This is a genomic window from Rhodococcus sp. 5A-K4, from assembly GCF_046097995.1.
GTDB classification, from domain to species: Bacteria; Actinomycetota; Actinomycetes; order Mycobacteriales; family Mycobacteriaceae; genus Rhodococcus_F; species Rhodococcus_F erythropolis.
Map to the genome: position 1 here is coordinate 1 of NZ_JBJURM010000028.1, position 57,671 is coordinate 57,671.

The following is a 57,671-nucleotide window of genomic DNA, read 5'->3' on the forward strand; positions in this document are numbered from 1 at the left end:
TCGGTCATACCCATCGCCCGCGCGGCCTCGACGACGCCGCGGTCGACGCTGGCAATTCCGGCGTACGTGCCGGCGAGTAGTGGGGGAATACCAAGGATGACGAGGGCGAGAATCGGCGGCATCACTCCCAGGCCCATGAGAAGAACAAGGAAGGTGAGCAGGCCGAGAGTGGGCAGTGACCGCAGTGCGTTGACCAGACTGACGACCACGATCTCACCGCGACGCAGATGGCCGATGAGTAATCCGATGGGCACCGCGATCACAGCCGAAAGCGCCACGGCCAGAACGCTGTACCAGAGGTGCTGGAGGATGCGGGTGCCGATTCCGGTGTCGCCGCTCCAATTTCCGGGATCGACGATGAAGTCCCAGGCTCCGGTGAAGATGCTCATACGGGTTCCCCCTCGGCAGCCACGACGGCGGGGACCTTCGACGAGGTCGATGTTCTGGTCCACGGGGTCAGGAATCGGCCGATCAGATACAGGATCAGGTCGAGCGCCAGGGCCAGCACGACAATCGCGATGATGCCGGCAACGATCTGGTCCGGGTAGTCGCGGTCGTAGCCCTGTTTGAACAGAACTCCCAGCCCGCCGATTCCGATCAGCGATCCGACCGAAACCAGCGAAATATTGGTAACGGCAATAACTCTGATGTTCGCGATCATCACCGGCAGTGCCAACGGCAACTCGACCGTCAGGGCGCGTCGTAGCGGTGTGAACCCGACGGCGGTGGAAGCGTCGATGACGTTGTCCGGCACCGAATCGAGTGCTTCGGGCACGGCCCGGATGAGCAGTGCCGTCGCATAGACGCTCAGTGCGATCACGACGTTGAGCGGATCAAGGGTCTTGAGTCCGAACAGCTGGGGGATGGTGACGAACAGCGCGAGCGACGGAATCGTGAACGCAATGCTCGCCAGGGTCAACGTGATTCGGCGCAGCCATCTGACGTTGCGGATCGCTGTTCCGACCGGAACGGCAATCAGGAGACCGATCAGCAAGGGCAGCAGCGCCAGATACAGATGGGTCTTCGAGTAGTCCACGACCGTCGAGAAATTGTCGATGAGCCAGCGCATGCCGCTACGCCCCGAATCCCTCGGTGAAGGCGACTCGGTTGCGTTCCTCGTCCTCGCGTCGACGCTGATCTGCCAATTTCGCCACGACTTCGGAGCCAAGGATCCCGCCGATGACCGCGCCCTCGCCGTCGACGGCAACGCCGATACCGGAAGGGGACGAGATTGCCGCATCGAGTGCTTGGCGTAGATCACCGCCGGGGGAGAACAACGAACCACCGGCCGACGTCGACTGCGCGAGAGTGCGTCCCGAGCGCAGGCCTTCGACGCCGGTCACGTCGATCCATCCCTGTGGACTTCCGCTGTCCGTGACCACGAGAACCCACTCGCCCAATTCGAGACGCAGAGCCTTCAATTCGTTCTCGACGGCCGTGCGTACGGGGTGCAACGGAACCTCGTCGGCAGCGCGGAACGACAATCCCCGATATCCGCGATCGCGTCCGACAAATCCGGCGACAAAATCCGTTGCCGGTGCGGCCAACACGTCGCGAGGCGCCGCAACCTGCTGAAGCCGCCCGCCGGGACCGAAGACGGCAATGTGATCACCGAGTTTGACTGCCTCGTCGATGTCGTGGGTGACAAAGACGATCGTCTTCTTCAGTTCGCTTTGAAGACGGAGCATTTCGGTCTGCAGATCCTCACGCACCACCGGGTCGACGGCGCTGAACGGCTCGTCCATCAACAGGATCGGCGGATCGGCAGCCAATGCACGCGCAACTCCCACACGTTGTTGCTGCCCACCCGAGAGTTGCCCGGGATAGCGGGTGGCAAGGGAGATGTCCAGACCGACTCGTTCGAGTACCCCCAACGCGGCTTTGCGCGCTGCGCGGCGGGACTCACCGCGCAGTACCGGAACTGTTGCGACGTTGTCGATCACGGTGCGATGCGGAAGCAGGCCGGCGTTCTGGATGACGTACCCGATGCCGAGACGCAGCTTCACCGCGTCGGTCTGTTCGATGTCACGACCGTCGACGAAGATCTTGCCCGACGTCGGTGTGATCATCCGGTTGATCATGCGCATCGACGTCGTCTTGCCGCACCCGGACGGCCCCACGAACACCGTGAACGACTCGGCCTCGATGGTGAGATCGAGACGGTCGACGGCGGTGGTGCCGTCCGGATACTGCTTGGTGACGCCCTCGAATGTGATCACGTGACTACGAGACCGGCTTGTCGAGGCCCTGCGCCGTCACCCACGCCTTGGCCGCCGCTGCCGGCTCCGTCTTGGTGTCGCCGGACACCTGGACGTTGAGTGCCAACAACTCTTCGGTGGTGAGCTTGGCGGACACCGCATCGAGGACTGTCTTCAACTTGTCGGAAGACTTCGACGCGCGCAGCACCGGCACCACGTTCTGAGCCGGGAAATTGTTCTTCGGGTCTTCGAGAACCACGAAGTTGTTTGCCGGGATGGAGGCAGACGTCGTGAAGATGTTTGCCGCCGTGATGTCGCCGGACGAGAGAGCCTTCACTGTTGCCGGTCCACCGCCGTCGGCGATCGGGACGAAGTTGGCTGCCGAGATGTCGAGACCGTAATTGGACTTCAAACCGGGCAATCCGGCTGGACGTTCCTGGAACTCGGCCGGAGCGCCGAACTTGACCTCGGCGGAATGCGGAGCCAGATCGGCGATCGTCTTCAGGTTCCACTTGTCAGCGGTTTCCTTCGTGACGACCACGGCATCCTTGTCCTCGGCGGATGCAGGCGTCGCAATGGCCAATTCCGACCCGAGAGCTGCGGGAAGAGCAGCGAGGACATCAGCGGAGCTGGTGGCCGTGCTGTCGGGATCCAAGTACTGCAAGAGATTTCCCGTGTAATCCGGAATGACGCTGATCGACCCGTCCTTGAGCGCCGGAATGTACGCCTCACGGCTGCCGACATTGAACGACGTGGACACATCGAACCCGTTGACACGCAGTGCTTCGGCGTAGATGTTGGCGATCGTCTCGGATTCGGTGAAGTTGGCGGAGCCGACGACAACCGCGTTGGGATCGCTGTTGGAGTCACCGTCACTGCTACCGCACGCTGTCAGTGCAGTGAGAGAGACAACGGTTGCCGCGGCTACGAGCCAACGGTTGGAACGAAATCGTGAGGTGCGCATGAGCGTCCTTCCGGTTTTTCGGGCGTCCCGTGTTTCGGGCGTCGGAAACCATCCCCTTGTGGCGAAGCCACCCGAGTGGCTTCGACGGCGCCGCCACCGAGTGGCTGCGTCAGGACTGGTTACCGCGCATCGCCCGACAAGTGTAACGATAGGTACCGACATGGCACGGTTTTCGATCCATGGGATTGGATGTGAGGATTTCGGTGAAGAGCACACGCACGAAGTATTCGACTGTTGTTGCAGCACTGATGGTCCTGCCAATTCTCAGCGGATGCGCAAACGGTGATTCGGTGGTAGAGAGCGCCGGAGCGGAGTCTCGTGACCAGATCGTGGTGGCTGCTGACGCATCAGTGGAGAGTTCGGTGTTGGCCGAGGTGTATTCGACGGTGCTCTCATCCTCCGGTCTGTCGGCTCGCGTCGAATCGGTGGGTGGAGGCAGAACCCAATCACTCGAGGCTCTGGACGCAGCGCGAGTCACCTTGGTGCCCGAGTTCACCGGTGCGCTGCTCGATCACTACGACCCGTCATCCCCGGCCCGCAAGGCCGACGACGTCTTCGAAGCCTTGAGTCGCTCCCTGCCGGAGGGTCTTTCGGTCTCAGACTATGCGATGGCCGAAGACCGTGCGGTCCTCGCACTCGACACAGGATACGCACAGTCGTTGGGAGCGAAGACGATAGAAGCCTTTGCTCCTTCGTGCGCCGCGGCGACGCCGCTCGTCTCCGCGAGATTCGTCGAGGACGGGGCAGTGGAACAGTTGGCCGAGGGCGCCGAGTGTGTCTTCGCCGGCGTCGATCAGGCCACGCCGGCAGACGTACCCGGTGCACAGGTATTCGGAACCACGACGCTGTCAGCGCTGGCACAATCCGATGCCGTCACAGTGCTCGCTGATTCGAATCACGTTCTGGCTGCGCAGAATGTCGTTCCGCTCTTTCGAGCGGGCGCACTGGGAGATTCGGCTGTCAAGGCGCTCAGCGTCGTTGCGGGTGAACTGTCCACCACCGATCTCGCCGCAATGATCGAGCAGGTGCGGACCGGCAAGGCGTCAGCCTCGGAAGTGGCCCGAACCTGGTGGGACACCCGTCAGTGACATGGACGGAGTGGGCCACCCGTCAGTGACATGGACGGAGTTGGCCCGTCAGTGACTGTTCGATCCCACTGCTGAACTCGAATCATCCTTGGCACGAATCAGTTTCGATGCGATGAACTGGCCGAGATCGGCAACGGCGTCTGCTGCTTCCTTCACCAGTGACGCCTGTGCGTGAGCCACATGCCACAGTCGTGCGTACTCCACCAGGGACACGTCGACGCCGGCAGCGGAGAGCTTGTCGGTGAACGTCATGATCTGCGGGTAGAGAACTTCCTCGGAACCGACGTGAATCCTGGTGGGCGGCAACCCGTCGAGCTTGCCGTGCATCGGCGCGTAGCCAGGATCAGTACGGTCGCCACCGGCAAGGTAAGCGTCGGCGGCATCGAAGGACCAGGCTGTGTTGACCACCAGGTCGGCCTTTTTGGTGGCACCCCGATCGCCGGGATCGACCCACGGTGAGATCAGTGCGAGCGCGCCGGGGGTCACGCCGTGACGCTCGATCAGACGTAGAGCGGTCGCCGCGGCCAAACCGCCACCGGCCGAATCGCCGGCGATGGCAACGCGGTCTTCCGAATAGTCGAACTCGGTGACCAACTGCATGAAGGCTGAGACCGCGTCGTCGAGAGCGGCGGGATACGGATTCTCCGGCGCGAGACGGTAGTCCAAGGTGAAGACGGCACTGGACGACTCACGCGCGAGATGAGCTGCGAGAGAACGGTGTGTGGCCAGCGAACCCAGCGTGTACGCCCCGCCATGCAGGTAGAGAACTGCAGTGGGGCGCTCGGTTGGGCCGACGGTGATCTTCTCTGCCGGTCGGCAAGCCAGCTCCAGCGGGCGCACGACGGCGCCCGCTGGAACCTGCTGTAGCGGTGCCCCGGCCTCGAGCAACAGACGTTGAATCCGATACGGCAGCCGCGAGTTGAAAGCCAGACGGAAGTACGGCTTCAACAAGAATGCGACCACGGGCAGCGGAAGGGTGAACGTGCTCACCGGCAGGGCTCCTGACTCTTTATGCGAACTGCGCTGTGAAACGAACGACGCTGTGAAACGAACTCAGCTGGACTTGGGCATCATTCGGCCGGCGACGATCGCGACGATGCGCTGGTAGCCCGATCCTACGAGGCGAACCCAGGCGTCGAGTGCGATTGCGTCCATCCCGATGAGAACTCGCGGCTTGCTCTTGCGAACACCGTTGACGATCGTCTTGGCGGCGTCCTCAGGTGTGGTGCGCGCGAGCTTGCGGTCGAAGAACTCGGAGAAGACCGCAAGATCTTCGCCCGGGCCCGCGGTGGCGTTGCGTGCGATGGCGGTCTTGATTCCGCCCGGGTGCACACAGGTCACCTTCACCGGGTGCTTGGCGATCAGCATTTCCTGGCGAAGCGACTCGGTGAAACCGCGAACGGCGAACTTGGCCGAGTTGTAGGCGCTCTGACCCGGCATCGACAGCAGACCGAAGAGGCTCGACACGTTCACGATGTGCCCGTCACCGGAGGCGATGACGTGGGGAAGGAATGCCTTGGTGCCGTTGACAACTCCCCAGAAGTCGACGTCCATGACCCGTTCGAAGTCCTTGAACTCGGACTTCTCGAAGGTGCCGTGGTACGCGATTCCGGCGTTGTTGTAGATCTGGTTGACCTTGCCGAAATGGGCGACAACCGCGTCGGCGTACTCGAGAACCGCTTCACGCTGGGTGACGTCGAGATGGTCCGACTTCACCTCGGCGCCGATGGCCTCCACCAGACGGGCTGTCTCGGCGAGCCCGACGGTGTCCACGTCGGAGATCGCCAACTTGGCGCCCTGGCCGGCCAGGTTCAGTGCGAGTGCGCGACCGATGCCCGATCCCGCTCCGGTGATGACTACGACCTTGCCTGCAAAATCACTCATTGTGCTACTGCCTTCTCGTCGTCGAGGTCGATCTGTGAAGTGGTCGCGGTGCCGACGGCGCCGAGATCCGAGGTGGCGACGCTGCGGTATGCCGCGAGGTCGAAATGCTTGGTGGCATTGCGGAACTGGAAGGTGAAGCCAGGCCACAGGGTGGTGTTGTTTCCGTGCTTGTCCATGTACCAGCTGGCGCAACCACCGTTGTTCCACACGCTCTTGGACATAGCTGCCTGCAGGTCCTTGTTGTACTTGTCCTGCTTGTCCTTGCGCACCTCGATGGTGCCGATGTCGTACTTGTCGATGGTGGCGATCGCGTCGACCAGGTAGTTGATCTGCGACTCGATCATGAAGACCATCGACGAATGTCCGAGGCCGGTGTTGGGGCCGACCAGGAAGAACATGTTGGGGAAGTTGGCAACTGCCGCGCCCTTGTATCCCTGCATACCGGTCTCTTCGAAGACCTCGGCGAGCGAGCGTCCGTCCTTGCCGAAGATTCCCGCGAAGGTGGGGGAGTCGGTGACGTGGAATCCGGTCGCAACGACGATGGCATCGATCTCACGCGTGGTGCCGGTCTTCGAGACGATCCCGTTGGCGGTCACCTCCTCGATGCCTTCGGTCACCAGGTCGACATTGTCCTGGGCGAGGGTGGGGAAGTAGTTGTTCGAGATCAGCATGCGCTTGCAGCCGATCTGGAAGTTGGGCATGACCTTCTTACGAAGATCCTTGTCCTTGATCTGAGCCTTCAGGTGACGCTCGGCGGCGAACTGCAGCGGCTTCATGAAGACCGGCGCCTTGGCCAGGCCGACGACCTGCGTCTCTCGCATCCAGTAGATACCGGTGCGGCACAACTTCTGGAAGCCGGGGAGGTACTTGAACGCGAGATGCTCGATCTTGGTGTACTCGCGGTCTGCGCGGGGCAGGATCCACGGCGCAGTGCGCTGGTACACGTCGAGGTGTGAGACCTTCTTGCCGATAGCGGGCACGATCTGGATGGCGGAGGCGCCGGTTCCGATGACGGCCACGCGCTTGCCCGTCAGATCGGCATCGTGGTTCCAGCGCGAGGAGTGGAAAATCTCGCCCTTGAATCCGTCGATGCCCTTGATGTCCGGAAGTGAAGGCTCACACAGTGCACCGACGGCCGAGACGACGATCTTTGCGACGAATTCACCCTTGTTGGTGCTGACGTGCCACTGAGCCGACGACTCGTCCCATCGGGCTGAGAGAACGTCGCAGTCGAAGATGTGCTTGTCGAGCACCTTGTGGCGGTTGGCCACCGACTGGATGTACTTGTAGATCTCGGGCTGGGCGGAGAAGGAGCGCGTCCACTCCGGATTGAGTGCAAAAGAGTACGAGTACAAATGCGACGGCACGTCACACGCGGCGCCCGGGTAGCTGTTGTCACGCCAGGTTCCACCGACGTCGTTGCCGCGCTCGAGAACGACATAGTCGGTGATGCCGGCCTGTGCCAGTTTGATCGCCGCACCGAGACCGGCGAAACCGCTGCCGATGATCAGTGTGCCGACGTGGCGAGTATCCGCGGCAGGTGCTGAGGTATCTGTAACTGGAAGACTCATGTAGGGAACGATATGCCTTTATTGAGTCACGGTCAATAGCTTATTGACGGATATTCAGTAGTCTATTGGGCATGGACGCAGTAAAGCGAACGCGGCTCGACCCTGCGCAACGCCGAGCGCAACTCATCGATCTCGGGGCGCGCATGCTGGCCGAACGGCCGCTCGAGCAGATTTCCGTCGAGGACATCGCCGATCAAGCGGGGGTGTCGCGTGGGCTTCTGTTCCACTACTTCGCGTCGAAAAGCGAGTTCCATCTCGCCATCGTCCGACACAGCAGTGAACAGATGCTCCAGCGCACGGAGCCGAGCGAGTCGGACGATCCGATGCTCACCCTCCGATCGGTGCTGGCGTCGTACGTCGACTACGTGACCGAGAACCGCAATACCTACGTCTCGCTGCTCCGGGGGACCGCCAGCGGGGATCCGCAGATGCGTGAGGTGTTCGAGCAGACTCGCGACATCATGGCCAAGAGAACCCTCGATCAGCTCCCCAAGATCGGCCTGACTCGAACGCCTCAGGTGGAGTTGGCCGTTCGAGGTTGGATCGCGTTTGTCGAGGAAGCCACCATCAGTTGGCTCCGCGCGCCCGCCATCACCCGCGAGGAACTGATCGACCTGACGGTTCAGTCGTTGCCCGCGTTGGCGCTGGCCGCCGTCGGCTTCGATGCCGGGCCGGATCTGGGTCTGCTGCAATCGAATTGACGCGAACGCAGAAAAGCCGGGCCCACACTCCTTGCGGAATGTGGGCCCGGCCTCGAGTAACTCTGTGTCACATCAGTTGGTCGGCAGGAACGCCACTGCTCAGTTGGTCGGCAGGAACGCCTCGTCCAAGATCTCCTGCTGCTCCACCGCGTGCACCTTGCTCGATCCCGAAGAGGGAGCGGACATCGGACGACGCGAGATGCGCTTGATGCCGGTCAAGGTCTCCGGCAGAAGATCCGGCAGAGCCAGTCCGAGGAACGGCCACGCACCCTGGTTTGCGGGCTCTTCCTGAACCCAACGGAACTGATCCGCATTCGGGTAACGGTCCAGGGTCTCCTTGAGACGACGCTTCGGCACGGGGTAGAGCTGCTCCATGCGCACGATTGCGATGTCGTCACGCTCGTCCTTGTGCTTCTTCGCCAGAAGCTCCCAGTACAGCTTGCCGCTGACCAGCAGAACCCGCTTGACCGATTCGCGGGCGCTTTCGCCGCTCTCGAATGCAGGCTCCTCGAAGACCGAACGGAACTTGCCCGTCGTGAAGTCCTCGACGTTGCTGACTGCAGCCTTGTTACGCAGCATCGACTTGGGCGTGAAGACCACCAGTGGACGGCGGATGCCGTCTAGGTGATGGCGACGCAGCAGGTGGAAGTAGCTGGCCGGAGTCGACGGAACCGCAACGGTCATCGAGCCTTCTGCACACAGCTGAAGGAAACGCTCGATGCGGCCGGAGGTGTGGTCCGGACCCTGACCCTCGTGACCGTGCGGCAGGAGCAGCACGACGTCGGAGAGCTGACCCCACTTGGCCTCACCCGAAGAGATGAACTCGTCGATGATGGTCTGCGCGCCGTTGACGAAGTCACCGAACTGCGCTTCCCACAGGACCAGAGCGTCGGGGTTACCGACCGAGTAGCCGTACTCGAAGCCCAGACCTGCGTACTCGGTGAGTGCGGAGTCGTAAACCATGAACTTGCCGCCGTTTTCGGCGTCGGCAGCGATCTTGGCGATCGGGCTGTACTCGTTGCCGGTCTTGCGGTCGATGAGGACCGAGTGACGCTGCGTGAACGTTCCTCGCTTGGAGTCCTGACCCGCGAGGCGGATCAAGGCACCCTGCTCGGCCAACGAGCCGAACGCGAGCAATTCTGCGAACGCCCAGTCGACATGTCCCTCACGGGCCATCTCGCGGCGCTTCTCGGCAACCGGCTTGACGCGCGGGTGAACGGTGAAGCCCTCGGGGACGTTGACGAACGCATCACCGATGCGCTCGAGAACCTCGGGAGCGACAGCCGTGGTCAGGCGAGCCGGGGGAGTCTGGTCGAGTTCGACGGACTCGGACGGTTCGGGCTGGAACTTCTCGAGTTCACGGACCTCGTTGAAGACCCGTTCGAGCTGGCCCTGGTAGTCGCGAAGTGCGTCTTCGGCTTCCTTGAGCGAGATGTCACCGCGGCCGATGAGGGACTCGGTGTAGCTCTTACGAACGCTGCGCTTGGTGTCGATGACGTCGTACATCGCCGGCTGGGTCATCGACGGATCGTCGCCCTCGTTGTGACCGCGGCGGCGGTAGCAGATGAGGTCGATGACGACGTCCTTGCCGAACTTCTCACGGAAGTCGACGGCCAGCTGAGCAACCCAGACGCACGCCTCGGGGTCGTCGCCGTTGACGTGGAAGACCGGTGCGGCGATCATCTTCGCGACGTCGGTGCAGTACTCGGACGAGCGTGAATGTTCCGGAGCGGTGGTGAAGCCGACCTGGTTGTTCACGACGATGTGTACGGTGCCGCCGGTTCGATAGCCGCGAAGCAGCGAGAGGTTCAGCGTCTCGGCGACAACGCCCTGACCGGCGAATGCAGCGTCACCGTGCAGCATGAGCGGCAGGACGGTGAAGCCTTCTTCGCCCTTGTCGAGGATGTCCTGCTTTGCGCGGACCAGGCCTTCGAGAACCGGGTCGACGGCCTCGAGGTGAGACGGGTTGGCGGTCAAGGAGACAGCGATGTCGTTGTCACCGAACATCTGTATGTACGTTCCGCTGGCGCCCAGGTGGTACTTCACGTCGCCGGAGCCGTGAGCGGCTGCCGGGTTCATGTTGCCCTCGAACTCCGTGAAGATCTTGGAGTACGGCTTGCCGACGATGTTGGCAAGCACGTTGAGACGGCCACGGTGCGGCATTCCGATGACGACCTCGTCGAGCTGGTGCTCGGCGGCCTGGTCGATCACGGCGTCCATCATCGGGATGACGGCTTCGGCGCCTTCGAGCGAGAAGCGCTTCTGGCCGACGTACTTGGTCTGCAGGAACGTCTCGAAGGCCTCGGCGGCGTTGAGCTTGCTCAGGATGTACTTCTGCTGAGCGACCGAAGGCTTGGCGTGATGGCCCTCGACGCGGTCCTGGATCCACTGACGCTGATCCGTCTCGAGGATGTGCGTGTACTCGACGCCGACGTGGCGGCAGTACGCGTCGCGCAGCACGCTCAACACGTCGCGCAGCTTCATCTTCTCTTGGCCGTGGAAGCCGCCGACCTTGAACTCGCGGTCCAGATCCCACAGCGTCAGGCCGTGGCTGATGACGTCGAGGTCGGGGTGGCTGTGGAACTTGTCCTTGACGAACTGCAACGGGTCCGTGTCGGCCATGAGGTGGCCGCGGTCACGGTATGCAGCGATCAGTTCGAGAACACGGGTGTTCTTGTCGACAGCGCCTTCCGGCACGTCCTTGCGCCAACGCACCGGCTCGTACGGGTTGCCGAGCGCGTGGAAGATCTCGTCGTAGAACTCGTCGCTGATCAGCAGGTTGTGGATCGTGCGCAGGAAATCGCCCGACTCGGCACCCTGGATGATGCGGTGATCGTAGGTCGAGGTGAGGGTCATCAACTTGCCGACGCCCATCTCGGCCAGCTTCTCGTCGCTGGCGCCCTGGAACTCGGCGGGGTATTCCATCGCGCCGGCACCGATGATGGCGCCCTGGCCCTTCATCAGGCGAGGAACGGAGTGAACCGTGCCGATGCCGCCCGGGTTGGTCAGCGAAATGGTGACGCCGGTGAAGTCTTCGCCGGTGAGCTTGCCTTCACGGGCGCGTCGGACGATGTCCTCGTAAGCCGCGTGGAACTGGACGAAGTTCATCGACTCGGTGTTCCGGATGGCGGCAACAACCAGTGAGCGGTTGCCGTCCTTGCCGGGAAGGTCGATCGCGAGTCCGAGATTGGTGTGCTCGGGCGTGACCGCGTTCGGCTTGCCGTCGATTTCGGCGAAGTGCCGGTTCATGTTGGGGAACGCGTTGACTGCCTGGACGATCGCGTAACCCAGGAGGTGGGTGAACGAGATCTTGCCGCCGCGGGTACGGGCGAGGTGGTTGTTGATGACGATGCGGTTGTCGAACATCAGCTTCGCGGGGATGGCACGCACGCTGGTTGCTGTCGGAATCTCGAGCGAGAGCGACATGTTCTTGACGACCGCTGCTGCGGCGCCGCGGAGAACCTTGGTTTCCTCGGCTCCGCCGGCGGGAGCGGGCTTCGCGGGAGCGGCCGCGGGCTTGGCTGCTGCAGGCTTGGCGGGGGCGGCCTTCGCGGCGGGCGCTGCCGTCTTCGCGGGGGCCGGTGCGGCCGCCTTGGCAGGCGGCGCAGGAGGTGCGGTCTTGGGGGCGGGAGGCGTGGCCTTGGGAGCAGCAGGCGGAGCTACAACAGCGGCGGGTGCAGCCGCGTTGCCGTTCGAGGCAGTCCCGTTTCCACCTCCCGTGTTCGCCGAGTCCGGCGAGTAATCGGTCAAGAATTCGTGCCAACTGGGATCCACGGACGACGGATCGTCCTGGAAGCGTTGGTACATCTCGTCAACCAGCCACTGGTTCTGTCCGAATTGGGATGTAGAACTGCTGCTCACGGCAGGTGTTCGCCTCGTTTCTATTTCGGTACCCGATCAGAGCGCCTATATATGTGAGATTAGCCCGAGCGTGTGACGAGCAATTGTGCGGCACACAATTTGTGAGCTGTCTCACGGAAGTCCGTGATCTTGCGATCGCGCACTACCTCTCGGCGGTACAAATCCGTGCCGACTGTCACGCGACGGGGTTGCCTTCGATGACAGTTCTCGACGTCAGATTATTCCCCTCACGCGCCTGCGATGCATCCCAGAGTCCCGAGTAGTGACCACCGGCATACCGCAGAACATCGTGCGGGCCGTATTCAACGATACGTCCCCGGTCAACTACGACAACGAGGTCCGCTCGGGCAGCTGTCGCGAGGCGGTGAGCTACGACGACGGAAGTCCGTTTCCGGGTGACCGACCGACTTGCTTCGAGCACCATTCGTTCGGTCGCGGGATCGAGCGTCGCGGTCGCCTCGTCGAGGAGCAGAAGGTCCGGGTCGACCAGTTCGGCACGGGCCAATGCGATCAGTTGGCGTTGGCCCGCCGAGAGCCCCTGGCCGCGCTCGCCGACGGGATGATTCATGCCTCCACGCATGTCGGCTATCGAATTCAGTGCGCCGACGGAACGCGCCGCTTCCTCGATCTCCGCGTGCGACGCCGACGGCCTCCCGTACGCGATGTTGTCGGCGACCGTGCCGGTGAACAGATGCGCCTCTTGCGGGACCACGCCGAGGCGACGTCGGTACTGCGAGAGGTGGAAGTTCCGGATGTCGGTTCCGTCCACGTCGACGGATCCGGACGTCGGGTCGTAGAAGCGGGCGAGCAACTTCACCACCGTCGACTTCCCGGCACCGGTTCTGCCGACGAGGGCAACCGTCGTGCCCGGCGGAATCTGCAGATCGAAATCGGAGAGGGCGTCGACGTCCGCACCCGAGTACCGGAACCCGACCCCGTCGAGATGGACGGCGCCGTCGAGCCGTCCGGAGATCGCGATCAGATCCTCGCTGTCTGCTGTTTCGATCGAACTCCGAGTACGCAGAAGGTCACCGATTCGTTGCAATCCGACGTTTGCCTGTTGGTAACCATCGAACACTTGTGAGAGTTGCTGAATCGGTCCGAACAGCAGGCCGAGGTAGAGCACGAACGCGATCAGTACGCCGGGTGACGTCGACCCGTTGGCGATCTGGTGCGCGCCGACGAACACCACTGCGGCCAACGCGAGGTCGGACAGGAACGAGATGAACGGGAAGTAGATCGAAATGGCTCGCTGCGACCGCATCCGCGATCGGCGGTAGCTTTCGGAGCGTTCTGCGAACCTACGCGCCGCACCTTCTTCGCGGCGGTAGGCCTGAGCCGCTCGCAGACCGGCGATGTTCTCCTGGAAGTCGGCATTGACGAGCGAGATCCGTTCGCGGGACTGGCTGTAGGCAACCGAGGAGATCTTGCGGAAGATCACGGTCGCAACCACGAGCGGTGGGATGACGGCCAGCGCCACCAGCCCGAGCGTCACGTCGGTCGCCAGGAGTGCGATCGAAATTCCGCCGACGGTCAGGACGCTCACGATCGCCGTCGACATGCCGGTTTGGATGAACGACGACAGCGCGTCGACGTCGGTGGTCATGCGCGTCATGATGCGCCCGGACAATTCACGTTCGTAGTAGTCCAGACCCAGACGCTGTAGGTGTGCATAGCTGCGTACGCGGAGCCCGAACAACACGCGTTCGCCGGCCCGGGCGGTGAGCACCGTCATGACCGCGACGACGACCCAGTCCGCTGCGACCAGGAGCGCGCCGAATGCCGTCGCTATCCAGAGCGTGCTGCTGTCCGCGGTCACGACTCCGTGGTCGATCGCGTATCTGACGAGGGAGGGAAATGCGATCGCCGCTGCGGAGTCGAGGGCAAGGCACACGACAACCGCCAGTAGAACCCAGCGGACCGGCCTCAAGATCTGTCGGAGTGAGAACTGTGGATTCGATTCGCGCAGGCTCTCAGGAGCGATTCCGGGGTCTTCGCGTGCGGGTGGGAGAGCGTCGACTGCTGCCCGCAGGGACGGCGTCACCGCGATTCCGCTGAGCGCTCCGGCCATCGGTCCGCCCGCACCCTGCGTCGTAGCGGCTGTGCTGTCGGCTTCGGATTCCGGTGCCTGCGGCCACAACTGCTCGGTTGTCGGCTCGCTGCGGTCACGTCCGAAAGCATCGGAGTCGACGTCGTCGAGTTCGGCCGGTAGTTCCGGCGGCGAGGAGAACAGGGCACGAAAGAGCGGACATCGCGCTTCCAGTTCGTCCACGGTTCCGGAGTCGATGATCCGTCCGCCGTCGAGAACCGCGACCCGGTCTGCGAGCGTCAGGGTGGACCGCCGGTGAGCGAGGATGAGCGTGGTCTGGCGCCGTCTGGCCCGGAACGCGTCGAAGATCGCGGCTTCGGTAGCCGCATCGACTGCGGAGGTCGCGTCGTCGAGGACCAGGATCCGTGGGTCGACGAGCAGTGCCCGGGCAAGTGCGATGCGCTGACGCTGGCCGCCCGACAGCGTCAGACCTCGTTCACCGACTACGGTGTCGTATCCGTCCGGGAGTGCCTCGATGAACGAATCTGCCTGTGCCAGTGCTGCTGCGTCGCGGATGTCCTCGTCGGAGGCGTCCTCGCGGCCAAGTGCGATGTTGGCGGCAATGGTGTCCGAGAACAGGAACGGTTCGTCGAAGACGAGGCTGACGGCGGCACGAAGCTGCTCACTGCGCAGTTCGCCGATGGGGAACGTCTCGCCGGCGGTATCGACTGTCACCGCACCCGAAGTCGGTGCGTAGAACCGCGGGAGAAGCAAGGACAACGCGGTCTTGCCCGACGCGGCCGGACCCACGACGGCGACGGTCTCGCCCGGTTCTATGCGGAGGTTCAGCCCGGTCAGGACGTCGCGTTCGGTGTCGAATCCGAATGCCACGTCGTCGAAGGTGACTCCGAGAGGACCGTCGGGCAGGTCCACCGGATGGTCTGGATCGGCGATGTCCGGCTGAGCGTTGATGACGTCGTAGACACGCTCTACAGCGGCGCGCGCCAGCTGCGCCATGACGATGACCGACGACAGAGTTCGGGTGACTCCGGTCATCGTCACGATGTAGGTGGCGAACGCGAGAAACGTTCCCACGGTGATCTTGTCGTCCAGTGCGAGATACCCGCCGAGAGCGATCACTCCCACCTGCCCGAGCTGGGGCAAGGCGGCCATGGTTGGCGCGAATTTCGCGTTCAACCACGCGGCGCGAAGGCGCTCGGAGTACAGCGTGCGGCTATGTTTCTCCAGCTGGTCGACGGCTCGTTGTTCCTGCCCGAATCCCTTGACGACGCGAACGCCGGTGACGGTTTCCTCGACGTGTTGGGCGAGGTCGGCGGCACGCTGCTGCGCGGACCATGTTGCGGCGAAGAGCATCGGTCGCATCAGGAACACCACCAGCCCTACTGCTGGGATGACGGCGACAGCGACGAGAGTCAACAGCGGCGAGAGCCACGCCATGATGCCGATCGCCAGCACGAATTGCAGGAGCGCTCCCGCGGACATCGGCACCATCGCGAGCAAACCCTGGACGAGCTGCAGATCCGTGATGGACCGGGAGACCACCTGGCCTGTGCGGATCTGATCCTGCCCTCGTCCGTCGAGGCGTTGCAGCGAACCGAGCAGGGCGAGCCGCAAGTCGTGTTGAACGTCGAGCGAGAGTCGGCCGGCAAGCATCCGTCGGCCGTACTGGCACGCGAAGCGGACGATCGCGAGCAACGCGATCGCCAACGCGACGAACCCGATCACCTTGCCCGGGTTCTCCTGGCTTGCGGCGTCGAGCGCATAGCGGGTCAGGAGAGGAAACGAGATGTCGATCGCAGAGGCGATGACCGTAACGAGTAGCGCGCCGATCGCAACTCTTCGGTGCAACCAGCATGCGTGGGCCAAGCGGCGGATCCAGCCCGGAGCTCGATCCACCTCTCCAGCTACCGGACTGTCCGTGTTGATCGTGTTCATCGAGATCCACGGTAGACCCGGCCCCAGACAGCTTTTTCAGGTGATGTCGCGGGTCCTGGTCCGTAGCCAACCGAGCCCGCAGAACAGAACTACCCAAGCGGCCAGCATCATCGGGCCGCTCGGCCAGGACGCAAACGCGTCGACGTCGATCGACGGTGCCGCATTGACGATGGTGCCGATCGTGGCCGACACCGGAAGCGCGGCCCCGATCCCACCGAGATCCATCGCGAGCAGCACGGCGCGGACGATCCATTCACCGAAGACGAACCACAGGATGACCGAGAGGGCACCGGCCATCGACGAACCGGTGAGCAGGGCCACCCCGGCGCCGAGTAGTGCCCACAGCGCACACGCCAGAATGCCTGCGGCGCAGATGGCGAAGAGATCGGTGGTGAAACTGAAGTCCCGGCCGAAGAGCAACATCGCGCCGATGCTGACTACTTCGACCGCCAGTGCGTAGCCGACGGCGAATACCGCGACGACGGCAAGTTTTGCGCCGAGAACTCCGTCGCGGCCGCGAGCTGTGAGGAACGTCGTGGTGAGAGTCTTGTAGCCGAATTCGGATCCGGCGGTGAGCGCTCCGAAGACGGCCGCGAACACCAGGACAAGCGTGTTGGAGACACCGAGGCTGACGCCGGTGGACACGACATCGACGTCGAAAGTGGTGTCGGCCGAATCGGCCACAACTTCGACGAACGTCCGAGTCGAGGCAGCAATCAGCACGGCCACGACCACCGGTGCGATGGCCAGTGCCCACCAGTAGCGCAAGGTGAGAACTTTGAGTGTCTCCGCGCGCACGAGCGTGGTCATCTGTGTCCTCCGGAAGGTCCGTATGCGGCAGGGCCGTAATAGCCCGGTCCGGAACCGGGACCGGGTGGGCGGTGGTATCCGACCTGGGGAACCGCGTACTGCGGTGTTGTCATCGCGAGGAACAGTTGCTCGAGATCTGCGCCTTCGGTCGCGACACCGAAGATCGTGACACCGGCCGCCGACGCCACCGGTGGGAGCACCGACGTGTCGGTGCCGCCCACGGCGAGCCGTCCGTCCTGCGTGATCTGGGCGTCGATGATTCCGCGAGCGGCCAATGCCGTGGCGAGGAGCGCTGGGTTGGAACACGAGACGAGCAGTCGACTGCGCTGGGAGCGACGAAGTTCGTCCATGGTCCCTTGGTAGACGAGTGAGCCGGCGCTGACGATGACCACGCTGTCGACCGTCGCTTCCACTTCACGAAGCGCGTGGCTCGAGATCAGAACCGTTCGGCCGGAACCGGCGAAGGTCTGCAGGAACTGACGTAGCCACGCCATGCCTTCGGGGTCGAGTCCGTTCGCGGGTTCGTCGAGCACGAGGATCTCGGGATCACCGAGCATCGCGGTGGCAAGGATCAGGCGTTGGCGCATCCCGAGTGAGAAGGTGCCGGTCTTGTGGGCTCCGACCGAACTCAGACCGACCATGTCCAGCACCTGCGCTGCGCGCTGAGTCGGCATGCCGATAGCGGCCGCGTAGATCTCGAGGTGTCCGAGCGCCGTTCGTTTCGGATGGAGACTGCCGACGTCGAGTACTGCGCCGACGGTCCGGGCCGGGTTGGACAGCAAACGCATCGGAGTGCCGTTGATCGTGGCCGATCCCGACGTCGGTGACACCAGTCCGAGGAGCATCCGCAACGTGGTCGTCTTGCCCGAACCGTTCGGGCCGAGAAACCCGGTGATCGAGCCGGCCTGAACGTCGAAGCTCAGGTCGTTGACCGCGCGCGCCGCCTTGAACGTCTTCGTCAACCCACGAATCTCGATGGGGGCAGAGAAGGATCCCATTGCGGTGTTCGTCAATGCTGCTCCCGGGTCGGCGGCGAATACGTGATGCGAGCCTACGGCCCGGACGGCTATCTGCGGATGGCCCGGCGTGTCTCCGTCTGGGGAAGCACTGCGGCATCGTCGGCAGGCATCACGATCAGGTGATCGGTCCACCTGGCCGGTGCCGGTCCGAAGGCTTCGCGCGCATTCTTGACGACTCCCTTGCCGATGGCACGGTTACCCGCACCGCCGATGACCGCACCGATTCCGGCGGGAACGAGCTTGCCGAGGATCAGTGCGCTGCGCTTGGCGGCGTACTTGGTCACGAATTTCCGCACGAGGGTGCTGTTCATTCCCCTCATCGTGGGTCCGGGGATCTTGCTCGTGATTGCCGTTCCCCAGTTCTTGGCCGTGATCCCGGTGGCCTTCTGGACGATCTCCATGCCGGATTCGCCGAGTGCGACTGCCAGTACCAGGGCACGTCGTTGCTGATGATCCTGCACGGAGATTCCGTGGACAGACGCTATTGCCAATGTGAGCAGCGCCGACGCTTCGAGGAAGAAAGCCGATTCCGCACCGACTGCAGCGATGGACGCGACTGTTCCGACGCCCGGCACCGCGGCCGTGGCACCGACGGCGCTGCCGCTTCCGGTCACGGCGAGAATGAACATCTTTTCCATCCGCTCGACGATCTGAGCAGGTGACTCGTCGGGGTGCGCTTTACGGACGTGGTTGACGTATTTGGCCACTGCGGGCGCTTGCAGGCGGCTTCCGTTGTCGAGAACGGAAACGAGGACCTTCTCGATACGCCCGCTGTCGTTGTTCGTCGACTTGCTCATTGCTGCCCCTCCACAGTTGTCCTCCTCTGAAGCGAGGTGGACCGTATCTCGAGAATAGGTGAAGTTTTCGGTAGCGGCGGTGATCGCAGGGGCCATAGGCTCGTACGAGACTCGGTTTTCTTCGTGAGTTTTCCCAGGCAGGAGTTCGAGTGTTATGACCGCCACTTCGGAATCTCGTTCGACGACCATCTGGCCGACACTGCGCTACCTCGACGCCCGGGCTGCAATCCACTTTCTGGTGAGCACCTTCGGTTTCGTGGAGAAGGTCGTCTACGGCGAGGGAGACGTGGTGGACCACGCCCAACTCGACTGGCCGGGCGGTGGCGGCATCATGCTGGGTTCGCCGCGCACCGATTCGGCGATCGCCGGCCTGCCGCCTGGAATCGGTTCGGTGTACATCGTCGTGGACGACGCGGACGCAGCTGATGCAATCCACGAACGCGCTGTCGCGGCGGGCGCCACGATCACGCAGGGATTGCGCGACGAGGACTACGGTTCGCGGGGGTTCACCTGCCGTGATCCCGAAGGTGTGTACTGGAGTTTCGGCACGTACGCAGGGGAGTAGCCGCCGCGACCTATCTGGTGGCCCAGTGCTCTGCTGGAACCACTTCCGACGGGATGGGCGGGTGAGGCGGTGTGCCGTCCCCGAACGGTCGGCCACCCAACTGTTCGCGGCCGTGCGGTTCGAGCCAGTGCGTCAATTCCGGTCCCTTGGGCACGATTCCGGAGGGATTGATCTCGGAATGCACGATGTAGTAGTGCGCTTTGATCTGTGTGAAGTCGATGGTGTCACCGAATCCGGGAGTCTGGAACAGATCGCGTGCGTAGTCCCACAGCACCGGCATCTCGCTGAGTTTGCTTCTGTTGCACTTGAAGTGGCCGTGATAGACGGGATCGAATCGCACCAGCGTGGTGAACAGGCGCACATCGGCCTCGGTGATGGTGTCTCCCACCAGGAAGCGTTGCCGGGCAAGACGTTCGGTGAGCCAGTCGAGGCGGGCGAACAGCGTGTCGTATGCCTCGTCGTACGCCTGCTGTGAACCGGCGAAACCGCAGCGGTAGACGCCGTTGTTGACGTCGCGGAACACGTACTCGGCCACTTCGTCGATTTCGTTTCGCAGAGGCTCCGGGTACAGATCCGGTGCGCCTTCGCGGTGGTACTTCTTCCATTGCGTCGAGAAGTCGAGGGTGATCTGTGGGTAGTCGTTCGTGACCACCTTGCCCGTCGCGATCTCCACCATGGCGGGCACCGTGATTCCCCTGGGGTATTCGGGATCTCGGGCGAAGTACGCGTCCTGTAGTCGCGGGATCTTCAGTACGGGATCGACGCCGCCCGGGTCGAGATCGAAAGTCCAGCTTCGCTTGTCGTGAACCGGACCGCAGATGCCCATCGACAGTACGTCTTCGAGGCCGAGCAGACGGCGGACGATGATGGCGCGGTTTGCCCACGGGCAGGCACGTGCCACGATCAACCGGTATCGCCCCGGTTCGACGGGGTAACCGTCGCGACCGTCCTCGGTGATCCGGGTCAGGATGTAGTTGGTGTCGCGTTTGAATTCACGACCCTCTTCGACGAATGTCGGTTCGCTCGCGCCGTCTTCCGTACTCATCTGCGGTCCCTCTCGTTCGAGTGTCATTTCGAGTGTCAACTGGGCAGGTGCACGTGTACCCGAGCGTATGCCCCCAGAACGTCGAATTTGGCTTTACGTGGAAGCGTCGCGGCGATCGCGCTGCCGCGACTCGTGCGTAGCTGGGGGATCAACCCGGAATCGAGAGCGTCCTCCGCAGCGAGAAGCGTTACTGCGCAGCCGATTCCGTGACGGCGATGTGCAGGAGCAGTCAGGGTCGTGAGATCTGCCACGAATCCCTGAAATTCGGAGTACGCCGCGCATCCGAGCACCTCGGTGGAATCGGTGACGGCGGTGAACCACCGCGTCCGGTTCTCGAGGTCGGCCGTGGTGCTGTCGTCGGGTGGGCACAGCGCAGCGACGGCGAGGGCGTCGTCGACCTCGTGGGAAATCAGCAGTTGCTCGTCGGGTGGCGCGTCCGTGTAGTCGCCGAGGAAAGCGAGATCGACGGGACCGGTGATTCGGCCGCCGTGATCGCCGGCGATCTCGAGGAGACGCGCAGGTTGCAGTAGTGCGTCGACGGAGATGTCCTCTGTGCGCTCGATGAACCACTGTGGCCCGACGATCGCACCGGAGCCTGCCAGATCGAGAACGTGGATGTCGTCGCCGACGACCCGGGCCGTGTGCGCCGGACGCAGTGCCGAGTCGCCGAGTCCCAGCTCACGCGCCCAGGCAAGTCGGATGATGTCGAGGTGATGATCGTCCACTCGCTACAGGCTAGTCCGATTCGAACGGGTTGATCGAGACGGACAGAGGTCGTATATTCCATGTGGACTATTTCGGGTGGAATAGTCAAGAAATGGTCAATTGCGGCTCGTCAGTCAACTACGGCTTGTCAGGGAGGGGGACTCATGGGTGACGTGTCACTGACGCCTTTGGGAATCACCGTGCTGGGCCTGCTGTCCGAGCGTTCGATGCACCCGTACGAGATGTACCAACTCGCCTCGGTGCGGCGGGGCGATCAGCTGGTGAAAATCAAGCCGGGATCGCTCTATCACACGGTTTCCCGGTTGGAGAAGCAGGAACTTCTGGCTTCGATCGGGACCGATCGTGAGGGCAACCGCCCGGAGCGGACGACGTACGAGATCACTGCCCGTGGCCGTGATGCCCTCGAACATCAACTACGCGAGATGTTGGCGGTTCCGGTGCGGGAGTATCCGCGGTTGCCGCTCGCGCTTGCCGAGATGCACAACCTCTCCGCATCGACTGCGTGTCAGATGCTTCGGATCCGTCTCGCGCACCTCGACAAGACGATTGCGAAATTCGAGGTCGACTACGAAGCGGTGAAGGCCGCGGAGAAACCACGAATCTTCACGGTGGGCGCGGACTACGCCCACGCACTGACCGTCGCCGAAAGAGAGTGGATCGGCGCGTTGGTGACAGACATCGAGAGCGGCGAAATGCCCTGGCTCTCACAAGAACTTCTCGACCGGCTGGCCGGCTCCGCAGGCTCGTCCGCACTACCTAAGGACTGAAGATGGAAAAGCAGGTCAATCCCTGGCACGCGCTGTGGGCGCTGTGTATCGGGTTCTTCATGATTCTGGTGGACAGCACCATCGTCGCTGTCGCCAACCCCGCGATCATGGAGGACCTCGGCACCGACATCAACAAGGTCGTCTGGGTCACCAGCGCGTACCTGCTGGCGTACGCGGTGCCGCTGCTCGTCACGGGCCGACTCGGTGACAGGTTCGGTCCGAAGAACCTGTACATGATCGGCCTCGTACTGTTTACCGGCGCATCACTGTGGTGTGGTCTGTCCGGCAGCGTCGAGATGCTCATCGTCGCAAGGGCTTTCCAGGGTCTTGGTGCTGCAATGATGACGCCTCAGACGATGGCCGTCATCACACGCACGTTCGCGCCGAACAAGCGTGGCGCCGCAATGGGTCTGTGGGGCGCCGTTGCCGGTGTTGCCACCCTGGTGGGTCCGCTTGCCGGTGGCGTCCTGGTGGACAATCTCGGCTGGGAATGGATCTTCATCGTCAACGTCCCGGTTGGTGTCATCGCCTTCCTGCTCGCCTGGAAGCTCGTTCCGTCGTTGCCGACCAGCGAGCACAAGTTCGACATCCCCGGCGTGATCCTCAGCGCCGCAGGCATGTTCCTTCTGGTGTTCGGAATCCAGGAAGGCAGTTCGTACGACTGGAACGGATTCGTCTGGAGCCTGATCGGCGCCGGTGTGGTGTTGCTCGCGGTGTTCGTGTTCTACCAGTCGCGCAACAAGAACGAACCCTTGCTTCCCTTGGAACTCTTCAAGGATCGCAACTTCTCACTCGCCAATGTCGCCATCACCGCGATGGGCTTTGCGATCACGTCGATGGTCCTTCCGCTGATGTTCTACACACAGGCAGTTCGTGGCCTCTCCCCGACGCAGTCGGCGTTGCTGCTCGTTCCGATGGCAGTGCTGACCGGTATCTTCGCCCCGATCATCGGCAAGCTCGTCGACAAGACACATCCGCGCTACATCGCCGGCACCGGCTTCTTGCTGTTCGCCGTCGCCTTGGGTTGGCTGGCACTGGTGATGTCTCCCGACGTCGCGATCTGGGAACTGCTCCTGCCGATCGGCCTGATCGGCTTCGCGAACGCGTGCATCTGGTCTCCGCTCGCGGCCACCGCCACACACAACCTGCCTCCGATGCAGGCGGGCGCGGGCGCCGGCGTCTACAACACCACCCGGCAGGTGGGTGCGGTTCTCGGCAGCGCTGCGATCGGCGCTCTGATCACTGCACGATTGGCGGCTCAGGGACTGACCGGCGGCAGTTCGGAAGCCGGCGTTGGTCACCTCCCAGAGTTCGTCCGTGAACCGTTCAGCACGGCGATGTCGGAGTCGATCTGGCTACCTGCGGGTGTGCTGCTCATCGGTTTCGTCGCGTCGGTGTGCTTCGCCCGGCCTTTACGCGGGGACGCGCACGACGACGCGATGGCCGTCAGTGCCGAAGCGCGTCGGGAAACATCACTGCGCGATTGAGATAGTCGCTCGGGTCAAGGGCTCGCTTGATCGCCCACATCGTGGCTATGTCCTGCGCCGAGAGGGCCAGGTCCAGATAGTTGCGTTTGAGCGAGCCCACCCCGTGCTCGGAACTGACGTTTCCGCCGTGATCGCGAACCAGTTCGAGGACACTGCGATACACGGTGTCGGCGTTCGGACAGTTCAGGACGTTGAGGTGGATGTTTCCCTCGGCGACGTGTCCGAACAGGATCGGAATTGCCTCGGGCGCTCGGCTCGCGATCACCGCCGTTGCGTCCTCGGTGAAGGTGGCAAGCGAGTCCAGCGGTAGCGCCGCGTCGAATTTCAGTGGGGGACCGAACAATCCGACCACCTCGGCGAAGCATTCGCGGGCCGCCCACAAGCGCGTCGAGCCGGGGGCGTCGACCGCCACGGCCGGGGTCTGCGGTGGGCCGATGCGTTCGAGCAGCTCGGCCAGGTCTTCCAGCGGATCGTGGGCCGCGGACACCTCGGCGAGGAGGTACCACGGTCGCCCTGTCGGAACCGCGGCTTTCAAATGGCGTGCGGCCAGTTCGAGACCGCGCCCGTCCAACAATTCGAGTGCGTCGACGCCGTCGAGAGTGCGCAACACTCGCCCCGCCTCGACGACGTCTTGGAGTGTGTCGAAACCGATCAGCGACGTCACGCGGTAGGTTGGTATCTTCCGTAATTTCAGGTCGACGGAAGTGACCACCCCTAGAGTTCCTTCGCTACCGACCCACAGCGCGGGCAGGTTGTATCCGGAGTTGTCCGACAGCACTTTCGGTGACCGGCGCACCGTTGTTCCGTCGGGGAGTACCACCTCGAGTCCGAGCACCTGTTCGGCCATGTTCCCGTATCGAACCGTGTGCAGGCCACCGGCATTGGTGGACACCATGCCGCCGATCGTCGCAGTGTCCCGCGAGGCTATGTCGACACCGAACTTCAAACCGGCGGCGGCCGCCGCGGAATGTACCTGCGCGAGTGTCACTCCCGCCCCGGCGGTGATCCGCCCGGCGGCAAGATCGACGTCGCCGATCGCCGCGAGGCGTTCGGTGGAGAGCAGGACGTCGTCGTGTTCTGGCACCGTGCCGGCGACCAGGCCCGTTCGCCCGCCCTGAACGGTGACCGGTACACCGCGGGAGCGGCACACGTTCAGCAGTGCAGCGATTTCGGCTGTATCGGCCGGTCGGACCAGGGCGCAGGCACGGCCCGTGTACCGCCCTGTCTGATCGGTGGAACGGGTCGTCAACACGTCGGCGTCGGTGACGACGAACCGGTGTCCCACAACGTCCGCGAGCGCATTTCTCAGACCGTCCACCCGACGATCGTAGGCCGGTTCGATGTGGCAGTGTGGCGGGATGACTGCTCCCGAATCGCATCCCACCCGTCTCGAGCGCTTCACCACCGATGGTGGTGCCGAGGTGGCTGTCCTGACGTTCGCGCACGGACCACTCAATCTGTTCGATCAGGCCATGTTCGACGCGGTCATCGCCGATGTTGCGGCGCTGACCGAAAACCCACCGCGCGCGGTGCTTCTGCGCGCCGAGGGCAAGGTCAACTCGGCCGGCGTCGACGTCCATGTGTTCGACGGCCTCGACCCGGAGCAGGGCGCGGAGTTGTGGCGCCAACTGTTCGCCCAGATCTGCCATCCGCTCGAGGCGTTGCCGTGCCCGGTGATCTATGCGGCGCACGGGTTGACGCTGACTGCTGCATTCGAGATCTCCTTGGCCTGCGACATCATCCTCGCGGCGCCCAAGGCGAAGTTCGGACTGGTCGAGACAGTGGTCGGACTGACGCCGTCCATGGGTGGACCGCAGCGTTTGGCCGAGCGTGCCGGTTCCGGACGGGCTCGGGAGTTGGTCATGACCGGCGACCTCTACGACGCCGTAACCCTGCACTCGTGGGGCGTCGTCAATGCAGTTCACGACGATGTCGATGCTGCGGCGCGTGCCCTGGCGACCAGGCTGGCGGACGGACCCACGCGAGCCCACGACGCCACCAAGCAGATCGTCGCGGCCTGGCGTTCCGGCGGGATCGCTCATGCGGATTCGGTGACTCCCGGAGTGTCCGGTGCGCTGTTCGCCACCGATGACCTACGCGGCGCTGTCCGCAGTTTCCTCGACGTCGGACCGGGCAAAGCGGTCTACTCCGGAAAGTAAGTTTGCGACGATTATCGCCAGAGACCTCCACGAACTGTGATCCACGTCATATAGTCGAATGGCCGGTGGGTTGTCAGTGACGTGGAGGTATCGATGCGGTCGACGCTTGTGGAATACCCGTGTTCGAATCAGCTCCTCGCCGACGCCCGCGTCACCCGCGCCGGTGACGGGGTGCTTCGGTACAGCCAACTGGACCCGTCGTTGTCCGAACTACTGGACATCGCCGTCCATCGGTTCTCCTCACGCGTCGCGGTCGAGGAGGTCGACGGCGAGCAGGTCACCTTCGCGGAGCTGTGGGCCGAGGCGTCGCGGGTCGCGGGAGGGCTGAAGTCGCGGGGCGTCGAGATCGGTGACCGTGTGGCCATTCGTGTCGCCGCTGGGGTGAGGTGGATGGAGGCGTGCCTCGGCGTCATCCTCGCCGGCGGTGTTCCGGTCTCCGTCGGTGTGCACTTGAGTGATGACGCGGCGGACTTCGTCATCGCGGACAGTGGCTCGGTGTTGGTGCTCGATGGGGAACTCCCGCACGGTGTTCCGTTCATCGACGACGGCGCCGCCCCGGACGAGATGGCGATCCTCGCGTACACCGCGGATTCTTCGGGCGAGATGCTTGGCGTCGAGTTGAGCAACGAGAACGTGCTTTCTGCCATCGTCGGAATTCTGCACTCGCGTGACTACGGCGTCGAAGGTGTGCGGAATCTGCTGGTGGACAACGACTTCAAGTCGGTACGGCAGTTCGTGCACGTGCTCGCGACGTTGGTGGTCGGTGGAACGGTGGTCCTCGCCGGGGACTTCTGGCGTGAGAGTGTGCATACCGTCGACATCGTGACCGGGCGGCCCGAGGACTTGCTCGAGCCACGGTTGCTCACGCTCGGGCCGGCGGCGCGTTCCGGTTCGAGGTCGGTGCAGTGGATCGATTGCAGCGGGTCGCCGATCACGGCCGAACAGGAATCCAAGCTGCTGACCCTGTTCCCGGCTGCTCGGCATGTGATCGGGTGGGGTAAAACCGAAACCTGTGGGGCTGGTCTCATTCTGCCAACCGAGTCGGCGCCCACCCACCTCGGAAGCGTCGGAATCGCTTTCGGTGGAATGGAAGTGGCGTTGTACGGCCCGGATGCTCCAGGTGGTTTCGGTGAGTTGCTGTGCCGTGGACCGAGTGTCACGCGTCGGTATTGGAACTCGCCGCAAGCGACCTCGACGAGGTTCACCCAGGGGTGGTTCTGCACTCACGACACCGCGCAGATCGACCCCGATGGCTTCGTCCGTATTGTCGAACGCAACGTCGCGTAGTCACGCGAGCGTGGTCGACAAACGAGAGGGACATCATGGCGGACGAGGTTCTCACCGAGCGGCGCGGGCGGACACTGATCATCACCATCAACCGGCCCGAGGCGCGTAACGCCATCAACTCGGCGGTCAGTCACGCGTTGGCCGCCGCGGTCGAAGAGCTCGATGCGGACGACGATCTGTCCTTGGCCGTGCTGACAGGAGCCGGCGGAAACTTCTGTGCCGGTATGGATCTGAAGGCATTCGTGGCCGGCGAGAACGTCCTCGTGCCGGGACGCGGTCTCGGATTCACGGAAGGGCCACCGCGTAAGCCGATCATTTCGGCGGTCGAGGGCTTCGCGTTGGCAGGCGGCACGGAACTCGTGCTTGCCACCGACCTGGTGGTGGCGTCGTCCGAAGCGAAGTTCGGTATCCCGGAGGTCAAGCGAGGACTGGTTGCAGGTGGCGGCGGATTGTTGCGCCTGCCCAAGCGGATTCCGTACCAGAAGGCTCTGGAACTGGCGCTGACCGGCGACAGTTTCACCGCCGAGGAGGCATACCGCTACGGCTTCGTGAACACGTTGACCGAACCGGGCAAGGCGCTCGACGGCGCACTGGAGCTGGCTGATCGAATCACCCGCAACGGACCGCTCGCGGTAGCGGTCACCAAGGAGATCATCGTCAAGGCCGGCGGTTGGTCCGACGATGAAGCTTTCGCGAAGCAGTTGCAGGTCATGGCGCCGGTATTCGCATCCGAAGATGCACGCGAGGGTGCGACGGCGTTCGCCGAGAAGCGCGCCCCGGTCTGGAAGGGGCGGTAACACCGACATGGCTACACCTGTCGCAGAACTGCACATGCACATAGAGGGTTCTCTGGAGCCCGAACAGATTTACCGACTTGCCGAGCGCAATCGAATGGATCTGCCGTACAAGGACATCGACGATCTGAAGTCGAGGTACGAGTTCACCGACTTGCAGTCGTTCCTCGATCTCTACTTCGCCAACATGGCCGTCCTGCGCACCGCGGAGGATTTTGCCGACCTGACACGAGCGTACTTCCGCCGGGCGGCTGCGGCCGGCGTCGCGCATGCCGAGTTCTTCTTCAATCCACAGGCGCACGTAGTCCGCGGTGTTCCGCTGACCGAGGTCCTGGACGGGATCATGGATGCGGTGGCATCGAGCGAGCGCGAGTTCGGGCTCAGCAGCGCGGCAATCGCCGCCATCCTCCGAGATCAGCCCGTCAAGGACGCCGAGGAGATCTTCTCCGAGATAATTCGCCTGCAGGCTCCGATCGTCGGGCTCGGGCTCGACTCCGCAGAGGTAGGCAACCCACCGTCACTGTTCGAGGACGTGTTCGCCCGCGCGCGTGCCGAGGGTTTGCACGTTGTCGCTCACGCCGGTGAAGAGGGACCGCCCGAGTACATCTGGCAGGCACTCGACATTCTCGGCGCCGAGCGGATCGACCACGGAGTCCGGGCACTCGAGGATCCTGCCCTGATCGAGCGTCTGGTCGACGAGGAGATTCCACTGACGGTCTGCCCGTTGTCGAACGTTCGTCTGCGGGTGTTCGATTCGCTGTCGGATCATCCGCTTCGATCGATGCTCGAGATGGGTTTGATCGTCACGGTCAACTCCGACGACCCGGCCTACTTCGGGGGATACGTCGACGACAATTTCACCGAACTGGGCCGAGCCTTGGGTCTGACCGAGGCCGAGCGAGAAACCCTCGCCCGGAACTCGATCAAAGCCTCGTTTGCGAGCGATGCACGAAAAGCGGAACTGCTGCGGCGCTGACCGTCAGTCGCCGAGTACCTGACGCAAGTATTCGTTGTCGAACACACGATTCGCGTCGTACTTGTCTCTCACGGCGACAAAGTCGTCGAGTCGGTCGTACGTAGGACGCAGGTCGTCGACGGTCCGGTTGTGCATTTTTCCCCAATGCGGCCGGCCGTCGACGGCGCGCGCGATGGCTTCCACTGCGGCGAAGTATTCGGTTTCGGGTCGTCGGTGGTACTGGTGTACGGCGATGTATGCGGTGTCGCGACCGTGAGCAGTCGAGAGCCAGAGGTCGTCGGCGGCAGCAAAACGTACTTCGACGGGGAACGCGACGTTAGTTCCGGACTTCTTCATCCAGCGGTCGATTTCGTGGAGTGTCTCGGTGACGTGTTCGCGGGGGATCGCGTATTCCATCTCCTTGAACTTCACCCGGCGCGAAGACGCGAATACTCGGTAGCTGCGATCGGTGAACTCCCGGGCGCCGAGCAATCGAGACGACACGTTGTTGATTCTCGGGATCGCGGCCGGTGCCAGGGTGGCAACGCGGTTGACACCTTCGAAGAGTGTGTTCGAGAGGAGTTCGTCGTCGACGAACGCGCGAACCTTGCCCACTGGATCGGGTTCGGTATCTCCGGGCAGTCGCGTATTGCTCTTCGTCAGGACACGGTCGGTGTGCGGAAACCAGTAGAACTCGAAGTGGTCCAAGCCCAGACGATCGCTCTCGAGGGTGTCCAGTATGTGAGACAGCGTGTCGGGTTCCTCGATTGCGCGAAGTGTGAATCGCGGGACGCAGGCGAGAGTGATCTTCGAAATGATGCCGATTGCGCCCAATCCGAGGCGGCCCGCTTCGAACAATTCGACGTTTTCGTCGGCGCTTGCGGTAACGACAGATCCGTCGGCGAGAACGATCTCGATTCCGCGAATCTGTGTGGCGATACCGCCGAATCGTGCGCCGGTGCCGTGCGTGCCGGTGGACGTCGCGCCGGCCAGTGACTGGACGTCGATGTCACCGAGATTGGCCATCGCATATCCGCGTTGCCACAAGGCGTCGTTGAGAGCATGAAGGCGAGTGCCTGCAAAAACAGTGACCAGCGCACCGTCGTCGGTCGGCGTGATCGAATCGATTCCGCTCAAGTTGTCCAGGCTAACGAGGACACCGTCGGTGACCGCGACACCGGTGAACGAATGGCCGGCGCCGACGGCCTTCACACGTTGGCCGCGCGCCGCGGCCTCGGCGACCAACGACGAAAGTTCACGGGTATTTGTCGGCGTCGCAAAGCGACGCGGCGCGGCACTTTGAGTGCCCGCCCAGTTCTGCCAAGTGTCCGAAGCCATTACGCAATAATGTACTTGGACGGTCGTCCAGGCAAGTATTGCGCGAAGATTTTGTCATTTGCGTTCTACGATCATTGGATGCTGAACAGGCTTCCGGCGGACGAACGCCGCACACAATTGGTCGAGTCCGCTTTGTCTATTGCGGAACAGCGCGGTGTCAGTTCTGTGACGGTAAGGGCGGTGGCAGAGGAGGCCGGCGTATCGCTCGGCGTCGTTCATTACTGCTTCGAGAGCAAGGAAGCGCTGATCGCGGCAATGGGTGAAACGCTCATTCTGCAGCTCAGTGCGTCGATGCAGTATGCGTTCGCGCAGGTCCGCCATGCGCCGGATCTCAGTGGTGTGCAGGGGCTCAGGGAATTGCTGCATATCGGCCTGACCGGAATGTGGCCGACCATCGAAGCAACTCCGGATCGCCAGTTGTTGACCTACGAAATCACCGCGCAGGCACTGCGTAGTCGCAATCTCGGAGCCGAACGTGCTGGGGCAGTTGCATTTGAGCAGTACCGAATCATGGATGAGCTCGCGGTGTCGTTTCTCGAAGAGTGCGCCAAGATATCGGGCACGGTGTGGACGGAGCCGTTGAGTTCGATTGCGCGACTGAGTCTTGCAATGATCGACGGCCTTGTTCTGCGATGGCTGGTCGATCGTGACTCCGACGCGACTATTGCCGAGTTCGGAGAAATGGTTCAGGTAATCGCCAATAAAGCAGTGGTCGCGCCTCAGTAGAACCGCCATCCTGGACATACGTCCAGGATTGGTGATTGACTGGTCGCACGCCGCGACGATTGGATCATCTGTGACCAGGACCCTCGATCGACTCACTGCTGCCACGCGAGAACTCGACCCGCCTCTGGCTGCTCTGGATCTGACCACACTGCGCAGTAATGCAGCCGACCTGGTGCGCCGCGCCGGTGGAACCCCGGTGCGAGTGGCGAGCAAATCGGTTCGTTGTCGTACGGTTCTGACTGAAACTCTCGGTGACACACTGACTGCATCCGGCGGGTTCCGCGGAATCATGGCGTACTCACTGCGCGAGGCTCTGTGGCTGGTCGGGCTCGGCGCACGGGACATCCTGATGGGATACCCGACCGCCGATCGTGGCGCCATCGCGGATCTCGCTGCCGATGACACCGCCCTTCAATCGATCACCTTGATGGTCGACGACGATGCGCAGTTGGATCTCATTCGTTCGGCGTCGACGGGAGATGCGCCTGTCCGGGTATGTCTCGACGTCGATGCGTCACTGCGGATCGGTCCGATCCATCTGGGTGTACGACGCTCGCCGCTGCGCGAACCTGCCGCGGTCGCCGCACTCGCGGCGCGTGCTCGCCAGCGCGGATTCTCCGTTGTCGGAGTGATGTTCTACGAAGCCCAGATCGCCGGCCTCCCGGACACCAGCGCTCCGATCGGTTGGGTCAAGAAGGCCTCTGCCCGCGAACTGGCGTCCAGAAGGGGCGCTGTGGTCGCGGCCGTCACCGATGCCGTGGGTGCACTCGAGATCGTCAACAGCGGCGGTACGGGGTCGCTGGAGGTCAGCTCGGCCGATCCTGTGGTGACCGAGGTAACAGCAGGATCCGGACTGTACGTACCGACCCTGTTCGACCGCTACCGTGCCTTCCGTCCCGATCCGGCGCTGTTCTTCGCACTGTCGGCCGTGCGCAAGCCGACGCCGTCCGTCACGACCCTTTTCGGCGGCGGATACATCGCGTCGGGACCTGCCGGAGACACCCGCGTTCCGTCACCGGTCTGGCCCGCTGGTCTCAAGCTGCTCCGCAACGAAGGAGCCGGCGAAGTCCAGACGCCGGTCACCGGGAAGGAAGCCGGAAACATCGCGATCGGCGACCGCGTATGGTTCCGTCACGCCAAAGCCGGCGAGCTGTGCGAGCGCTTCGACCGCGTGTATGTGGTCGAAGCCGACGGCACCCGAACCTCGGTTCCCACCTACCGCGGCGAAGGGCAGTGTTTCGGGTAGGACAGTGCTTCGGGTAGGGCAGCGTTTGGGTGTGAAAATATTTGGCTAGCTCGTCAACCTCATGAACGCGCCCAGCTCCACCAATCCTGCGGGCGTGCTCGGCATGTACTGCGTCAACGCGTGTGATCGGACGATGATCGCGCACCACTTGCCGCGGGAGACAGCAACATTGAGGCGGTTCCGCGACAGAAGGAACGACATTCCTCGCGGGACGTCCTCGACGGCAGATGCGGCCATCGACACGATTGCCACCGCGGCCTCGCGGCCCTGGAACTTGTCGACGGTCCCGACCTCGACCTCCGTGAGACCGGCTTCGGTGAGATCGCGCTCGACGGTACCGACCTGGGCGTTGTATGCCGCGACCACGAGGATGTCCGACTGCTCCAGGGGCCGGGTTCCCTCGAACTCGCTCGGATCGGTCCATGGCGTACCGAGAAGGCCCTGGATCTGGCGAACGATTTCGTGGGACTCTTCCGGGGAGTACGTGGAATTGCCGCGGTGATCGACGAACACCGTGTGCACTCCGGCAGCGAGTCCGTCGAGTTTTCTTGCCGCACTCACGGTTTCCTGGGAATGCAGCTTGCCCTCGTACGACAATGCGGACACGGGCGCACACAGATCCGGGTGCATCCGCCAAGTCTTCTCGAGGAAGTAGCCGAGTTCGGGTGGCAGTGCGCCGTGTCCCTCGGCGAGCCAACCGAGCGCCGATTCGTCGACAGGTTCGGGGTGAGTACCTTGGCTCACCTGCGGCAACTGCTGCGGATCGCCCAGCAGCAACAGGTTTCGCGCGGAAATCGCGACGGCAATGGTGTTGGCGAGCGCGAACTGGCCCGCCTCGTCCACCACGAGCAGGTCCAAGCTGCCCGCTGGAACACGATCGGTGTTCGCGAAGTCCCACGCAGTGCCGCCGATGACGCAGCCGACGCCTTCGGCCTCGGCGATGAATCCCGCATATTCTTCGGATGCGATGTCCTGCCATTCTGCGGTCTTGCTGCGGCTGCCCTTCTTCGCGACCAGTGCAGGGTCCACTCCGGCCTTCAGAATGCCGCCGAGCATGTTCTCGACCACCGAATGTGATTGAGCCACCACTCCGATTCGCCACTGATGTTGTTCGATCAGTGTCTTGACGACACGAGCACCCGTGTAGGTCTTGCCCGTACCAGGGGGACCCTGTACTGCCACGTAGGAATCATCGAGGTCGAGAAGTGCGGCGGTGATGGCGTCCGCGTAGTTGTTGTCGGTGCCGACGGGCGGGAGCGGTGAACCCGAGCGTGTCCTCGGGGTGCTGCGCCGGAGAATGTCGACCGCTGCTACGGGTGGCAGTTCGGGCAGGATCTCGCTGGCGCCGGATGCGGCAGCGGCGATGGACTTCTCCATGCGTCCGGTGGGAATCGGACGACCAGGTGCCAATGCGACTGGAGCATCGAGGTATTCGTCACCGCCGAGCAGTTCTTCGACGGTGACCACGTCGAGTCCTTCGGACTTGACCACGGCCGTGACCTTGACGCTGCTGGTGCCGCGTTGGGTGGGGTTCTCGCTGGCAACAGCATCGGGGGAGGGGGTTGCGTAGAGAGCGAACAGATCACTGCCCGGGCTCAAAGACGTTCCGGTGCCGAAACTTCCGGTCAGCTGAATGTGTCGACGGAACTTCTTCTGACGTGGGGTGCTCTTGTGCCAGTCCGCCTCGATTTCGGACTGTTCGACCACCATGACGTCGCGGATGTCCACCAGGTCTTCGATCGGTGTGACCAATCGGTCGAAGTGGGCCCACCAGTACGGCTTCCGCTCACGATTGTGGTACCCCACCGCAGCAGCCAGTAGAGCAGCTGCCTGCTGATCGGGGGTACGCGCCGAACCTGCCTTGTGTCCTGCGAATTCGCGGAGCGCGATCTCCGATTCGGTGAGCTCCTCGAGTGGAATCTTGATCTGCCCGGTCGGCTCACGAAGTTCGACGCCGTGTTCTGCGGCGCGCTCGGCAAGCCAATCGCGCAGGCGCAGAGTGGATTCGCAGTCGTACTCGTTGTAGTCGGAGATGCCCTGAAGAAGTTCCCTGGCCTGGTCGGCTTGTCCGCCGTCGCGCAATTGGCAGTAGTCGGCATAAGCGACAACCGAAGCGGCGGCATTGGTCACGTCGCCGTCGCGGCCGTGCTCACCCATGTAGAGCGGCTCGAGTTTCTTGATGCTGTACGAGCGTTGTCCGATCCGCAGGCAGGCACGGACGATCGGGTACAGGTCCACGAGCACGTTCTCGCTGAGCAGCGTGTCCACCGTTTGCTCGCCGACACCGTGACGTGCGGCCAAGCGCAACAGCGCCGATTTCTCGTACGCGGCGTAGTGATAGATGTGCATGCCGGGGTGAGCTTCTCGGCGCGCGGTGACGTAGTCGAGGAAGTCGAGGAGTGCCTGGCGTTCACCGTCGCGATCGTGTGCCCAGAACGGCTTGAACACGTAGTCGTCCGCCGGCCCTTCGACCACACCGAAAAGGTATTCCAACCCCCAGTCGGTGGATCCGTCCTCGGCCCATAGGGGATCGCCCTCGAAGTCGAAGAAGATGTCGCCGTCGTCGGGGACGGGTAGTCCGCCGAGCGCCGAGGGTTCGTAGACCTCGAATTCGGCGTCGCCGTATTGTTCCTGACGAAGTTGAACCGCGGCCTGCGCACGGAGTTTGTCGAGTGTTTCCCGTCGGATGCCCTCGACAGGGCCGGTGCTCGCGGCGAGTTCGTCAATTGTCGTGATCCCCGAGACGATCAGCTGTTCACGCTGATGGCCGCGGACGCCCGCAACCAGCAGCAGGTCCCGATGACTTTCGACTTCGACGCTGCAGGTGTCGCATCGACCACAACGCAGGTACCGATCGTCGAGCCACTGTGTCGGTTTCCCCTCAGCACGGTGCTCGTCGAGGACTCGTTCGAGTTCAGCTCTGCGTGCTGCGAATACCGGCGCGATGTCTCCGATGTCGTGCGACGACGTGCTGCCGTCGCCGAGCAGTAGATGAACCTGATCGGAGGCGGCAATTGCATTGCGCTCCAACGCATCCGCGTATGCGGCGAGTTGTAGAAGTGCCGACACCTTGGCGTGCCGGGAGAGCTTGCTGTCGTAGACCGCGTAGGTGTTGCCTTCGCGGACGAGGAAATCGCAGAACCCGAGGAATCGGCCGTCGAAAAAGGTTCCCTGATAGATGACTGGCGCGCCCGATCGGGCTGCCTCGACGGTGGCCAACGTGGCGGCGGTCAGGCCTGCGCGTGAGTGTTCCGGTCGCGGCATGACGACGACGCCGTCTCCGTGTTGATCGATGAACTTCTGAAGCTGTTCGCGCTCGTGCGAGTCGCCGAGGCTCGACGTCCGCTCGAGCATCGGATCCGCCTCGGCCGCCTCGGCTGAGATCAGACCGGTTCGGGCGTCGAGTTGCCGCAACAGTGCGAACTCGCACGAGGCCGCGGCCGAGAGGTCACTGGCGCTGTAGACGATCTGATCATCGAGTAGGAACACACGGAGATTGTGCCATCGCTCACCGACAAGGCAACCCACCAGTAATCGCCCACCGCCCGCGGATACCCGTAGGAGAGTGCAGAATGACGAGCATGCCCTTCTTCGACGGACGAACCGGTCAGGTGCACTTTCGGCATTGGCCGGCGGCAGGGGGCGCAGTGCCCACTGTGTCTTTGGTCTTTCTGCACGGCCTCGGTCAGCACAGCGGGCAGTATCACCGTTTCGCGGGCGCAATGACGGCGTCGGGGATCGACGTGTGGGCGATCGATCACACCGGGCACGGTTTGTCGGAGGGTGATCCGGGAGTCGGGGCTCCGCTCTCCGATCTTGCTGCCGATGCAGCCGCGCTGGCTGACATCGCCTTGGCGGAACTGCCCGAAGTTCCGCAGGCGGTGATGGGTCATTCGTTAGGTGCCGTGACTGCGCTGACGGTGCTGGCTCATCGCGATCACGAATTCGCGTCCGCCGTGTTGTGCGGCATTCCGCGCAGCGCGGTGGAGCAACACGGGTGGGCGGAACTCTCCGACGCGGGCATCCCAGTGCTGGTCGTTCACGGTACCGACGACCGGATCGCCCCGGTCGATCCCGTCCGGGACTGGGCGCGGACGCTGCGCAACGTCGAGATGCGCGAGTTCGAGGACGCCGGTCACGACCTGCTGCACGAGAAGGTTCACGCCAGTGTCACCAACGTCAGCCGTGAATTCCTTCTCGCGCATTCCAGGTAGTCCTCTCAGGAGAGCGCGCCGAGCACCTCTTTCGACGTGACGGGGTGCGAGAACATCGGGTAGTCGTAGGTGATCGCGTTCTCGTGTTCGGCGACCGAAGTGCCTGCCACGCAATCGGTGAGTGTGATGACCCGGTAACCGTTCTCGTATCCGGTGCGCATGGTCGATTCGACGCAGCAGTTGGTCAGGAAGCCGCCGAGAAGGATCGTGCGAATTCCTTTGCTGCGCAGAATGAAATCGAGGTTTGTGCTGGCAAAAGTGTCGAGTCCACGCTTGCCCTCGATGACGATGTCGCCGTCTTTCGGGGCGAGTTCGTCGACGATCGCAGCTCCCCAGGAACCCTTCACGAAAGCCTTGCCGTCGACGACGCCCTTGAGGATGCCGTACGGATGCGAGGTGATTTCGTTGTACCCCTCGGCGAAGGTGATCGGTGCGTGCATCACGGTGACACCTGCCGCCCGAGCCGCATCGACCAGCGCAGTGGTGTTCGCGAGGAGTCCGTTCGATTCCATGACCGGAGCGACGGCCTCGTGAAGAACACCGCCCTCGGTGGTGAAGTCGTTCTGGTACTCGATGAGCACGACGGCTGTGGTTGCTGGATCCAATTCGAGCTTGTCGGTCATGGTCGACACCTTGTCTGTTGTGGTCCGGGTCACGAATCTCCTCAATTAAACAGTTTGTCAGACAAGCAGGCAAGGGGTGGTAGCGTCGCGGCATGGATACGACTCCGTTGTCGCGCATGCCGCTCAGCCTTGCCGTGTCGGGAAGAATCCGTGCTGCCATACTCGACGGCTCGCTTCCCGTCGGCGAGGCGTTGCCGACCGAACAGGAACTCGCGCAGACCTTCTCGGTGGGTCGATCGACGGTGCGCGAGGCACTTCGTGTCCTGCAAGCACAGGGATTGTTGACCGGCGCGGACACCACCTCTACTGCCAGGCCTCGGGTGACGCACGAGCACACCGCCGATTCTGCGGCCACCGCTCTGAGTACGGCACTGCAAGTGGGCGCGGTTCCGCTCGGCGATCTTGTCGAATTGCGAGTGCTGCTCGAAGCTGCTGCGCTGCGAACCGTCGCCGTCGTGCCAGACGACGCCCGGGCTGCGATCGAGCGAATGCGCATCGCAACCCGGGCCGACGACTCGGTCGCATTCCACGACGCCGACGTCGACTTTCACGTTGCGCTCGCCGGAGCGGGCGGGAACAAGGCGTTCGGGTTGGTCATGACGGTTCTCCGCGACAGCATCGCCGGCTACCTGCTGAGCGAACTGGACTCGCGCGAGAACTCGGCGGCCACGCTCGGCGCACTGCTGGCCGAGCACGAGGGTATCGCCGACGCGATCGAGCGCGGCGCAGCTGACGAGGCCGCCGATTTGGTCGAGCGCCATGTGCGCGGATTCTACGAAGGACGAACGGAATGACCACGAGTATCGATCTGTTGGGTGAACGCTTGCAGAAAGCGGTGGGGGACAGGGCGACAACCGATCCCGACCGAATGGGCGCGTACGTCCGGGATCAATCACTGCTCACTGCAGCCGGAAGGCCCGCCGCGCTGGTCAAGGCGAAGACGGTCGACGACGTCGTCGCGGTTATGACGGTGGCGCACGAACTCTCCGTTCCGGTGGTGACACGAGGGGCAGGTACCGGGTTGGCCGGCGCTGCCAATGCGCTCGACGGGTGTATCGTCTTGAGCGTCGCGGGCATGGATCGCATTCTCGAGATCGATCCTGCCGCGCGCACCGCCACGGTGGAGCCCGGAGTGATCAATGGTGACCTGGCGGAAGCTGCTGCACAGCAGGGCCTTTGGTACGTACCGGATCCGGGAAGCCGGGCCATCTCGAGTATCGGCGGCAACCTGGCGACAAATGCAGGCGGCATCTGTTGCGCCAAGTACGGCGTCACCGGTGATCACGTCGCGGCCCTGACGGCGGTACTCGCCGACGGGCGTGTGATCCGTACCGGTGCACGGACGCGCAAAAATGTTGCGGGGCTGGACCTGACACATCTGCTCGTGGGCTCGGAGGGAACGCTCGCGGTCATCGTCGAAGCCACGATGCGGTTGCGTACGGCGCCCACTGCCGCGACCACCGTCGTCGCCTTCTTCGATTCCGCGGAGTCCGCGATCGAAGCCGTCCTCGCCGTGTCGGCAGTGGCCGAACCGTGTCAGATGGAATTGATGGACGACGTCACCATCGGCGCGGTCAATCGGCTGACGAAGATGGGGCTGGACGAATCGGCCGGGGCGATGCTGCTCATCCAGTGCGACGGTAGGTCGGCGGCCGCCGAGGCAGCGGACTGCGCCGCGGCGTGCGAAAGTGCCGGGGCTCGAGAGGTTTTCCACACCGACGATCCGGTGGAAGGTGAAGAGTTCACTGCCGCCCGCCGGATGGCGTTGCCAGCTCTCGAGGCGTTGGGCACGGTACTTCTCGACGACGTCGCGGTGCCAGTGCCGGCGTTGCCGTCCATGTTGGAATGCATTCGTGAAGCGGCCGATCGCCACGGTGTCACGATCGGAACCTTCGGCCACGCCGCCGACGGCAATCTTCACCCGACCATCGTGTTCGACGCTGCCGAATCGGGAGCGCAGGATCGTGCGCGCGGAGCTTTCGACGACATCGTTGCCGGCGCACTGGCGTTGGGCGGAACGATCAGCGGTGAACACGGTATCGGGGTTCTCAAAGCGCCGTACATGGCAGACATGGTCGGCCAGACCGAACGCCAGTTGATGCTTGCGGTGAAGGCCGCATTCGATCCGAAGAGCATTCTCAATCCCGGACGGGGTATCTGAGCGCTTCTTCCGCCCCTCACTCGTCGGAAATTGCGCTACCAGACGAACTTGTTGCTGCACGACGCTTTTTCGAGTGACGATGGCCGTCATGAAGCTGCTGATTCTCGGAGGAACACGGTTCCTCGGCCGTGCCCTCGTCGACGACGCCCTGGCACGGGGCTGGGAAGTGACAGTGCTCCATCGGGGGCTCACCGGAGCGCCACCACCTACCGCGGAGGTTCTGTTCGCGGATCGCACCGATCAGCGAGCGATGGTTGAGGCGCTCGGTGATCGTCGATGGGATTTTGTCGTCGACACCTGGTCGGGTAGCCCCCGAGTGGTCGCTGAGAATGCACGCGTCTTGCACGGTCACGTCGACCGGTACGCATACATCTCCAGTGGATCCGTCTACCAATGGGGCTTGCACGTGGACGAGGGCTCGCCGGTGGTTGCCGCATCTGCGACGTCCGATGACAACAGCGATTACGCGTCCGCCAAACGCGGGGCCGAACTCGCTGTCCTGGAATCCTTCCCGGACGCGCTGCTCGCGAGGGCAGGGTTGATCCTCGGCCCGCACGAGGACATCGGGCGGTTGCCGTGGTGGTTGCAGCGCATCGCTGAGGGCGGACGCGTCGTTGCTCCCGGAGCGCCGACCAGACCGTTGCAGTACGTCGATGCCCGCGACATCGCATCGTTTGTCCTGTCCGGACTGGCGGCCGAAATCAGCGGGACGTACGACGTCATCAGTGCGTCCGGGCACACCACTACCTCCGGGCTCCTCGAGGCGTGCGTGGACGCCACCGGTTCGGGTGCGGAGTTGGTGTGGATCGACGAGGACCGACTTGCAGCAGCGGGAGCGCAACCGTGGACACAACTGCCGTGTTGGGTCCCGCAAGAGGGCGAGTTCGCGGGTTTCCTCGAAGCCGACACTGCCAAGGCAGCGCGGGCAGGGTTGCGGTGCCGTCCCGTCGAAAACACCGTGCGCGATACCTGGGAGTGGATGCAGCGGGAAACTCTGCCGACCCAGCGGGAGGATCGTGCGGTGCACGGCCTTCCATCCGAGATCGAAAAGGAACTACTCTCCGCCGGAGAGTGAAACGAGTCTGGCCCGGTTCGCATTCGAACCGGGCCAGACTCGGGAAAGACGATCGATCAGGCGTACAGGTCGCTGATCTTGGTCTTGTGAGCTTCGTGAATGATGTTGCGCTTGAGCTTGAGCGTCGGCGTCAATTCACCGGTCTCCTGGGTGAAGTCGACCTCGAGGATCGTGTACTTCTTGATCTGCTCGGGGTTGGAGACCTTCTTGTTCGCGTCGGCAACGGCCGAGTCGATCTCGGCGATCAGGTCGGCGTTCTTCACCAGATCCGCGATAGCGGTGCCGGCGGGCAGGCCGTTGCGCTCGACCCAACCGGGCAGAGTCTCCGGATCGAGGGTGATCAGTGCACCGATGAACGGCTGACCGTCGCCGACGACGAGGCACTGGCTGATCAGAGCGTGCGCACGCAGGGAATCCTCGAGGCCTGCCGGTGCGACGTTCTTGCCTCCGGCCGTGACGATGATTTCCTTCTTGCGCCCGGTGATGGAGACGTAGCCCTCGTTGTCGATCGATCCGAGGTCGCCGGTGTGGAACCAGCCGTCGACGATCGATTCGGCCGTCGCCTTGTCGTTGTGCCAGTAGCCGGCGAAGACGACCGGGCCCTGCAGGAGGAGTTCGCCGTCCTCGGCGATCCGTGCTGCATGGCCGTTGATCGGCTTGCCGACGGTGCCGACGCGCTGCGCGCTCGAGGTGTTGACGGTGATTGCGGCGCTGGTCTCGGTGAGTCCGTAGCCCTCGTAGATCGGGATGCCGACGCCGCGGAAGTAGTGGCCGAGACGCGCGCCGAGGGCTGCGCCACCGGAGACTGCACGCTCGCACTCGCCGCCCAGAGCTGCGCGCAACTTCGAGTAGACGAGCTTGTCGAATACCGCATGCTTGAGCTTGAGTGCCAGCCCGGGGCCACCCTTTTCGAGGGACTCGCTGTATTCGATGGCAGTGGCGGCAGCCTTGTCGAAGATGCTGCCCTTACCGCCGTCGACTGCCTTCTGGCGAGCCGAGTTGTACACCTTCTCGAACACGCGCGGTACCGAGAGGATGAAGTTGGGCTTGAAACCGGCGAACTGCTCGAGGAGCGTCGTCAGATCCGACGTGTGGGCGACGGTGACCTTGGCGTCGAAAGCGCCGAAGGAGATCGCTCGCGCGAATACGTGGGCGAGCGGCAGGAACATCAGCGTCTTCTTGCCGGGGACCATCGACTCCGGCATCGCCAGGCGGCAGGCGTTGGACTCGGCGTAGAAGTTGGAGTGCGTCAGCTGGACACCCTTGGGGCGTCCGGTGGTTCCGGAGGTGTAGATCAGGGTCGCGGGCGAGGCAGCGGTGACCTGGTGACGACGAGTGTGCAGTTCTTCATCGGTGATTGCCGAACCGCGACTGGACAGCTCGTCGATAGCACCTGACTCGATGACCAGAACCTCGCGGAGGGCTTCTGCACCGTCGGTGACTTCCTTGTGAGTCTCCGCGTGCTTGGCCGTTTCGACGACCAGAAGTGTTGTCGCGGAATCCTCGAGGATCCACTGCGCCTGATCAGGGGAGGAGGTCTCGTAGATCGCGACGGTGCATCCGCCGGCAGTCCAGATGGCGTAGTCGAGAACGACCCACTCGTAGCGAGTTGCTGACAGGATAGCGACGCGGTCGCCGAGCTCGACGCCCGAAGCGATCAGGCCCTTGGCAACTGCGGAGACCTGCTTCGCGAATTCAGCTGCAGTGACGTCGACCCATCCACCGTTCGACGGCCTCTTGAACGGCACGAATGTGGGGTCTTCTTCGGCGTGACGGAACACGGAGTCGGCCATGGATACGTTCTCCGGAATTGAGAACGACTGTGGAACTGAGAACTCGCGCACTATTGACCCCTCCAGTGACTACTGACATTTCTGATGTGCATTGCATCACATTAGTCGTCATTTTGCACTGTCGTTACTATTCGGTAGAACTGGTCGGGCGCTGACCTGCAGTTTAGTGTGACCGCCTGTTTACAGGTACTCAGGCGACGTGTTGGAGCATGCGGCCGTGCACGGACAACCACCGGCGAATTGCGTAGTCCAATCGGTCCGGATCCACTCCGAGTTGCTCTGCAGTAGCTGCAAGGATCTCCGAGGTGTCTCCTGACAACTCGGTGGTGCCGAGTGTTGCGCTTATGAACGTGTCGGCAGCGGTACCCAGATCGGTGTGTGGAATTCCGGCCAACATCAACAGGTGTGCCCAGGTCACTTCGGAACCGTCTCCGCAGGCGTCCACCCAGGCAAGGTGAACCGCATCGAGAGCGTTGTCGGAATCGGCAGCAGAGAGCAGGTCCTCGACGCTGTTGATCCGCAAATGATGGAGTTTCTCGGCGACCTGTTGGATGTGACGTGCCTCGATCGGGACACCCGTCGCCGTGTAGCGACGCTTGTACGAGCCGATCTTGCCTGCCCACTGGTCCGAACTCCCGGCTTCCTCGAAGGTGCGGAGTAGTTCGCGTGCGCCGTCCGTGACGGGTTTGTCTTCGCGGGCTTTCCGGTAGGCCAGGTAGCGATCTACGACGGTCACTTCGCTGTGGCCCGACGTGGACTGAACGGATTCGATGATGCACAGGGCGAGGCTCTGTCGATAAGCGTCTGACGCAACCCAGGCGGAAGGGTCGCCCAGGCGGTCACGGCACGCAGCTGCGACGGCGTCGACGGTATCGGTCGAGATGGTCACGGTTCCTCCAGAAAGCCGAATTCTTTTTGTTCCATTTGGGCTATCGGCACCGAGGAGCGAAATGTTGCACACATCACAAATTCTCAGAGATCTCTTGGACTGCGCTCAGGCTGGAGGGGTGTCCTCTCAGGCGAGGAAGGTCAGCACTTCGTCGTCGCTGAGTTGATGAAAGTCCTCGAATGCAGCACCGACGCCGCCCAGCAGGGCAGGAACGAAGGGGCAGACGACCCGATCGGCTGAGCACGCGATCACTCTCATTGCTTCAGGGGAGGCAACTGGGACAGCGACGATGACGGATGCAGCACCCGCGGTGCGCGCGCAGCGGCAGGCAACGGCGGCACTCGCACCCGTGGCCATTCCGTCGTCGACGATCACTGCTGTGCGTCCGTGGAGGGAAACCGGGGTCCGTCCCTCGCGCAGGAGCCGCGCTCGCCGTTCCAATTCGGTTCGTTCGTCGCGTTCGACGGCGACGAGTTCACTTTTCGAGACGCGAACCGCTGCGATGACGTCGTGATTGAGGACCCGCACGCCACCCTCACCGATGGCGCCCATCGCCAGTTCCGGGTTGTACGGACTGCCGAGCTTGCGCACCACTACGATGTCCAGCGGAGCGTTCAGTGCCGCAGCCACCTCGGCTGCGACCGGTACTCCGCCGCGTGGGAGTCCGAGAACGACAGGCTTGTCGAGACGCAAAGACTCGAGCCGCCCGGCCAGAAATTTGCCGGCGGAAGATCGATCCCGATACTGGGTCACTGCGTTGTCCTCGAGAAGCTCGAACCCCGACCTGTTCGACGCTACCCGCTGCAGGTCACCGCGACGAGACTGTGAACCTCCGCAGCGCGAGAGCGGGATTCTTCTCGCGTACTTCGGCGATGCGAGCGGCCGAAACAGTCGCGGCGGCAACCCCGACCTGCTCGCCCAGTGAACACATCACGACGCCCATCGGGTCGACGATCATGCTGGCACCCGCGCCGCCGCGCGCGCTCTGGTCAGCCGCTGCGATGTACATCGTGTTCTCGATGGCCCGGGCGCGTACGAGAGTGGTCCAGTGGTCTTCCTTGAGTGGCCCGGGCACCCACTGGGCGGGCAGGAGCAGGATGTCCGCGCCGACGTCGACGATGCGCCGGGTGACTTCCGGGAAGCGCAGGTCGTAGCAGGTCTGGAGGCCGAAGGTCAGGCCGTCGCACCCGAATGTCTGCGGTTCCGTGATGTCGCCGGCACGGATCACGGCCGACTCCTGGTAACCGAATGCGTCGTAGAGATGCAGCTTCCGGTAGGTCGCCACCAGTTCGCCGTTCGGGTCCATCGCGACGAGGGTGTTGGAGATTCTGCTCACGTCGTCGATCCGCTCGTTCATTCCCGCTACGAGGAAGATTCCGAACTCCGCGGCGACCGCCGCCAGTGCCGAACCGAATTCGCCGTCCAGGTCCTCCGCGGACTCGATCAGTCGTTCATCCGTCTTCGGTGCGGTGAACATCGAGTATTCCGGCGCCACGACAACTTTCGCGCCCCGTGCTGCTGCATCGGAAGCCAGTGATCGCAGTGATTCGAGGTTGGCTTTCTTGTCCGTCCCCGGGGCGAATTGGGCAATCGCGACAACGGTCTGGGCGGGGGTGGCAACGGTGGCTTCGGTCATGCTCCATACGCTAGGCGAAACCCGCTGGGAGGGTGGATCTGTCGTAAATGCACCCCCGGTATGTCGTCGTGTCTATACTCTATCCGCTAAACTGCTGGTCAAATGAGTGATATTGAGCGTGACCCCGAACCCCCAACATTTGCCGACCTCGACATCGATGATCGGGTACTGAAGGCACTGTCAGACGTGGGCTACGAGTCGCCCTCGCCCATTCAGGCTGCCACCATTCCGCCGCTGCTCGAAGGCAAGGACGTCGTCGGTCTCGCACAGACCGGTACCGGCAAGACCGCAGCTTTCGCAGTTCCAGTCCTGTCGCGGATCGACACGTCGATCAAGCAGACCCAGGCGCTGGTGCTTGCTCCCACGCGTGAGCTGGCGCTTCAGGTTGCCGAGGCATTCGGCAAGTACTCCGCGCACATCCCCGGACTCAACGTGCTGCCGATCTACGGTGGCCAGAGCTACGGCGTCCAGCTGTCGGGCCTGCGCCGCGGCGCACACGTCGTCGTCGGTACCCCGGGTCGTGTCATCGACCATCTCGAAAAGGGCACCCTGGATCTGACCAATCTCAAGTACCTCGTTCTCGACGAGGCCGACGAGATGCTCAAGATGGGGTTCCAGGAGGACGTCGAGCGCATCCTCCGCGACACCCCCGGCGACAAGCAGGTCGCCCTGTTCTCCGCAACGATGCCCGGCTCGATTCGCCGGATCTCGAAGCAGTACCTGAACAATCCGGTCGAGATCACCGTCAAGTCCAAGACGTCGACCGCCTCGAACATCACGCAGCGCTACATTCAGGTTGCTCATCAGCGCAAGCTCGATGCACTGACCCGAGTCCTCGAGGTCGAGGCATTCGAGGCGATGATCATCTTCGTCCGTACCAAGCAGGCCACCGAAGACCTGGCGGAGAAGCTGCGGGCCCGCGGGCACTCGGCTGCCGCGATCAACGGCGACATCGTCCAGGCACAGCGTGAGCGGACCATCGGTCAGCTCAAGAACGGCGCCCTCGACATCCTTGTCGCGACCGACGTTGCCGCTCGAGGCCTCGACGTCGATCGAATCTCCCACGTCGTCAACTACGACATCCCGCATGACACGGAGTCGTACGTTCACCGCATCGGTCGTACCGGCCGCGCCGGTCGTCAGGGTGACGCGTTGCTGTTCGTCGCTCCGCGTGAGCGTCATCTGCTCAAGTCCATCGAGAAGGCGACGCGTCAGCCGCTTGCGGAGATGCAGCTTCCCAGTGTGGACGACGTCAACGCCCAGCGCGTGGCCAAGTTCGGTGACTCCATCACCGAGAGCCTGGCCTCGGAGAATCTCGCGATGTTCCGCAAGATGATCGAGGACTACGACCAGGAACACGATGTTCCGCTCATCGACATCGCTGCCGCTCTGGCATTGCAGTCGCGCGACGGCGAAGCATTCTTGCTTTCTCCCGAGCCGCCGGCACCGCCGCGTCGTGAGCGCGAGCCGCGTGAACCGCGTCCCCCTCGTCGTTTCGACGACGGCCCGGCTCCTCGCTCGCGTGGACCCGAGGGCCAGGAGTTGGCTGCATACCGCATTGCAGTCGGCAAGCGTCACCGCGTCGTTCCGGGTGCCATCGTCGGTGCCATCGCCAACGAGGGTGGACTTCGTCGAAGCGACTTCGGGCACATCAGCATTCGCCCGGATCACAGCATCGTCGAGCTGCCGGCCGACCTCTCCAACGAGACTCTCGAAGCTTTGCGTCGCACACGCATCTCCGGCGTCCTGATCCAGCTGCAGCCTGATTTCGGCCCGCCGCAGGGACGTCCGAGTGGCCGTGGCGACCGTGGTGGCCGGGACGATCGCGGTGGACGTGACGACCGCCGCGGTGGCGGACGCGATCGCTACAACGACTGACCTACAGCTTCAACGACTGACATAAAGACTGAAACAGGCGCTGCCCTCCGCGAGGAGGACAGCGCCTGTTTTCTGTGTGGAGGGCAAGGCGCTGCGCGGTATCAGATCGGCGTCGGTGCGAGGGCGCCGTTCTTCCGGGCGTTGGTGTCGAACTGCGTGCGGTACAACTCGGCGTAGCGGCCACCGCGCGCGAGCAGTTCCTCATGGTTGCCGCGCTCGACGATCTGGCCTGCTTCGACGACAAGGATCAGGTCGGCGGAACGGATCGTCGACAACCGGTGAGCGATCACCACCGCAGTCCGCCCGGCGAGTGCTTCGCCGAGTGCTTCCTGAACCGCGGCTTCCGACGTCGAGTCGAGATGCGCGGTGGCCTCGTCCAGGATGACGACGCGAGGCTGGGCCAGGAGCAGTCGTGCGATGGTCAGGCGTTGACGCTCGCCGCCCGAGAGGCGGTAACCGCGTTCACCCACCACGGTCTCCAATCCGTCGGGCAGCGACGCAACCAGGTCGGTGAGCCGTGCTCGCTCCAGAACCTCGCGCAGATCTTCTTCGGTGGCATCCGGTCGCGCAAGGAGCAGGTTGGATCGAAGGCTCTCGTGGAACAGGTGCCCGTCCTGCGTGACCATGCCGACGGTCTCGCGGATGGACTCGGCACTGAGGTCGCGGACGTCGACGCCGCCCAACTCGACCGAACCGGAGTCGATGTCGTAGAGGCGCGGAATCATCTGCGCCACGGTCGACTTTCCGGCGCCGGACGTGCCGACCAGGGCGACCATCTGCCCTGCTTCCGTGCGGAAAGACAGGTCGTGCAACACGTCCTCGCCGCCGCGGGTGTCGAGGATCGCGACTTCCTCCAGAGAAGCTAGTGACACCTTGTCGGCAGACGGGTAAGCAAAAGTGACGTTCTTGAACTCGACGGACACCGGGCCCTGCGGCACCGTGCGTGCATCGGGCTTCTCGGTGATGAGCGGCGCCAGATCGAGAATCTCGAATACCCGCTCGAAGCTGACCAGGGCGCTCATGACATCGACCCGGGCGCTGGCCAGTGCGGTCAACGGCGAGTACAGCCGCGTCAACAACAATGCCATCGCCACGACGGCGCCTGCGTCCAACTGTCCGCGCAGCGCGTAGAAGCCGCCGAGTCCGTAGACGAGGGCAAGAGCAAGGGCCGAGACCAGCGTCAGCGCTGTGACGAAGACGGACTGCAGCATTGCGGTCCGGACTCCGATGTTGCGCACACGCCTGGCGCGAACCGCGAACTCCGCCGACTCTTGCGACGGGCGGCCGAACAGCTTGACCAGAGTAGCGCCGGGAGCGGAGAACCGCTCCGTCATCTGGGTGCTCATGAGCGAATTATGGTTGGCTGCTTCACGATTGAGTGCTGCAAGTTTTGCGCCCATGCGCCGTGCGGGGATGACGAAGATCGGGAGAAGTAGCAGCGCGAGGACAGTGATCTGCCAGGAGATCCCGAGCATGACGATCAGCGTGATCACCAGGGTGACCAGATTGCTGACCACTCCGGACAAGGTGTCGCTGAAGGCGCGCTGAGCGCCGATGACGTCGTTGTTGAGACGGCTGACCAGTGCTCCGGTTCGAGTTCTGGTGAAGAACGCGATGGGCATCTTCTGGACGTGATCGAAGACGGTGGTGCGCAGATGCAGGATCAGGTCTTCGCCGATGCTGGCCGACAGCCACCGGGTCAACAGGCCCAGAGCGGCTTCGAGAAGTGCAACCAGTGCGATCAGGGCGGCAAGTTTGACGACCACGTCGACGGCGTCGCCGCCGACTATCGCGTTGACCACACGCCCGGCCAGGACGGGTGTTGCCACGGCAAGCGCAGCAGTGACGACACTCAGTACGAGGTACCAGCTGAGGTTGCGTTTCTGTGGAACTGCGAACGTCGCGATCCGCTTCAGTGTCGCCTTCGAGAACGGGCGCCGATCTTCTTGCGCGTGCATCGCGTTGTACATCGCGTTCCACGCGGTGACTTCCATACTCATGACTTCGCCCCTCCGGTCGCCGGCCACGAAGATTACGTGGCCGGTACGACACGAAGGTAGAACCTCAACCAAACTTCAGGTCAAGTGCGGCCTCAGCGGGCCACGTCGACCACCACTCGCGGAGGGTCGCTGAGCGTCGTGACCGTGAACGGCTGCTTCTCGGTCACGCCGATGAACGACTGGGTGACTCCCTCGAAGACGTTGGACCCGTTGACCTCGGTCACGACTCCGCCGACGCCGGGGACCGGGTTGGGGCCGGAGTACTGCTCGACTCCGCTGTCGAAGGGATAGGCGGAACCGTCGATCAGGACCTGGATCACTGCGGCACCCTTGATGTCCACGGGCTTTCCGCTGCCCTCCTGTGTCGCCGCGTCGACGTACTTGACGCGCCATCCGGGTGTGCCGGTTCCGCCCATTTCGTAGACGACACGATCGAATCCGTCGTGCTCGCCCACTCGGATGTCGACGACGGTGAGCTTGGATTCGGTGCCCGCAGCCGACGTCTTGTCGGAGCTGTCCGTCGGGACTGGTTCTGTGGTCGACGCTGCTGCACTCGAGGTCGAGGTGACGGCCGAGGTGGCTGCCGTGGGAGTGGTCTCCGCGTCCTGCGAACAGGCAGTCAGGCTCACGCCCACTGCGATGGCAGCGACAGCGGCAAATGATCTCGTCCGGTTCGTTGTCATGACTCGATCGTAGGGCTCGCGTTATCGGGATCCGCGGCGGCGGTGCCCGGAGTTACCTAACCGATATCGCCGTCGACGTAGAGCCACTTACCCTCTGTTCGCGCAAATCGACTGCGTTCGTGGAGCATTCCCCGCTCGCGCCCGAATGTGTAGTGAGCGCGAAATTCCACGACGCCGTCGGAATCGAACAGCCCGCCCCGTTCGGTGTCCAGGATCTCCAACCGGAGCCATGTCTGGTCGGGGTCGAGATCGAGTTCGGTGGGGCGATGGGCGGGATGCCAAGTCTGCGTGAGATATTCGTCGTCCATCACAGCGAAGGCCGTGTAACGCGAACGCATCAGGGTTTCGGCAGTCGGTGCGTGCGCTTCACCGCTGATGTACTTTCCGCAGCATTCGGCCAACGCGTTGCCGCTGCCGCACGGGCACGGATCGGTCGGATTGGGTGTGGTGGGGCGCCGGGAAGTCACCGCCCCATTACAGCACGCGAACTCAGACCAGTTTGTGTTCGCGGTTGTCCCAGTACGGTTTGCGGAGGTCGCGCTTGAGGATCTTTCCGGTGGGATTGCGGGGAAGGATCTCGACGACGTCGATACTGGTCGGGCACTTGAACTTTGCGAGGCGTTCCTGTGTATAGGTGATCAGTTCGGCTTCGTCGATCTGCGCTTCGGCAGTGAGAACCACGACAGCCTTGACGGTTTCACCCCAACGGTCGTCGGGAACACCGATGACCGCGACCTCGGCGATTGCCGGATGCTCCACAAGTACTCGTTCGATCTCGGGGGAGTAGACGTTCTCGCCGCCGGTGATGATCATGTCCTTGAGGCGGTCCTCGATGAAGACGAAGCCGTCGGAGTCGGCGCGGCCCATGTCGCCGCTACGCAGCCACCCATCTGCGGTAATCGTTTCGGCCGTCGCCTCGGGCTTGCCCAGGTATCCGGGAGTGCACTGTTCGGATCGCCACCACAGTTCGCCGGTCGTTCCGGTGGGCACGTCCTCGAGCGTGACGGGGTCCACCACACGCATCTCGACGCCGGGGATCGCCGTGCCTGCTGATGCCATGCGCTCGACCTGCGACTCGTCGCGGTGAACGTCCGGCATCAACGCGGTAATGACACCTGCCATTTCGGTCATGCCGTAGACCTGGACGAATTCGGTGTCCGGCCAAGCCGCGAGGGCTGCTCGCAACAACGGAAGGGGCATGGGGGCGGCGCCGTAGGTAATGCGTTTGAATGCCTTGAAGGCGGCGACCGCCTGCTCGCCCGCGGCCAGGACTCCGGCAATGACCGGTGGGACGAGAAAGGCGATGTTGGCTCCGGCGGCGAGACCGGCGAAGATCGACGGTCCGTCGGCTTCTCTCGTGAAGTAACAGCGCCCACCCGTGTGAATTGCCATGATGGCGTAGCACGTTCCGCCGACGTGGAACATCGGCATCGCGATCAAGAATCGGTGATCCTCGTGGGCCGGCAGGATTTCGAGCACATTGTTGCTGTGCGCGAACAGGTTTCGATGCGTGAGCTGTACGCCTTTGGGTCGACCGGTCGTCCCGGAACTGTAGAGAACCAGAGCGGTGGCATCGGGGCTCACCTCGGGGCGGGAGTGCAGCGGTGCGACCTCGTCGATCCACGGTTCGAACTCGTCGTGTTCCCCGCCGACGGCGAAGATCGATTCGACGGCCGTCAAGCGGTCGCGCATGGCGACGATCTGGGGGAGTAGTTCGCTGCCGACAAACAGAATGCGAGCGCCACAGTCCGCGAGGACGTAATCCAGCTCTTCGCCCGAAAGTCGCCAGTTGGGAATGACATTCGCGGCGCCGAGCAGTGAGGCGGCGTAGGTGACTTCGAGGCAGGACAGATGATTCTTGTCGACGAACGCGACAGTGTCGCCGGCGCCGATGCCGGATTCGGCGAGGGCGGCGGCGATACGCAAGATGCGGTCTCGCCACTGGGCCCACGTGTATTCGGTCCCTTGGAAGGTCATCGCTGCTTGATCAGGCTTGACCGTCGCCCAGTGCTCTAGCCGATCGAAAATGATTCCAGCGGTGGCGTCGGACATTCGGCCGCCTCTCTCGTGTGATTGGTGTCACAAGGTTAATGTGCGCCCGGTCTTCGTATCGCTGTTTCTCGTCAATGCGCACAAGCAGAAAGAGCACATTCCCGCGACCCTGACCGGCTCGGCTGCAGATATCAGGGTGGTCCCCGATGGCGAGCGCGCCCGACACCCGACAGGATGGAACCAACCATTGCGGGCGTCCGTGTTTTCACGGGCGCCCGTCACGCCCACAAGTAGTACCGAAGTGAACAGGAAAGGCGATCATGAGTTCGCACGCCCAGGATGTCGCGGCCCGCGCAGTCGGCCTGTCCAAGACCTACGGCACCGGAGATACCCAGGTGCACGCACTCAGTTCGGTGTCCGCAGATTTCGCCCGCGGTGAGTTCACGGCGATCATGGGACCGTCCGGTTCCGGTAAGTCGACGCTGATGCATTGCCTCGCCGGTCTGGATTCCGCAAGTTCGGGTTCCGTTCTCATCGGCGACACGGAACTCACGACGCTTTCCGACAAACAGATGACCCAATTGCGACGCGATCGCATCGGTTTCGTTTTCCAGGCGTTCAACCTGGTGCCGACGCTGACGGCGCTCGAGAACATCACGTTGCCGCTCGACATCGCGGGACGCAAAGCGGACCCGACCTGGCTGAACAGCGTCCTGACCAAGCTGGGTCTCGGGGATCGCCTCGATCACCGGCCGGGAGAGCTCTCGGGTGGTCAGCAGCAGCGTGTGGCGTGTGCGCGTGCGCTGGCGGGTCAGCCGGAGATCATCTTCGGCGACGAGCCGACCGGAAACCTCGATTCGAAGTCCTCCGGGGAGGTGCTCTCGATCCTGCGGGCGGCCGTCGACGAGTTCAACCAGACCGTGGTGATCGTGACGCACGATCCGCGGGCAGCGGCGTATGCCGACCGGGTGGTGTTCCTCGCGGACGGCAAGATCGTCGACGAATTGCGCGAGCCTACGGCGGATTCGGTCCTCGACCGGATGAAGCGTCTGGACGCTCCGCAGGCGGTCGTGAACGTGGAAGCCGGGGCTTGAGCACATGGCTTCGGTAAGCAACTCGCCGATGCGCAAGGTTTCCCTGCGCAACTTGGCGGCACACAAGGTGCGACTTGCGCTGACGGTTCTCTCCGTGGTGCTTGGCACGGCTTTTGTCGCGGGGTCGTTCGTTTTCACCGACACCCTCCAGAAGACTTTCGATTCGATCTTCGAGAACACCGCCCAGGGCGTCGACGTCCGGGTATCGATGGAAGAACGCAACACCAGTGGTGTTCCGGTGGAGGATGTCGACAAACTTGCGGCGGTCGACGGCGTCCGAGCGGTAGCCCCGGCCGTCAGTGGACAGATCGTCCTGATCAACGCAGACGGCGGCGCTGTTCAGACCGGCGGCGCGCCGAGTATCGGGCAGTCCTACCTACCGCCGGGCCAGGCGATTGCCGAACCCGACACCTTCGTCGAGGGCGCGCCTCCGACGCAGACCGGTCAGGTCGCGCTGAACACCAGCGCCGCCGAGCGAGCCGGACTGAAGGTGGGGGACTCCGCCAAGGTTCTGGCACCGGCCCGCGGAATCGTGGACGTGACGTTGTCCGGCATCTACGAGGGGGCGGGCAGTGACACCGGCGGGTTCATCGGCGCGCTCTTCACCGACGAGCAGGCCCGTGGACTATTCACCGACGGCCAACACGTCGAGTACATCGACGTCGCGGGCGACGGGGTGTCGCAGACGGAACTACAGCAACGCGTCGAGCAGGTTTTCCCCGATCTCAAGGTGCAGACCGGCGACCAGGTTCGTGAGGAGACCAAGGCCGAGGTCGACTCGGCGCTGAGCTTCATCAACTACTTCCTGTTGGCGTTCGGCGCGATTGCTCTGCTCGTCGGAACGTTCATCATCTACAACACCTTCTCCATGATCGTGGCGCAGCGTCTTCGTGAGCTGGCGCTGCTGCGTGCGATCGGTGCGAGCCGAGCGCAGGTCGGCCGTTCGGTGGTCACCGAGGCGCTCGTGGTCGGACTCATCGGCAGCATCATCGGTCTGCTCGGCGGTATCGGTCTCGCCTACGGATTGCGCAGTCTGCTCAACACATTCGACGTCGGTCTGCCGGAAGGCCCGCTCCAGGTGGGTGCCCGCACGATCATCGTCGCGTTGGTAGTCGGCGTCGTCGTCACGACGCTCAGCGCTTACGCCCCGGCTCGTCGTGCGTCGAAGATCCCGCCGGTAGCGGCCATGCGTGAGGAGTTCGCCTCTACCGGTGACTCACTGCGAGTGCGGACGTTGATCGGTGCGATTCTCGGCGTGATCGGTGTGGCACTGCTCGTGTTCGGCTCTCGCGGTACCGGTGGTGGGGCTGCGTTGATAGTCGGACTCGGTGCGTTCTCGTTGATCATCGCGGTTCTTCTCGGGGCTCCGGCGCTGTCGCGACCGATCGTCGGTGCGCTCGGTGCCGTGTTCGCCAAGCCGTTCGGCGCCATCGGGCGATTGGCCCGTACCAATGCGGTGCGTAATCCTCGCCGTACGGCCGCAACGGCATTCGCGCTGACTCTCGGTCTGATGCTGGTGACGGTCATCGGAGTGTTCGGTTCCTCGGCCAAGGCGAGCATCAATGCTCTTGTGGACGTGGGTGTCTCGGCCGACTACATCCTGACCGGTCCCAACGCGATCGGTGTGCCGCGAGGTGCGGCCGACGCGGTCCGGCAGGTACCCGACGTACAGAGCGCGACGTCCTTGCACGGGGTGCGCGCGAAGGTCGACGGTGAGGACGAGCAAGGCGCTTCGTTCGACGGACCGATCGAAGGCGTGCTCGAGTACAAGATCCTCGAGGGCACGGTCGATCTGACCGGCAACAACATGCTCGTCTCGAAGTCGACTGCGGATGACAAGGGCTGGACTGTCGGCTCGACCCAGACGTTGACCGGTCCTGGCGGCGTCGAGTACCAGACCGTTGTCGCGGGAGTGTTCGAGGACAACCAGCTGATCGGCTCGTGGATCGTCTCGGACGAGGCGTACCGGAAACTGATGCCGGCCGAGAGTCTCCCGGACTTCGTGGTGCTGGTGAAGGCGAAGCCTGGTGCGGATCTGACCACGCTGCGATCCGAGCTGGAAACGGCCACGGAGAAGTACGTCGTCGTCCAGGTGCAGGATCGTGAGGAGTTCAAGGGAACTCAGGGCCAGCAGATCAACACCTTGTTGGCGATCCTCTACGGACTGCTTGCACTCGCGGTCGTGATCGCAATCCTGGGCATCATCAACACCTTGGCACTGTCGGTGGTCGAGCGGCGACGAGAAATCGGAATGCTGCGAGCTGTCGGCATGCAGCGCGGACAGATGCGACGCACGATCTACCTCGAGTCGGTGCTCATCGCGGTGTACGGCGCGGCGGTCGGAGTTGTTCTCGGCATCGCGTTCGGTTGGGCCTTCGTGAGCACTCTCGCGGATCAGGGCCTCGACAAGATCACGATCCCGTGGGGTCAGGTGGTCGGAATGCTGATCGGCTCGGGTGTGGTCGGTGTCTTGGCGGCGCTGTGGCCGGCCAACCGAGCGGCCAAGACGAAGCCGCTGGAGGCGATTGCAGACATGTAGGGCCTTCGGCCCCGTGCGCACTTTTGGTAGCGGAAGCAGCCGAAAGTGCGCACGGTACCGTTGCCACATGAGCACCCTTCAAGAAGTCGGCGAACGTGAATCCTGGCGCTGCTGGCTGTGTGACGAACCGGTCGATCCCGACATGTCCGTCAACGATCCGCGCGGCCCGAGTATCGACAGCATCAACACCGCGAAAAAGGGTGGCAAGACCAAAGGTGGCGTCGAACGCTTGGCGCACCGCGCGTGCAACACCAAGAAGGGTGCGGTCAAACCTGTTGTGGAGTGGCCGGATCGGCTGTTCGTCGTGGATCCCGCCCCGATCATCGGGGTCGTGGAGCAACTCGAGCGCAAGGGTGGCCGCGTCGCCGTCGCTCGCTGTCCCGGCAAGGACGACGCCCAGGAAGCGTCGGACTGGCTGATCGACCGGTTGTCACGTTTGGCTCCGTCGCTGAACGTGGAAACGAGCATCGACGCCGCGGGTGGGGGTTACCTGTTGGTCCTCAAAACCGTGTAGTAGCTCGGTTCCGAGTGCCGTCTTTCGCGGTACCTGTTCCGCCTCCAGGGTCGTCGGGGTACGGTCGAACCGAACATGAATCCGGTTTCGAGTGCGAAGGAATCCCGATGAACCTGGCATTGACCGACGAGGAACTAGCGTTCCGCGACGAGATGCGGACGTTCTTCCGTACGCAAATCCCCGCGGACATCAGGGAGGCGTACGCCCACGGCGAGGAATTGGGGCGCGACCGTATGGTCGAGGCGCAGCAGATCCTCAATGCTCACGGTCTGGCGGTACCGCACTGGCCGGTCGAGTGGGGCGGCAAGGACTGGACCCCGGTCCAGCACAACATCTGGCTCGACGAACTTCAGCTAGCGTCGGTCCCCGAACCGTTGGCGTTCAACGCCAACATGGTCGGTCCGGTCATCGCAGCCTTCGGCTCGCAGGAGCAGAAGGAGAAGTTCCTTCCCGCGACCGCGAACCTCGACATCTGGTGGTGCCAGGGATTCTCCGAACCCGAGGCCGGCTCCGACCTCGCTTCGCTCAAGACCCGCGCGGTCCGCGACGGCGACGACTGGGTCATCAACGGTCAGAAGACCTGGACGACGCTGGGACAGTACGCCGACTGGATCTTCTGCCTCGTGCGTACCAATCCCGATGCGCCCAAGCGCCAGGCAGGTATCTCGTTCATTCTGGTCGACCTGAAGACGCCTGGAGTCACGGTCCGCCCGATCAAGCTGATCGACGGCGGCTACGAGGTCAACGAAGTGTTCTTCGAGGACGTCCGCGTTCCGGGAGAGAACCTGGTCGGTGAAGAGAACCAGGGCTGGGGCTACGCCAAGTTCCTGCTCGGCAACGAGCGCACCGGTGTCACCCGCGTCGGTTTCTCGAAGGTTCGTCTGGCCCAGGCCAAGGCCCGCGCTGCCGAGGTCAAGGTCGGTAACGGGACCCTGCTCGAAGATCCGCTCTTCGCTGCTCGCCTCGCCGAACTCGAAAACGAATTGCTTGCCCTCGAGCTCACTCAGCTCCGGGTGGTCGCCAGTTCCGCTGACGGCCAGCCGAACCCGGCGTCGTCTCTGCTCAAGCTTCGTGGCTCCGAATTGCAGCAGGCGAGCGTCGAATTGCTGATGGACGTGGCCGGCCCTGATTCACTGCCGTACGACGCGGGCAGCGACATCGCCTCCGCGAGCTGGGCACAGCACACTGCCCCGACGTACCTGAACTACCGCAAGGTATCCATCTACAGCGGATCGAGCGAAGTGCAGCGCAGCATCATCGCCTCCTCGATCCTCGGATTGTGAGGCGTGGCATGGACTTCGAACTGAACGACGAACAGAAGCTTCTCCGCGACACCACCAAGGACCTCCTCTCGCGTAGCTACGACGCCGAAAAGCGCAACGCGATCATCGACTCCGATCCAGGGTGGAGTCCGCAGGTCTGGAAGCAGTTGGCCGAGGTCGGCTTGCTCGGCCTGACGTTCTCCGAGGACGACGGCGGCATGGACGCGGGCCCGGTGGAAATCGGTGCGGTCATGACCGAGATCGGTCGACGCTTGGCCCCCGAACCGTTACTCGACGCGGTCGTGACGCCGGGCGGGCTTATCTCCGAAGGCGGCAGCGCAGAGCAGCGCTCGTCGATTCTTCCCGGAGTGGCCGAGGGCACCACGTTCCTCGCGTTCGCCGATCAGGAACCCGGAATCCGTTGGCCGGCAACAGAACGGGCCACCGCGGCGGCGCAGGTCGACGGCGGCTGGACCATCACCGGTATCAAGAATCCCGTTGGCCACGGTGCGACTGCGGACATCCTGGTCGTGAGCGCTGCACTCCCCGGCGGTGGCGTCGGACTGTTCCTCGTCAAGAGCGATGCCTCCGGCCTGGTACGCAAGTCCTATGCCACTCACGACGGGTTGCGTGGGGCGCAGATCGAGTTCACCGATACTCCGGCCGAAGCACTCGGTGAGGGCGGTGACGCTTCTGCTCTGATCCAAGCCGCACAGATCCGTGAGCAGGCCGCGCTGTGTGCCGAGGCTGTCGGAGCGATGGAAGAGGCGCTACGCCTGACCACCGAATACCTCAAGACGCGTAAGCAATTCGGAGTTCCGCTCGCGAAGTTCCAGACGCTGACGCACCGCGCCGCCGACCTGTACGTCTCGCTCGAGTTGGCACGCAGCATGAGTCTGTACGCAACGATGTCCCTTGCCGACGGCGTCGTCGATCCGGTGATCGCTTCGCGGGTGAAGTTGCAGATCGGGCGTTCGGCTCGGCTCATCGGCCAGGAAGCGATCCAGATGCACGGTGGCATCGGTATGACCGCGGAGTACCCGGTGGGTCACTACGTGAGCCGACTCGTCGCCATCGAGCACACCCTCGGCAGCACCGAAGACCATCTCCGGGTGTTGGCCGCCGGCGTGGCTGATCACGAGATGGTCAGCGTCGTCTGATCTTTCACGATCAACCGAAGGGTCGCATTCCGTTCGCGGAGTGCGACCCTTCGTCGTTCAGCGGTGAGAGCGTAAGACGTCCAAGCGGAGTCGACGCTGCTCGATGTTGACCGCACTGTCGGTGAACGCTTGTTGCCAGCCGGGGTCGCTCGTTCTGGACGCGGCGCTGCGGAGCAGTGGTATCG

Annotated in this window: 48 protein-coding genes (1 of these 48 running past the window's edge); 21 read left to right on the forward strand and 27 right to left on the reverse strand. The window is 63.4% G+C overall.

Annotated elements, in window-relative coordinates; all coding sequences use genetic code 11:
- The 4 genes from ACKAMS_RS27210 to ACKAMS_RS27225 form a co-directional block, all read right to left on the reverse strand.
- The coding region (locus ACKAMS_RS27210) for an ABC transporter permease (RefSeq protein WP_408989833.1) at window positions 1-389 on the reverse strand (389 nt) is incomplete at its 3' end.
- Window positions 386-1,069, reverse strand: coding sequence for an ABC transporter permease (locus ACKAMS_RS27215; RefSeq protein WP_019749338.1), 684 nt, complete (start codon window positions 1,067-1,069; stop codon window positions 386-388). The genes ACKAMS_RS27210 and ACKAMS_RS27215, both read right to left, overlap by 4 nt.
- A gap of 4 nt (window positions 1,070-1,073) precedes the next feature.
- Window positions 1,074-2,219, reverse strand: coding sequence for an ABC transporter ATP-binding protein (locus ACKAMS_RS27220; RefSeq protein ID WP_029255803.1), 1,146 nt, complete (start codon window positions 2,217-2,219; stop codon window positions 1,074-1,076).
- Between the two features lie 4 nt (window positions 2,220-2,223).
- Entirely contained in the window at window positions 2,224-3,162 is a 939-nt protein-coding gene (locus tag ACKAMS_RS27225; RefSeq protein ID WP_019749336.1) for an ABC transporter substrate-binding protein, read from the reverse strand.
- 203 nt (window positions 3,163-3,365) lie between these two features.
- Between ACKAMS_RS27225 and ACKAMS_RS27230 the strand changes: the two genes are divergently transcribed.
- Window positions 3,366-4,250 (forward strand): ABC transporter substrate-binding protein, encoded by an 885-nt coding sequence (locus ACKAMS_RS27230; protein WP_070384947.1) that lies wholly within the window; start codon window positions 3,366-3,368, stop codon window positions 4,248-4,250.
- Window positions 4,251-4,298: 48 nt separating this feature from the next.
- On the opposite strand, the gene ACKAMS_RS27235 is transcribed toward ACKAMS_RS27230, so the two are convergent.
- The 3 genes from ACKAMS_RS27235 to ACKAMS_RS27245 all read right to left on the reverse strand — a co-directional run bounded on the left by ACKAMS_RS27235 (window position 4,299) and on the right by ACKAMS_RS27245 (window position 7,705).
- On the reverse strand, window positions 4,299-5,240 hold the full coding sequence (locus ACKAMS_RS27235; RefSeq protein ID WP_256065713.1) for an alpha/beta hydrolase fold domain-containing protein: 942 nt from the start codon (window positions 5,238-5,240) through the stop codon (window positions 4,299-4,301).
- Between the two features lie 63 nt (window positions 5,241-5,303).
- Window positions 5,304-6,134: an SDR family oxidoreductase gene (locus ACKAMS_RS27240; RefSeq protein ID WP_019749333.1), complete on the reverse strand. Its 831-nt coding sequence runs from the start codon at window positions 6,132-6,134 to the stop codon at window positions 5,304-5,306.
- Window positions 6,131-7,705 carry a flavin-containing monooxygenase gene (locus tag ACKAMS_RS27245; protein WP_408989834.1) on the reverse strand — a complete coding sequence of 525 codons (1,575 nt, stop codon included), beginning with the start codon at window positions 7,703-7,705 and terminating at the stop codon, window positions 6,131-6,133. The genes ACKAMS_RS27240 and ACKAMS_RS27245 overlap by 4 nt, the downstream gene beginning before the upstream one ends.
- A gap of 71 nt (window positions 7,706-7,776) precedes the next feature.
- Here ACKAMS_RS27245 and ACKAMS_RS27250 point away from each other — a divergent pair, with 71 nt between their 5' ends.
- Window positions 7,777-8,406 carry a TetR/AcrR family transcriptional regulator gene (locus tag ACKAMS_RS27250; RefSeq protein ID WP_007736130.1) on the forward strand — a complete coding sequence of 210 codons (630 nt, stop codon included), beginning with the start codon at window positions 7,777-7,779 and terminating at the stop codon, window positions 8,404-8,406.
- Window positions 8,407-8,505: 99 nt separating this feature from the next.
- Here ACKAMS_RS27250 and ACKAMS_RS27255 read toward each other — a convergent pair whose 3' ends face one another.
- The 5 genes from ACKAMS_RS27255 to ACKAMS_RS27275 all read right to left on the reverse strand — a co-directional run bounded on the left by ACKAMS_RS27255 (window position 8,506) and on the right by ACKAMS_RS27275 (window position 18,878).
- Window positions 8,506-12,267, reverse strand: a complete 3,762-nt coding sequence (locus ACKAMS_RS27255; RefSeq protein ID WP_021344987.1) for a multifunctional oxoglutarate decarboxylase/oxoglutarate dehydrogenase thiamine pyrophosphate-binding subunit/dihydrolipoyllysine-residue succinyltransferase subunit — start codon at window positions 12,265-12,267, stop codon at window positions 8,506-8,508.
- Window positions 12,268-12,442: 175 nt separating this feature from the next.
- Window positions 12,443-16,252, reverse strand: a complete 3,810-nt coding sequence (locus ACKAMS_RS27260; protein ID WP_408989835.1) for an ABC transporter ATP-binding protein — start codon at window positions 16,250-16,252, stop codon at window positions 12,443-12,445.
- A gap of 36 nt (window positions 16,253-16,288) precedes the next feature.
- The gene (locus ACKAMS_RS27265; RefSeq protein WP_019749328.1) at window positions 16,289-17,062 is read right to left on the reverse strand and encodes an ABC transporter permease; all 774 of its coding nucleotides are present in this window, start codon (window positions 17,060-17,062) and stop codon (window positions 16,289-16,291) included.
- A complete protein-coding gene (locus tag ACKAMS_RS27270; RefSeq protein ID WP_029255798.1) occupies window positions 17,059-18,060 on the reverse strand; it encodes an ABC transporter ATP-binding protein in 1,002 nt (333 codons plus the stop codon). The genes ACKAMS_RS27265 and ACKAMS_RS27270 overlap by 4 nt, the downstream gene beginning before the upstream one ends.
- A gap of 68 nt (window positions 18,061-18,128) precedes the next feature.
- Window positions 18,129-18,878, reverse strand: a complete 750-nt coding sequence (locus ACKAMS_RS27275; protein WP_003945111.1) for a hypothetical protein — start codon at window positions 18,876-18,878, stop codon at window positions 18,129-18,131.
- 154 nt (window positions 18,879-19,032) lie between these two features.
- Here ACKAMS_RS27275 and ACKAMS_RS27280 point away from each other — a divergent pair, with 154 nt between their 5' ends.
- Window positions 19,033-19,443, forward strand: a complete 411-nt coding sequence (locus ACKAMS_RS27280) for a VOC family protein (RefSeq protein WP_408989836.1) — start codon at window positions 19,033-19,035, stop codon at window positions 19,441-19,443.
- Window positions 19,444-19,453: 10 nt separating this feature from the next.
- On the opposite strand, the gene ACKAMS_RS27285 is transcribed toward ACKAMS_RS27280, so the two are convergent.
- Complete coding sequence (locus ACKAMS_RS27285) at window positions 19,454-20,488, reverse strand: glutathione S-transferase family protein (protein ID WP_408989837.1); 1,035 nt, start codon at window positions 20,486-20,488, stop codon at window positions 19,454-19,456.
- A 35-nt stretch (window positions 20,489-20,523) separates the two neighbouring features.
- Window positions 20,524-21,213 carry a GNAT family N-acetyltransferase gene (locus ACKAMS_RS27290; protein WP_020970188.1) on the reverse strand — a complete coding sequence of 230 codons (690 nt, stop codon included), beginning with the start codon at window positions 21,211-21,213 and terminating at the stop codon, window positions 20,524-20,526.
- Between the two features lie 144 nt (window positions 21,214-21,357).
- Here ACKAMS_RS27290 and ACKAMS_RS27295 point away from each other — a divergent pair, with 144 nt between their 5' ends.
- The gene (locus ACKAMS_RS27295) at window positions 21,358-21,981 is read left to right on the forward strand and encodes a PadR family transcriptional regulator (RefSeq protein WP_019749322.1); all 624 of its coding nucleotides are present in this window, start codon (window positions 21,358-21,360) and stop codon (window positions 21,979-21,981) included.
- Between the two features lie 2 nt (window positions 21,982-21,983).
- Window positions 21,984-23,468: a DHA2 family efflux MFS transporter permease subunit gene (locus tag ACKAMS_RS27300; protein ID WP_019749321.1), complete on the forward strand. Its 1,485-nt coding sequence runs from the start codon at window positions 21,984-21,986 to the stop codon at window positions 23,466-23,468.
- Here the strand turns inward: ACKAMS_RS27300 and ACKAMS_RS27305 are convergent.
- Window positions 23,428-24,786: an FAD-binding oxidoreductase gene (locus ACKAMS_RS27305; RefSeq protein ID WP_408989838.1), complete on the reverse strand. Its 1,359-nt coding sequence runs from the start codon at window positions 24,784-24,786 to the stop codon at window positions 23,428-23,430. The two genes, ACKAMS_RS27300 and ACKAMS_RS27305, sit on opposite strands and share 41 nt — an antisense overlap.
- A gap of 40 nt (window positions 24,787-24,826) precedes the next feature.
- Between ACKAMS_RS27305 and ACKAMS_RS27310 the strand changes: the two genes are divergently transcribed.
- The 4 genes from ACKAMS_RS27310 (at window position 24,827) to ACKAMS_RS27325 (ending at window position 28,684) form a co-directional block, all read left to right on the forward strand.
- On the forward strand, window positions 24,827-25,627 hold the full coding sequence (locus ACKAMS_RS27310) for an enoyl-CoA hydratase/isomerase family protein (protein ID WP_021344976.1): 801 nt from the start codon (window positions 24,827-24,829) through the stop codon (window positions 25,625-25,627).
- Window positions 25,628-25,720: 93 nt separating this feature from the next.
- Complete coding sequence (locus ACKAMS_RS27315; protein ID WP_042952424.1) at window positions 25,721-26,914, forward strand: class I adenylate-forming enzyme family protein; 1,194 nt, start codon at window positions 25,721-25,723, stop codon at window positions 26,912-26,914.
- Window positions 26,915-26,949: 35 nt separating this feature from the next.
- Window positions 26,950-27,711, forward strand: coding sequence for a crotonase/enoyl-CoA hydratase family protein (locus ACKAMS_RS27320; RefSeq protein WP_019749317.1), 762 nt, complete (start codon window positions 26,950-26,952; stop codon window positions 27,709-27,711).
- A 7-nt stretch (window positions 27,712-27,718) separates the two neighbouring features.
- The gene (locus ACKAMS_RS27325) at window positions 27,719-28,684 is read left to right on the forward strand and encodes an adenosine deaminase (protein ID WP_097387140.1); all 966 of its coding nucleotides are present in this window, start codon (window positions 27,719-27,721) and stop codon (window positions 28,682-28,684) included.
- Window positions 28,685-28,687: 3 nt separating this feature from the next.
- Here ACKAMS_RS27325 and ACKAMS_RS27330 read toward each other — a convergent pair whose 3' ends face one another.
- Complete coding sequence (locus ACKAMS_RS27330; RefSeq protein WP_019749315.1) at window positions 28,688-30,001, reverse strand: D-arabinono-1,4-lactone oxidase; 1,314 nt, start codon at window positions 29,999-30,001, stop codon at window positions 28,688-28,690.
- Between the two features lie 78 nt (window positions 30,002-30,079).
- Here ACKAMS_RS27330 and ACKAMS_RS27335 point away from each other — a divergent pair, with 78 nt between their 5' ends.
- Entirely contained in the window at window positions 30,080-30,727 is a 648-nt protein-coding gene (locus ACKAMS_RS27335) for a TetR/AcrR family transcriptional regulator (RefSeq protein ID WP_020908434.1), read from the forward strand.
- Between the two features lie 70 nt (window positions 30,728-30,797).
- Window positions 30,798-31,973 (forward strand): amino acid deaminase/aldolase, encoded by a 1,176-nt coding sequence (locus tag ACKAMS_RS27340; protein ID WP_097387141.1) that lies wholly within the window; start codon window positions 30,798-30,800, stop codon window positions 31,971-31,973.
- A gap of 45 nt (window positions 31,974-32,018) precedes the next feature.
- On the opposite strand, the gene ACKAMS_RS27345 is transcribed toward ACKAMS_RS27340, so the two are convergent.
- Window positions 32,019-35,462 (reverse strand): TM0106 family RecB-like putative nuclease, encoded by a 3,444-nt coding sequence (locus tag ACKAMS_RS27345; RefSeq protein WP_408989839.1) that lies wholly within the window; start codon window positions 35,460-35,462, stop codon window positions 32,019-32,021.
- Between the two features lie 83 nt (window positions 35,463-35,545).
- Here ACKAMS_RS27345 and ACKAMS_RS27350 point away from each other — a divergent pair, with 83 nt between their 5' ends.
- Window positions 35,546-36,187, forward strand: a complete 642-nt coding sequence (locus ACKAMS_RS27350; protein WP_020970182.1) for an alpha/beta hydrolase — start codon at window positions 35,546-35,548, stop codon at window positions 36,185-36,187.
- A 5-nt stretch (window positions 36,188-36,192) separates the two neighbouring features.
- Here ACKAMS_RS27350 and ACKAMS_RS27355 read toward each other — a convergent pair whose 3' ends face one another.
- A complete protein-coding gene (locus ACKAMS_RS27355; RefSeq protein ID WP_020908430.1) occupies window positions 36,193-36,810 on the reverse strand; it encodes a cysteine hydrolase family protein in 618 nt (205 codons plus the stop codon).
- A 92-nt stretch (window positions 36,811-36,902) separates the two neighbouring features.
- Here ACKAMS_RS27355 and ACKAMS_RS27360 point away from each other — a divergent pair, with 92 nt between their 5' ends.
- From ACKAMS_RS27360 to ACKAMS_RS27370, 3 genes are all read left to right on the forward strand, one after another.
- Window positions 36,903-37,604, forward strand: a complete 702-nt coding sequence (locus ACKAMS_RS27360; RefSeq protein ID WP_019749310.1) for a FadR/GntR family transcriptional regulator — start codon at window positions 36,903-36,905, stop codon at window positions 37,602-37,604.
- Window positions 37,601-38,971 carry an FAD-binding oxidoreductase gene (locus ACKAMS_RS27365; RefSeq protein WP_097387143.1) on the forward strand — a complete coding sequence of 457 codons (1,371 nt, stop codon included), beginning with the start codon at window positions 37,601-37,603 and terminating at the stop codon, window positions 38,969-38,971. The genes ACKAMS_RS27360 and ACKAMS_RS27365 overlap by 4 nt, the downstream gene beginning before the upstream one ends.
- An 88-nt stretch (window positions 38,972-39,059) precedes the next feature.
- Entirely contained in the window at window positions 39,060-40,046 is a 987-nt protein-coding gene (locus ACKAMS_RS27370) for an NAD-dependent epimerase/dehydratase family protein (RefSeq protein ID WP_232816901.1), read from the forward strand.
- Window positions 40,047-40,102: 56 nt separating this feature from the next.
- On the opposite strand, the gene ACKAMS_RS27375 is transcribed toward ACKAMS_RS27370, so the two are convergent.
- From ACKAMS_RS27375 to ACKAMS_RS27390, 4 genes are all read right to left on the reverse strand, one after another.
- Window positions 40,103-41,890, reverse strand: a complete 1,788-nt coding sequence (locus ACKAMS_RS27375) for a long-chain fatty acid--CoA ligase (protein WP_019749307.1) — start codon at window positions 41,888-41,890, stop codon at window positions 40,103-40,105.
- Window positions 41,891-42,029: 139 nt separating this feature from the next.
- A complete protein-coding gene (locus tag ACKAMS_RS27380) occupies window positions 42,030-42,728 on the reverse strand; it encodes a hypothetical protein (protein ID WP_029255787.1) in 699 nt (232 codons plus the stop codon).
- A gap of 126 nt (window positions 42,729-42,854) precedes the next feature.
- Window positions 42,855-43,481: a phosphoribosyltransferase gene (locus ACKAMS_RS27385; protein WP_024487772.1), complete on the reverse strand. Its 627-nt coding sequence runs from the start codon at window positions 43,479-43,481 to the stop codon at window positions 42,855-42,857.
- Window positions 43,482-43,536: 55 nt separating this feature from the next.
- Entirely contained in the window at window positions 43,537-44,364 is an 828-nt protein-coding gene (locus tag ACKAMS_RS27390; protein ID WP_020908425.1) for a carbon-nitrogen hydrolase family protein, read from the reverse strand.
- Between the two features lie 102 nt (window positions 44,365-44,466).
- On the opposite strand from ACKAMS_RS27390, the gene ACKAMS_RS27395 reads away from it, so the two are divergent.
- Window positions 44,467-46,242 carry a DEAD/DEAH box helicase gene (locus ACKAMS_RS27395; protein WP_003945121.1) on the forward strand — a complete coding sequence of 592 codons (1,776 nt, stop codon included), beginning with the start codon at window positions 44,467-44,469 and terminating at the stop codon, window positions 46,240-46,242.
- Window positions 46,243-46,343: 101 nt separating this feature from the next.
- Here ACKAMS_RS27395 and ACKAMS_RS27400 read toward each other — a convergent pair whose 3' ends face one another.
- From ACKAMS_RS27400 to ACKAMS_RS27415, 4 genes are all read right to left on the reverse strand, one after another.
- Complete coding sequence (locus tag ACKAMS_RS27400; protein WP_408989840.1) at window positions 46,344-48,242, reverse strand: ABC transporter ATP-binding protein; 1,899 nt, start codon at window positions 48,240-48,242, stop codon at window positions 46,344-46,346.
- Between the two features lie 92 nt (window positions 48,243-48,334).
- On the reverse strand, window positions 48,335-48,925 hold the full coding sequence (locus ACKAMS_RS27405; protein ID WP_019749302.1) for a hypothetical protein: 591 nt from the start codon (window positions 48,923-48,925) through the stop codon (window positions 48,335-48,337).
- 56 nt (window positions 48,926-48,981) lie between these two features.
- On the reverse strand, window positions 48,982-49,392 hold the full coding sequence (locus tag ACKAMS_RS27410; protein ID WP_021344960.1) for a YchJ family protein: 411 nt from the start codon (window positions 49,390-49,392) through the stop codon (window positions 48,982-48,984).
- Between the two features lie 22 nt (window positions 49,393-49,414).
- Window positions 49,415-50,977: a long-chain-fatty-acid--CoA ligase gene (locus ACKAMS_RS27415; RefSeq protein ID WP_019749300.1), complete on the reverse strand. Its 1,563-nt coding sequence runs from the start codon at window positions 50,975-50,977 to the stop codon at window positions 49,415-49,417.
- A gap of 260 nt (window positions 50,978-51,237) precedes the next feature.
- On the opposite strand from ACKAMS_RS27415, the gene ACKAMS_RS27420 reads away from it, so the two are divergent.
- From ACKAMS_RS27420 to ACKAMS_RS27440, 5 genes are all read left to right on the forward strand, one after another.
- Window positions 51,238-52,011 (forward strand): ABC transporter ATP-binding protein, encoded by a 774-nt coding sequence (locus ACKAMS_RS27420; protein ID WP_003945134.1) that lies wholly within the window; start codon window positions 51,238-51,240, stop codon window positions 52,009-52,011.
- 4 nt (window positions 52,012-52,015) lie between these two features.
- Entirely contained in the window at window positions 52,016-54,550 is a 2,535-nt protein-coding gene (locus ACKAMS_RS27425) for an ABC transporter permease (RefSeq protein WP_019749299.1), read from the forward strand.
- A 67-nt stretch (window positions 54,551-54,617) separates the two neighbouring features.
- Window positions 54,618-55,064, forward strand: coding sequence for a hypothetical protein (locus tag ACKAMS_RS27430; protein WP_020970172.1), 447 nt, complete (start codon window positions 54,618-54,620; stop codon window positions 55,062-55,064).
- 107 nt (window positions 55,065-55,171) lie between these two features.
- The gene (locus tag ACKAMS_RS27435) at window positions 55,172-56,347 is read left to right on the forward strand and encodes an acyl-CoA dehydrogenase family protein (protein WP_007736177.1); all 1,176 of its coding nucleotides are present in this window, start codon (window positions 55,172-55,174) and stop codon (window positions 56,345-56,347) included.
- Window positions 56,348-56,355: 8 nt separating this feature from the next.
- Window positions 56,356-57,486, forward strand: a complete 1,131-nt coding sequence (locus ACKAMS_RS27440) for an acyl-CoA dehydrogenase family protein (RefSeq protein ID WP_021334309.1) — start codon at window positions 56,356-56,358, stop codon at window positions 57,484-57,486.
- A 57-nt stretch (window positions 57,487-57,543) separates the two neighbouring features.
- Here the strand turns inward: ACKAMS_RS27440 and ACKAMS_RS27445 are convergent, their stop codons facing one another.
- A protein-coding gene (locus tag ACKAMS_RS27445; protein WP_408989841.1) for a DUF5691 domain-containing protein crosses the window boundary here: on the reverse strand, window positions 57,544-57,671 show its 3' end. Its footprint extends 1,219 nt past the window's final position; the window shows 128 of its 1,347 coding nt (coding positions 1,220-1,347); the start codon falls outside the window, past its right edge — the gene reads right to left on this strand; its stop codon occupies window positions 57,544-57,546.

Coding starts and splice junctions, on each gene's coding strand:
- ACKAMS_RS27330 (WP_019749315.1), bottom strand. CDS start 30,001: ATGGCTTCGGACACTTGGCAGAACTGGGCGGGCACTCAAAGTGCCGCG.
- ACKAMS_RS27245 (WP_408989834.1), bottom strand. CDS start 7,705: ATGAGTCTTCCAGTTACAGATACCTCAGCACCTGCCGCGGATACTCGC.
- ACKAMS_RS27280 (WP_408989836.1), top strand. CDS start 19,033: ATGACCGCCACTTCGGAATCTCGTTCGACGACCATCTGGCCGACACTG.
- ACKAMS_RS27405 (WP_019749302.1), bottom strand. CDS start 48,925: ATGACAACGAACCGGACGAGATCATTTGCCGCTGTCGCTGCCATCGCA.
- ACKAMS_RS27215 (WP_019749338.1), bottom strand. CDS start 1,069: ATGCGCTGGCTCATCGACAATTTCTCGACGGTCGTGGACTACTCGAAG.
- ACKAMS_RS27300 (WP_019749321.1), top strand. CDS start 21,984: ATGGAAAAGCAGGTCAATCCCTGGCACGCGCTGTGGGCGCTGTGTATC.
- ACKAMS_RS27415 (WP_019749300.1), bottom strand. CDS start 50,977: ATGTCCGACGCCACCGCTGGAATCATTTTCGATCGGCTAGAGCACTGG.
- ACKAMS_RS27335 (WP_020908434.1), top strand. CDS start 30,080: ATGCTGAACAGGCTTCCGGCGGACGAACGCCGCACACAATTGGTCGAG.
- ACKAMS_RS27440 (WP_021334309.1), top strand. CDS start 56,356: ATGGACTTCGAACTGAACGACGAACAGAAGCTTCTCCGCGACACCACC.
- ACKAMS_RS27315 (WP_042952424.1), top strand. CDS start 25,721: ATGCGGTCGACGCTTGTGGAATACCCGTGTTCGAATCAGCTCCTCGCC.
- ACKAMS_RS27265 (WP_019749328.1), bottom strand. CDS start 17,062: ATGACCACGCTCGTGCGCGCGGAGACACTCAAAGTTCTCACCTTGCGC.
- ACKAMS_RS27275 (WP_003945111.1), bottom strand. CDS start 18,878: ATGAGCAAGTCGACGAACAACGACAGCGGGCGTATCGAGAAGGTCCTC.
- ACKAMS_RS27295 (WP_019749322.1), top strand. CDS start 21,358: ATGGGTGACGTGTCACTGACGCCTTTGGGAATCACCGTGCTGGGCCTG.
- ACKAMS_RS27320 (WP_019749317.1), top strand. CDS start 26,950: ATGGCGGACGAGGTTCTCACCGAGCGGCGCGGGCGGACACTGATCATC.
- ACKAMS_RS27285 (WP_408989837.1), bottom strand. CDS start 20,488: ATGAGTACGGAAGACGGCGCGAGCGAACCGACATTCGTCGAAGAGGGT.
- ACKAMS_RS27370 (WP_232816901.1), top strand. CDS start 39,060: ATGAAGCTGCTGATTCTCGGAGGAACACGGTTCCTCGGCCGTGCCCTC.
- ACKAMS_RS27310 (WP_021344976.1), top strand. CDS start 24,827: ATGACTGCTCCCGAATCGCATCCCACCCGTCTCGAGCGCTTCACCACC.
- ACKAMS_RS27225 (WP_019749336.1), bottom strand. CDS start 3,162: ATGCGCACCTCACGATTTCGTTCCAACCGTTGGCTCGTAGCCGCGGCA.
- ACKAMS_RS27425 (WP_019749299.1), top strand. CDS start 52,016: ATGGCTTCGGTAAGCAACTCGCCGATGCGCAAGGTTTCCCTGCGCAAC.
- ACKAMS_RS27435 (WP_007736177.1), top strand. CDS start 55,172: ATGAACCTGGCATTGACCGACGAGGAACTAGCGTTCCGCGACGAGATG.
- ACKAMS_RS27350 (WP_020970182.1), top strand. CDS start 35,546: ATGACGAGCATGCCCTTCTTCGACGGACGAACCGGTCAGGTGCACTTT.
- ACKAMS_RS27360 (WP_019749310.1), top strand. CDS start 36,903: ATGGATACGACTCCGTTGTCGCGCATGCCGCTCAGCCTTGCCGTGTCG.
- ACKAMS_RS27260 (WP_408989835.1), bottom strand. CDS start 16,252: ATGAACACGATCAACACGGACAGTCCGGTAGCTGGAGAGGTGGATCGA.
- ACKAMS_RS27420 (WP_003945134.1), top strand. CDS start 51,238: ATGAGTTCGCACGCCCAGGATGTCGCGGCCCGCGCAGTCGGCCTGTCC.
- ACKAMS_RS27355 (WP_020908430.1), bottom strand. CDS start 36,810: ATGACCGACAAGCTCGAATTGGATCCAGCAACCACAGCCGTCGTGCTC.
- ACKAMS_RS27325 (WP_097387140.1), top strand. CDS start 27,719: ATGGCTACACCTGTCGCAGAACTGCACATGCACATAGAGGGTTCTCTG.
- ACKAMS_RS27250 (WP_007736130.1), top strand. CDS start 7,777: ATGGACGCAGTAAAGCGAACGCGGCTCGACCCTGCGCAACGCCGAGCG.
- ACKAMS_RS27270 (WP_029255798.1), bottom strand. CDS start 18,060: ATGGGATCCTTCTCTGCCCCCATCGAGATTCGTGGGTTGACGAAGACG.
- ACKAMS_RS27430 (WP_020970172.1), top strand. CDS start 54,618: ATGAGCACCCTTCAAGAAGTCGGCGAACGTGAATCCTGGCGCTGCTGG.
- ACKAMS_RS27240 (WP_019749333.1), bottom strand. CDS start 6,134: ATGAGTGATTTTGCAGGCAAGGTCGTAGTCATCACCGGAGCGGGATCG.
- ACKAMS_RS27390 (WP_020908425.1), bottom strand. CDS start 44,364: ATGACCGAAGCCACCGTTGCCACCCCCGCCCAGACCGTTGTCGCGATT.
- ACKAMS_RS27400 (WP_408989840.1), bottom strand. CDS start 48,242: ATGAGTATGGAAGTCACCGCGTGGAACGCGATGTACAACGCGATGCAC.
- ACKAMS_RS27365 (WP_097387143.1), top strand. CDS start 37,601: ATGACCACGAGTATCGATCTGTTGGGTGAACGCTTGCAGAAAGCGGTG.
- ACKAMS_RS27395 (WP_003945121.1), top strand. CDS start 44,467: ATGAGTGATATTGAGCGTGACCCCGAACCCCCAACATTTGCCGACCTC.